This is a genomic window from Oryzihumus sp., from assembly GCF_054325275.1.
In genome coordinates, this window is the sequence record NZ_JBTCWL010000032.1 from 1 (window position 1) to 40670 (window position 40670).

At 72.7% G+C, this 40670-nt stretch carries 39 protein-coding genes and 1 riboswitch; of the genes, 20 read left to right on the top strand and 19 right to left on the bottom strand.

What is annotated here, in order from left to right:
- From ACXVGS_RS10050 to ACXVGS_RS10075, 6 genes are all read left to right on the top strand, one after another.
- The coding region (locus ACXVGS_RS10050; RefSeq protein ID WP_458536910.1) for a hypothetical protein at positions 1-2036 on the top strand (2036 nt) is incomplete at its 5' end.
- A 145-nt stretch (positions 2037-2181) separates the two neighbouring features.
- Positions 2182-2451: a 30S ribosomal protein S15 gene (gene rpsO / locus ACXVGS_RS10055; RefSeq protein WP_141787718.1), complete on the top strand. Its 270-nt coding sequence runs from the start codon at positions 2182-2184 to the stop codon at positions 2449-2451.
- A gap of 226 nt (positions 2452-2677) precedes the next feature.
- Complete coding sequence (locus tag ACXVGS_RS10060; protein WP_458536911.1) at positions 2678-4912, top strand: polyribonucleotide nucleotidyltransferase; 2235 nt, start codon at positions 2678-2680, stop codon at positions 4910-4912.
- A gap of 121 nt (positions 4913-5033) precedes the next feature.
- Positions 5034-5252, top strand: a complete 219-nt coding sequence (locus ACXVGS_RS10065) for a DUF6191 domain-containing protein (protein WP_458530500.1) — start codon at positions 5034-5036, stop codon at positions 5250-5252.
- Positions 5253-5339: 87 nt separating this feature from the next.
- On the top strand, positions 5340-6086 hold the full coding sequence (gene dapB, locus ACXVGS_RS10070; protein ID WP_458533161.1) for a 4-hydroxy-tetrahydrodipicolinate reductase: 747 nt from the start codon (positions 5340-5342) through the stop codon (positions 6084-6086).
- Between the two features lie 4 nt (positions 6087-6090).
- Positions 6091-6465 carry a hypothetical protein gene (locus tag ACXVGS_RS10075; RefSeq protein ID WP_458530502.1) on the top strand — a complete coding sequence of 125 codons (375 nt, stop codon included), beginning with the start codon at positions 6091-6093 and terminating at the stop codon, positions 6463-6465.
- 141 nt (positions 6466-6606) lie between these two features.
- Here the strand turns inward: ACXVGS_RS10075 and ACXVGS_RS10080 are convergent, their stop codons facing one another.
- From ACXVGS_RS10080 to ACXVGS_RS10090, 3 genes are read right to left on the bottom strand one after another with little or no spacing between them, the layout of a single operon-like run.
- On the bottom strand, positions 6607-6921 hold the full coding sequence (locus ACXVGS_RS10080) for an AzlD domain-containing protein (RefSeq protein ID WP_458536912.1): 315 nt from the start codon (positions 6919-6921) through the stop codon (positions 6607-6609).
- On the bottom strand, positions 6918-7610 hold the full coding sequence (locus ACXVGS_RS10085) for an AzlC family ABC transporter permease (RefSeq protein WP_458533162.1): 693 nt from the start codon (positions 7608-7610) through the stop codon (positions 6918-6920). Before ACXVGS_RS10085 ends, ACXVGS_RS10080 begins: the two co-directional genes overlap by 4 nt.
- Positions 7607-8197 carry an N-acetyltransferase family protein gene (locus ACXVGS_RS10090; protein WP_458531703.1) on the bottom strand — a complete coding sequence of 197 codons (591 nt, stop codon included), beginning with the start codon at positions 8195-8197 and terminating at the stop codon, positions 7607-7609. The genes ACXVGS_RS10085 and ACXVGS_RS10090 overlap by 4 nt, the downstream gene beginning before the upstream one ends.
- 83 nt (positions 8198-8280) lie before the next feature.
- Here ACXVGS_RS10090 and paaA point away from each other — a divergent pair, with 83 nt between their 5' ends.
- From paaA to paaE, 5 genes are all read left to right on the top strand, one after another.
- A complete protein-coding gene (gene paaA / locus ACXVGS_RS10095; RefSeq protein ID WP_458530506.1) occupies positions 8281-9327 on the top strand; it encodes a 1,2-phenylacetyl-CoA epoxidase subunit PaaA in 1047 nt (348 codons plus the stop codon).
- Complete coding sequence (gene paaB, locus ACXVGS_RS10100) at positions 9324-9659, top strand: 1,2-phenylacetyl-CoA epoxidase subunit PaaB (protein ID WP_458530507.1); 336 nt, start codon at positions 9324-9326, stop codon at positions 9657-9659. The genes paaA and paaB overlap by 4 nt, the downstream gene beginning before the upstream one ends.
- Complete coding sequence (gene paaC / locus ACXVGS_RS10105) at positions 9656-10438, top strand: 1,2-phenylacetyl-CoA epoxidase subunit PaaC (RefSeq protein ID WP_458530508.1); 783 nt, start codon at positions 9656-9658, stop codon at positions 10436-10438. The genes paaB and paaC overlap by 4 nt, the downstream gene beginning before the upstream one ends.
- A 62-nt stretch (positions 10439-10500) precedes the next feature.
- Complete coding sequence (paaD, locus tag ACXVGS_RS10110) at positions 10501-11007, top strand: 1,2-phenylacetyl-CoA epoxidase subunit PaaD (RefSeq protein ID WP_458530521.1); 507 nt, start codon at positions 10501-10503, stop codon at positions 11005-11007.
- On the top strand, positions 11008-12132 hold the full coding sequence (gene paaE, locus ACXVGS_RS10115; RefSeq protein WP_458530509.1) for a 1,2-phenylacetyl-CoA epoxidase subunit PaaE: 1125 nt from the start codon (positions 11008-11010) through the stop codon (positions 12130-12132).
- Here the strand turns inward: paaE and ACXVGS_RS10120 are convergent.
- From ACXVGS_RS10120 to ACXVGS_RS10130, 3 genes are read right to left on the bottom strand one after another with little or no spacing between them, the layout of a single operon-like run.
- A complete protein-coding gene (locus ACXVGS_RS10120) occupies positions 12120-12590 on the bottom strand; it encodes a hypothetical protein (RefSeq protein ID WP_458531701.1) in 471 nt (156 codons plus the stop codon). The two genes, paaE and ACXVGS_RS10120, sit on opposite strands and share 13 nt — an antisense overlap.
- Before the next feature lie 26 nt (positions 12591-12616).
- Entirely contained in the window at positions 12617-13096 is a 480-nt protein-coding gene (locus ACXVGS_RS10125) for a dihydrofolate reductase (protein ID WP_458536913.1), read from the bottom strand.
- Positions 13093-13887: a thymidylate synthase gene (locus ACXVGS_RS10130; RefSeq protein ID WP_458530512.1), complete on the bottom strand. Its 795-nt coding sequence runs from the start codon at positions 13885-13887 to the stop codon at positions 13093-13095. The genes ACXVGS_RS10125 and ACXVGS_RS10130 overlap by 4 nt, the downstream gene beginning before the upstream one ends.
- 105 nt (positions 13888-13992) lie before the next feature.
- On the opposite strand from ACXVGS_RS10130, the gene dapA reads away from it, so the two are divergent.
- Together dapA and ACXVGS_RS10140 are read left to right on the top strand one after the other, a co-directional pair.
- On the top strand, positions 13993-14883 hold the full coding sequence (dapA, locus tag ACXVGS_RS10135) for a 4-hydroxy-tetrahydrodipicolinate synthase (RefSeq protein WP_458530513.1): 891 nt from the start codon (positions 13993-13995) through the stop codon (positions 14881-14883).
- The gene (locus ACXVGS_RS10140; RefSeq protein ID WP_458536914.1) at positions 14880-16565 is read left to right on the top strand and encodes a ribonuclease J; all 1686 of its coding nucleotides are present in this window, start codon (positions 14880-14882) and stop codon (positions 16563-16565) included. Before dapA ends, ACXVGS_RS10140 begins: the two co-directional genes overlap by 4 nt.
- A gap of 78 nt (positions 16566-16643) precedes the next feature.
- On the opposite strand, the gene ACXVGS_RS10145 is transcribed toward ACXVGS_RS10140, so the two are convergent.
- The 3 genes from ACXVGS_RS10145 to ACXVGS_RS10155 all read right to left on the bottom strand — a co-directional run bounded on the left by ACXVGS_RS10145 (position 16644) and on the right by ACXVGS_RS10155 (position 18997).
- The gene (locus tag ACXVGS_RS10145; RefSeq protein WP_458530515.1) at positions 16644-17597 is read right to left on the bottom strand and encodes an aldo/keto reductase; all 954 of its coding nucleotides are present in this window, start codon (positions 17595-17597) and stop codon (positions 16644-16646) included.
- The gene (locus ACXVGS_RS10150; protein WP_458530516.1) at positions 17569-17970 is read right to left on the bottom strand and encodes a MerR family transcriptional regulator; all 402 of its coding nucleotides are present in this window, start codon (positions 17968-17970) and stop codon (positions 17569-17571) included. Before ACXVGS_RS10150 ends, ACXVGS_RS10145 begins: the two co-directional genes overlap by 29 nt.
- 73 nt (positions 17971-18043) lie before the next feature.
- Positions 18044-18997, bottom strand: coding sequence for a helix-turn-helix domain-containing protein (locus tag ACXVGS_RS10155; RefSeq protein WP_458530517.1), 954 nt, complete (start codon positions 18995-18997; stop codon positions 18044-18046).
- A 94-nt stretch (positions 18998-19091) separates the two neighbouring features.
- On the opposite strand from ACXVGS_RS10155, the gene ACXVGS_RS10160 reads away from it, so the two are divergent.
- Positions 19092-19256 (top strand): hypothetical protein, encoded by a 165-nt coding sequence (locus tag ACXVGS_RS10160; protein ID WP_458530518.1) that lies wholly within the window; start codon positions 19092-19094, stop codon positions 19254-19256.
- A gap of 10 nt (positions 19257-19266) precedes the next feature.
- Here ACXVGS_RS10160 and ACXVGS_RS10165 read toward each other — a convergent pair whose 3' ends face one another.
- Positions 19267-20667, bottom strand: coding sequence for an aminotransferase class V-fold PLP-dependent enzyme (locus ACXVGS_RS10165; protein WP_458533319.1), 1401 nt, complete (start codon positions 20665-20667; stop codon positions 19267-19269).
- Between the two features lie 52 nt (positions 20668-20719).
- Positions 20720-20836, bottom strand: a riboswitch (SAM riboswitch).
- A gap of 190 nt (positions 20837-21026) precedes the next feature.
- Between ACXVGS_RS10165 and ACXVGS_RS10170 the strand changes: the two genes are divergently transcribed.
- Together ACXVGS_RS10170 and ACXVGS_RS10175 are read left to right on the top strand one after the other, a co-directional pair.
- On the top strand, positions 21027-23750 hold the full coding sequence (locus tag ACXVGS_RS10170) for a DNA translocase FtsK (RefSeq protein ID WP_458536915.1): 2724 nt from the start codon (positions 21027-21029) through the stop codon (positions 23748-23750).
- 150 nt (positions 23751-23900) lie between these two features.
- Positions 23901-24656 (top strand): DUF4118 domain-containing protein, encoded by a 756-nt coding sequence (locus tag ACXVGS_RS10175; protein ID WP_458529788.1) that lies wholly within the window; start codon positions 23901-23903, stop codon positions 24654-24656.
- Positions 24657-24659: 3 nt separating this feature from the next.
- Here ACXVGS_RS10175 and ACXVGS_RS10180 read toward each other — a convergent pair whose 3' ends face one another.
- The 7 genes from ACXVGS_RS10180 to ACXVGS_RS10210 form a co-directional block, all read right to left on the bottom strand.
- Positions 24660-25337, bottom strand: a complete 678-nt coding sequence (locus tag ACXVGS_RS10180) for a response regulator (protein WP_458531695.1) — start codon at positions 25335-25337, stop codon at positions 24660-24662.
- Entirely contained in the window at positions 25334-27910 is a 2577-nt protein-coding gene (locus tag ACXVGS_RS10185; RefSeq protein ID WP_458529790.1) for an ATP-binding protein, read from the bottom strand. Before ACXVGS_RS10185 ends, ACXVGS_RS10180 begins: the two co-directional genes overlap by 4 nt.
- Positions 27911-27987: 77 nt before the next feature.
- On the bottom strand, positions 27988-28563 hold the full coding sequence (kdpC, locus tag ACXVGS_RS10190; RefSeq protein ID WP_458529791.1) for a potassium-transporting ATPase subunit KdpC: 576 nt from the start codon (positions 28561-28563) through the stop codon (positions 27988-27990).
- 6 nt (positions 28564-28569) lie between these two features.
- A complete protein-coding gene (kdpB, locus tag ACXVGS_RS10195; protein ID WP_458529792.1) occupies positions 28570-30597 on the bottom strand; it encodes a potassium-transporting ATPase subunit KdpB in 2028 nt (675 codons plus the stop codon).
- The gene (gene kdpA, locus ACXVGS_RS10200; protein WP_458529793.1) at positions 30594-32243 is read right to left on the bottom strand and encodes a potassium-transporting ATPase subunit KdpA; all 1650 of its coding nucleotides are present in this window, start codon (positions 32241-32243) and stop codon (positions 30594-30596) included. The genes kdpB and kdpA overlap by 4 nt, the downstream gene beginning before the upstream one ends.
- On the bottom strand, positions 32243-32539 hold the full coding sequence (gene kdpF, locus ACXVGS_RS10205) for a K(+)-transporting ATPase subunit F (RefSeq protein WP_458529794.1): 297 nt from the start codon (positions 32537-32539) through the stop codon (positions 32243-32245). Before kdpF ends, kdpA begins: the two co-directional genes overlap by 1 nt.
- Positions 32451-33650, bottom strand: a complete 1200-nt coding sequence (locus tag ACXVGS_RS10210; protein ID WP_458529795.1) for a dipeptidase — start codon at positions 33648-33650, stop codon at positions 32451-32453. Before ACXVGS_RS10210 ends, kdpF begins: the two co-directional genes overlap by 89 nt.
- Before the next feature lie 36 nt (positions 33651-33686).
- On the opposite strand from ACXVGS_RS10210, the gene rimO reads away from it, so the two are divergent.
- The 4 genes from rimO to ACXVGS_RS10230 all read left to right on the top strand — a co-directional run bounded on the left by rimO (position 33687) and on the right by ACXVGS_RS10230 (position 36862).
- Positions 33687-35165: a 30S ribosomal protein S12 methylthiotransferase RimO gene (rimO, locus tag ACXVGS_RS10215; protein ID WP_458529796.1), complete on the top strand. Its 1479-nt coding sequence runs from the start codon at positions 33687-33689 to the stop codon at positions 35163-35165.
- Positions 35162-35887, top strand: coding sequence for a CDP-diacylglycerol--glycerol-3-phosphate 3-phosphatidyltransferase (gene pgsA, locus ACXVGS_RS10220; protein ID WP_458529797.1), 726 nt, complete (start codon positions 35162-35164; stop codon positions 35885-35887). The genes rimO and pgsA overlap by 4 nt, the downstream gene beginning before the upstream one ends.
- Positions 35884-36456, top strand: coding sequence for a CinA family protein (locus tag ACXVGS_RS10225; RefSeq protein WP_458533316.1), 573 nt, complete (start codon positions 35884-35886; stop codon positions 36454-36456). The genes pgsA and ACXVGS_RS10225 overlap by 4 nt, the downstream gene beginning before the upstream one ends.
- 100 nt (positions 36457-36556) lie before the next feature.
- Positions 36557-36862, top strand: coding sequence for a helix-turn-helix domain-containing protein (locus ACXVGS_RS10230; RefSeq protein ID WP_458529799.1), 306 nt, complete (start codon positions 36557-36559; stop codon positions 36860-36862).
- A gap of 100 nt (positions 36863-36962) precedes the next feature.
- On the opposite strand, the gene ACXVGS_RS10235 is transcribed toward ACXVGS_RS10230, so the two are convergent.
- Positions 36963-37838 (bottom strand): DNA-formamidopyrimidine glycosylase family protein, encoded by an 876-nt coding sequence (locus ACXVGS_RS10235; RefSeq protein ID WP_458529800.1) that lies wholly within the window; start codon positions 37836-37838, stop codon positions 36963-36965.
- 9 nt (positions 37839-37847) lie between these two features.
- A partial coding sequence (locus ACXVGS_RS10240; protein WP_458536916.1) for a DNA glycosylase AlkZ-like family protein occupies positions 37848-40670 on the bottom strand: 2823 nt, incomplete at its 5' end.

The following is a 40670-nucleotide window of genomic DNA, read 5'->3' on the forward strand; positions in this document are numbered from 1 at the left end:
CGGTCCTCGCCGGCTGCCGCGGCGAGGACCGTGCCGTCGCGGCTGCGGGCTTCAGACCCGCGCCGACCGGCGGCCCGTCGTGGGCACCGAAGCCGGCCCCCCACGGCGCCCTGCGGTCCGTCGCGGAGCAGCGGGGTGACCAGCTCCTGCTGCACACCGTGCATGGTGACGTGACCTTCTGGTCCGGGGTCAACCTCGGCAGCACGACGCCGGGGCACAGCCCTGGGGAGCTGGCGATCACCCGCGAGGACTACCGGCGCTGGTTCGACCTCATGGGCCGGATGGGCGTGCGCGTGGTGCGGGTCTACACGATCCACCCGCCGGCGATGTACCAGGAGCTGCTGCGCTACAACCTCGCCCACGCCGCCGCGCCGCTCTACCTCGTCCAGGGTGTCTACCTGCCCGACGAGTCCTACCTGGACAGCCACAACCTCTTCGACCCCGGCCCGACGAGGGCGATGACCGCCGAGATGCGCGACGCCAGCGCGGCCGTCCACGGCGCCCTGCACCGGGACGTGCGTCGCGGCCGGGCCAGCGGCAACTGGACGGCCGACGTCTCGCCGTGGGTGGCCGCGTGGATCGTGGGCGTGGAGTGGGACGGCGAGTCGATCCACGACTCCGACCTGCACAACGCCGACCAGCCGCTGCACCGCGGCCGCTACTTCCGCAACACCGCCGACGCCACCCCGACCGAGCGATGGATCGCCGGCCGCATGGACGAGATGGCCACCGACGAGGCCGCCCGCGGGCTCTCGGCGCCCATCGCCCACGTCAACTGGCCGACCGCCGACCCGCTGCACCACCCGACCGAGCCGCTGCCGCGCGAGGACCTCGACGGCGTCGACGCCAACCACTCGCTCCCGACGGCGGCGTGGCCCGGAGGCACGTTCGCCAGCTACCACGCCTACCCGTACTACCCGGACTTCCAGCGGCACCAGCCGGGCTACCAGACTGTCGGCGACGCCTACAAGGCCTACCTGCTCGACCTCAAGGCCCACCACAAGGGCATGCCCATGATGGTCAGCGAGTTCGGCGTGCCGTCCTCGCTCGGCTCGGCCCACCTGGGCACCAACGGCCGCAGTCAGGGCGACCACAGCGAGCAGCAGGCGCTGGCGACGGACGCCTCGATGCTGCGCATGTTCCAGCAGATCGGCCTGGCCGGCGGCCTGCTCTTCGCCTGGACCGACGAGTGGTTCAAGTTCACCTGGAACACCCTGCCCCGGCAGGCGCCGGTGGACTCCGAGCGCCGGGCGCTCTGGCACGACCCGCTGACCAACGAGCAGCACTTCGGCCTGCTGGCCGAGGACGCCAACGGGGTCGGCCGCCGGGTGCCGTGGGAGGCCCGTCACGGGGTGCAGCAGGTCGCGGTCGACCACAGCGCGTCCTGGCTCTACCTCACCGTCGAGCTCGAGAAGGCGCCGACGGCACCGGTGCGCGTGGGCTTCGACCTCGTCGACGGGGGCCTGCCGCTGCCGGGCTCCACCGGCTCCGGTGCCGAGGACTACGCCGTCACCGTCGACCCGCGTGCGGGGACCGCTCGCATGCTCGTGCGCGGCGACGTCGACCCGGTGCGCCTCGACGGCCTGCCCGCCGCCGCCGTGCCCGCCGCGGACGCCGACGGCTGGTCGCTGGAGCGGATGACCACCAACCGGCCCTACCACCTGCCCGTCACCGGGATCGACGCCCCCGCGGAGTTCCTCAGCGTCGGCACCCTGCGCCGCGGCAGCTGGACCCCCACCGACGCCGGCTTCGACGACCGCTCCACGTGGCAGCTGCAGGGGCGGACCCTGTCGCTGCGGCTGCCCTGGTCGATGCTGGGGCTGGCCGACCCGTCCTCGAAGACCGCGGTCGTCCCGCGAGGCGGGCTGCCGGTCGGGGTGGCGGTCCACGACATCGGGGTCGACATCGACGCCGGTGCGGGGGGCCGGGCCGGCTTCCAGGTCGACTGGGAGGGCTGGAACCGCGTCAGCTACACCGAGCGGGTGAAGACCGGGGTGCAGCCGTTCGTCGACGCCCTCGTCGCCGTCTCCCGCTGACTGCCGCGGCGTCAGGCGCCCCGCGATTAGGGGGGCGCCCGACCCCGCTGCTAACCTTGCTGACTGCCGTGAACCGGCCGCGGATCAGAGAGAGCCCAGGTGAACCAGCCCTGTGGCACCGCGCAACGACACCAGAAGGAGCACTGTGGCCCTCGACGCTGCTGTGAAGAAGGACATCCTCGCCGAATACGCCACCCACGAGGGCGACACCGGCTCCCCCGAGGTGCAGATCGCGATGCTCACGCGTCGCATCAAGGACCTCACCGAGCACGCTCGCGAGCACAAGCACGACCACCACAGCCGGCGCGGCCTGCTCCTGCTGGTCGGCCGCCGCAAGCGCATGCTGCGCTACCTGGAGGCGACCGACATCGAGCGTTACCGCTCGCTGATCAAGCGCCTCGGCCTGCGCCGATAAGACGTCTCACGTGAGGGAGGCGGCCCGCTCCGATGCACCGGAGTCCGGGTCGCCTCCTTTCGCATGAGCGGCCCGTATGAAGGGCCCGGCCCGCGTGCCCCGCGCGCGGACCCAGCCACACGGCATACGGTGCCGGGGGCACCTGCCCCAGGCAGGGCTCACGAAGGAAGCCCGTGCACAACGACGATGCACGTGGTGTTTGTGAATGAGAGAACAGGAGGGCCCAATGGAGGGTCCAGAGATTCAGTTCGCCGAAGCCACCATTGACAACGGCTCGTTCGGCACCCGCACGGTCCGGTTCGAGACCGGTCGCCTGGCCAAGCAGGCCGGCGGCGCCGTTGCCGCCTACCTCGACGACGACACGATGCTGCTGTCGACGACCACGGCCGGCAAGTCCCCCAAGGACCAGTTCGACTTCTTCCCGCTGACGGTGGACGTCGAGGAGCGCATGTACGCCGCGGGCAAGATCCCCGGCTCGTTCTTCCGTCGTGAGGGCCGCCCCTCGACCGACGCGATCCTCACCTGCCGCCTGATCGACCGCCCGCTGCGCCCGACCTTCAAGAAGGGCCTGCGCAACGAGGTCCAGGTCGTCATCACGGTGCTGTCGCTCAACCCCGACCACCAGTACGACGTGCTGGCGATCAACGCCGCGTCGGCCTCCACCCAGATCTCCGGCCTGCCTTTCAGCGGCCCGATCGGTGGCGTCCGCGTCTCGCTGATCGACGGCCAGTGGGTGGCGTTCCCGAACTTCTCCGACATCGAGCGCTCGACCTTCGACATGGTCGTCGCCGGTCGGGTCGTCGGCGACGACGTCGCGATCATGATGGTCGAGGCGGAGTCCACCGAGTCCACCTGGAACCTCGTCAAGAACGAGGGCAAGCAGGCTCCGACCGAGGAGGTCGTGGCCGAGGGTCTCGAGGCGTCCAAGAAGTTCATCAAGGTCCTGTGCGAGGCCCAGGCCGAGCTGGCGAGCAAGTCCGCCAAGGAGGTCCAGGAGTTCCCGATCTTCCTGGACTACCAGGACGACGCGTACGCCGCGGTCGAGGCTGCGGTCTCCGCCGACGTCGCCCAGGCGCTCACCATCGCCGGCAAGCAGGAGCGCGAGTCCCGTCTCGACCAGATCAAGGACGCGATGAAGGCCTCCCTCGCGGAGTCCTTCGAGGGCCGCGAGAAGGAGCTGTCGGCGGCCTACCGCTCGGTGCAGAAGAAGCTGGTCCGCCAGCGGATCCTGCGCGACAAGGTCCGCATCGACGGCCGTGGCCTGGCCGACATCCGCGCCCTCGGCGCCGAGGTCGAGGTCCTGCCGCGCGTGCACGGCTCGGCGATCTTCGAGCGTGGCGAGACCCAGATCATGGGCGTCACCACACTGAACATGCTCCGCATGGAGCAGCAGCTCGACACGCTGTCGCCGACCACGCGCAAGCGCTACATGCACAACTACAACTTCCCGCCCTACAGCACCGGTGAGACCGGCCGCGTCGGCTCGCCGAAGCGCCGCGAGATCGGTCACGGCGCCCTGGCCGAGCGCGCGCTCATGCCGGTCCTTCCGACCCGCGAGGAGTTCCCCTACGCGATCCGTCAGGTGTCCGAGGCCCTCGGCTCCAACGGCTCGACGTCCATGGGCTCGGTCTGCGCCTCGACCCTGGCGCTGATGAACGCCGGTGTGCCGCTGCGCGCCCCGGTCGCGGGCATCGCGATGGGCCTGGTCTCCGACGAGGTCGACGGCGAAACGCAGTACGCCGCACTGACCGACATCCTCGGCGCCGAGGACGCGTTCGGTGACATGGACTTCAAGGTCGCCGGCACGCGCGAGTTCGTCACGGCCATCCAGCTCGACACCAAGCTCGACGGCATCCCCGCCTCGGTGCTGGCCGGCGCGCTGACCCAGGCCCGTGACGCCCGTCTGCACATCCTGGACGTCATGGCCGAGGCCATCGACACCCCGGACGAGATGAGCCCGTTCGCGCCTCGCGTCATCACGGTGAAGGTGCCGGTCGACAAGATCGGCGAGGTCATCGGCCCGAAGGGCAAGATGATCAACCAGATCCAGGAGGACACCGGCGCCGACATCTCCATCGAGGACGACGGCACCGTCTACATCGGTGCCACCGACGGCCCGTCGGCCGAGGCCGCGCGCGCGGCGATCAACGCGATCGCCAACCCGCAGATGCCCGAGGTCGGCGAGCGCTTCCTCGGCACGGTGGTCAAGACGACGACCTTCGGGGCGTTCGTCTCGCTGCTGCCCGGCAAGGACGGCCTGCTGCACATCTCCGAGGTGCGCAAGCTCGTCGGCGGCAAGCGGATCGACTCCGTGGACGACGTCGTCAAGGTGGGCCAGAAGGTCCAGGTCGAGCTCAAGGAGATCGACCCGCGTGGCAAGCTCTCGCTCGCCGCGGTCCTGCCCGAGGGCGACGAGGCCGCGGCCGGTGAGGCCAAGGCCGAGGAGCCCGCGCAGGGCTGACGCCTCCTGAACGACGCCGAGGCCCGGTGCCCCCTCGTGGGGTGCCGGGCCTCGGTGCGTGACAGGCCCCCGCACCCGGGCGCATCCTGAGCACACGGTGCAGCCGGAGAGGGGAGGACGCGTGTTCCGGAACGAGCACGGCGCGGCGGTGGCTGCGACCTTCGAGGAGCTGTCGAGCCTGTTTGCCCCCGGCTTCACCCACGTGGTCGCCGAGCGGCGGCGACGGGAGCTCGACTGCGAGCACCTCGAGGCCGGTGCGCCTCCGCTGGGCGTCGACCTCGACCGGGGCGTCGTCCGCATCACGCCGTCCCCGGACGGGTCGGGGGTGGGTCCGTCCTGACCCGCCCTGCCTCCCGGGGTGCTGGCGGGAGGCCGGGCGGGCAGGCGGGCGTCCGGGCGGCGCGGACCGGTCACTAGGCTGGCCCGCGTGAGCGCGATCAAGGTCTCCGTCATCGGCGCCGACGGGCGCATGGGTTCCGAGGTGTGCCGCGCGGTCGAGGCCGCGGCGGACACCGAGCTCGTGGGCCGCTACGACCACGGGGACGACCTCGGCGACCTCGCCGGCGCCGACGTGGTCGTCGAGTTCTCGGTCCCGGACGCCTCGGCCGCCAACGTGGCGCACTGCGTGGAGCAGGGGGTGCACGTCGTCGTCGGCACGACCGGGTGGAGCGAGGACAAGCTGGCCACCCTGCGCGACCAGGTCGGCGCCCGGCCCGGTGTCGGCGTGCTCATCGCCCCGAACTTCGCGATCGGCGCCATCCTCATGATGAGCTTCGCCCAGCAGGCCGCCCGGTTCTACGAGTCGGTCGAGGTCATCGAGCTGCACCATCCCGACAAGGTCGACGCCCCGTCGGGCACGGCCGCCCGGACCGCCTCGCTGATCGGGGCCGCCCGCCGGGAGGCCGGCCTGGGCGACGTCCCGGACGCGACCACGCACGACCCGGACGGCGCCCGCGGGGCGCGCGTGGACGGCATACCGGTGCATGCGCTCCGGCTGCGGGGGTTGGTCGCGCACCAGGAGGTGCTCTTCGGGGGCACCGGGGAGCTGCTGACCATCCGGCACGACTCCTTCGACCGCGTGAGCTTCATGCCCGGCGTGCTGGAGGGCGTGCGCAAGGTCGCCGACCACCCCGGCGTGACGGTCGGGCTCGAGCACTACCTCGGTCTGGCCTGATCCGTTGCGCGAGAAGACTCGTGAGCGCATCACCGCGCTCGTGCTGTTCGTCGTCCTGGCGTTCTACTCGGTGACCATCGGGTGGCGGGGCGTGCTCCTCGTCACCGACAGCGGTGGCCGGGTCGTGCCGATCCTTCTGGGTGTCGCCGTCGTGCTCATGCCCGTGGTGGCGCTGTGGGCGATCTGGCGGCTGGTGCTGTTCGCCCGTGACGGCTCGGCGATGATGCAGCAGCAGGGCGAGCCGGCGGGACCGCAGGACGACGCATGGCGGGCCCACCTCGTCGAGGCCGAGGCCCACCGCCAGGCGGGGGAGCGGGGCGCCGAGCAGCGCGCCTACCGCGCCGCCGTGCGGGCGTGGCGGGGGAGCCGCTCCGCCTGACCCGGTTGGCACCCGCACGCTCGATCGACGTCGCGCCCGTTTGGGCGCCAGATCGAGCAGAAGGTGCGCCGACGTAGGTCGTGTGTGTGGTGCCCTTGCCAGGGATAACGGGCCCCAGCGAGCTCGCCCGTCAGGCCCCCGTCAGGCGGCGAGGCCGACAGCGCGCAGGGCGCCCGCGGTCGCCGCGGCGAGCACCACCACGACGAGGAACGGTGCGCGCAGCAGCAGCGCGACGACGGCGACGCCGACCCCGGCCGCCCGTGCGTCGAGGCCGAGGGCGTGCCCGGAGGTGAAGGTCTGCACCGCCACGAGGGCGGCGAGCAGGGCGACCGGCAGCAGTCCGGTGATGCGCCGCGTGCGCGGGCCCTCGAGCCAGTGGTGTGGCACGACGTGCCCGGCGTACTTCAGCCCGAACGCCGCGGCGCTGGCGGTCAGCACGGTGGCCCACAGCGTCATGCCGGCACCTCCCGCTCGCGGCGGGGGCGCACCCCGGCGACCACGGCGGTGATGGCGGCGACCAGCACCGGGACCCCGGCGGGGGAGTGCGGCGCCAGGAGCAGGGCGATCACTGCGGCCGCGACGCCCACGGCCTGCGCCTCGCGGGAGCGCAGCCGCGGCCACAACAGGGCCAGGAAGGCGGCCGAGGCTGCGGCGTCCAGGCCGTAGGCCCGGGGGTCGCCAAGCGCGTCCCCGACGAGCGCGCCGGCCAGCGTGGCGAGGTTCCACAGGACGAAGATCGTCACCCCGGTGACCCAGAAGCCGAGGCGGCTGGCCTGGCGCTCGGGCTGGCCGACGGCCACCGCCGTCGACTCGTCGATGGTCAGTTGCGCCGCGGCGACCCGGCGCAGGCCCCGGACGTCGAGCAGCCGCGAGACCTGCAGGGCGTAGAGGCTGTTGCGCAGGCCCAGCATCGAGGACGTGGCGACGGCGGCCACCCCGGAGCCGCCGGCGGCCACGATGCCGACGATCGCGAACTGGGAGCCCCCGGAGAACAGCAGCGTCGACAGGGCCATGGTCTGCCACAGGCTCAGCCCCGAGGCGACCGCGAGCGCCCCGAAGCTGACGCCGTAGGCGCCGGTGGCGAGGCCGACGGACAGGCTCTGGCGGACGACCTGGTTTTGCCGGCGTGGGTGCAGGTCGTTCACGGCGCGCCGAGGTCGGCGACGAGGCGCACCTCGCGCACCGTCCCGCCGTCGGCGTCGACGACCCGGTCGCGCCAGGCGCCGTCGGGCGCCAGGCCCGAGGCGAGCAGGAACTCGCGGCCGCCTTCGTCCTCCTGGAGCAGCCAGATGACCATGCGCTCGAACCCCCCGCCGCGCAGCGTGTCGACGGCGGCGTTGAGCAGCCGGGAGCCGTGCCCCGCGCCCCGGGCCTCGGGGTGGACGCCCATCGCCAGCACCTCACCCGAGGTGCCGCCGCCGTCCGGGTCGGCGGACGGCCCCACCGCGACGAACCCGACGACCTGCTCTCCGGCGCAGGCGACCAGCAGCCGGTGCTGCGGTGTCGGTGCCGAGGCGAGGGAGTCGCGCCACACGCGGGCGAACGCCGGCCCCTCGAACTGGTGGAGCACCTCCGGCGGCAGCACGTCGGCGTAGGACTCGCGCCACACGGCGGCCTGGACCAGCCCGACGGCCGGGGCGTCGCTCACCCGGGCCAGGCGCACGCTGGCGTCGGCGACGATGCCGCCCGGCTGGGGCTCGTGCAGGTGCTCGTGGGCGTGGTCGTGGGGCATGGGCCCATCCTCGCACCGGCCAATCGTGTGACACCAAGTCGGCAGGATTGCGCCGACGTGTAACACATCGTCATACTGGAACCATGTATGGCAACGACTTCGTCGACCCCGACGCGCCGCTCAACGCCGCCGAGTCCGGCGACGTGGAGCAGGCCGCTGCGCACGTGGACCGGCGCGGCGAGGTGGGGCCGGACTTCGATGCGCTGATCGCCGCCGACCAGCGCATCGAGCCGCGCGACGACATGCCCGAGGCCTACCGCAAGACCCTGATCCGCCAGATCGCCCAGCACGCGCACTCCGAGATCATCGGCATGCAGCCCGAGGGCAACTGGATCACCCGCGCGCCGAGCCTGCGCCGCAAGGCCATCCTCATGGCCAAGGTGCAGGACGAGGCCGGCCACGGGCTCTACCTCTACAGCGCCGCCGAGACCCTCGGGATCGACCGGGCCGAGCTGCTCGACATGCTGCACACCGGCCGGCAGAAGTACTCCTCGATCTTCAACTACCCGACCCTGACCTGGGCCGACTGCGGGGCGATCGGCTGGCTCGTCGACGGCGCCGCGATCATGAACCAGGTGCCGCTGTGCCGCTGCTCCTACGGCCCCTACGCCCGCGCGATGATCCGGGTCTGCAAGGAGGAGTCGTTCCACCAGCGGCAGGGCTTCGAGATCCTGTGGACGCTGACCCGGGGCACCGACGCCCAGAAGGCCATGGCCCAGGACGCCGCCGACCGCTGGTGGTGGCCGGCGCTGATGATGTTCGGCCCGCCGGACACCGGTGAGGCCGCCAAGGGCGGGCACACCGAGCAGTCGATGGCGTGGGGCATCAAGCGGTTCAGCAACGACGACCTGCGCCAGAAGTTCGTCGACATGACCGTCCCGCAGGCGCAGAAGCTCGGCCTGACGCTGCCCGACCCCGACCTGCGCTTCAACGAGGAGACCGGCCACTGGGACTTCGGCCCGATCGACTGGGACGAGTTCTGGCGGGTGCTGCGCGGCGACGGCCCGTGCAACGCCGAGCGGGTCAGCTGGCGCGTCCGCGCCCACGAGGACGGTGCGTGGGTGCGCGAGGCCGCCAACGCATATGCCGCGAAGCAGGCCCGCGCCCACGCCGAGGAGAGCGCTGCATGAGCATCCCGACCCCGAACGACCGCTCCGGCGACGCCGTGCCGGTGACGCCCGAGCGCAGCTGGCCGCTGTGGGAGGTCTTCGTGCGCGGCAAGCGCGGGCTCTCCCACGTCCACGTCGGCTCGCTGCACGGCCCCGACGCGCAGATGGCGCTACGCAACGCCCGCGACCTCTACACCCGCCGCCAGGAGGGCGTCTCGATCTGGGTGGTGCGCTCCAGCGACATCACCGCGAGCAGCCCCGACGAGCGTGACTCGTTCTTCGACCCGGCGGCCGACAAGGTCTACCGCCACCCGACCTTCTACGACGTGCCCGAGGACGTCGAGTACCTATGAGCACCCCCACGACGGACCTCACCGCCTCCCAGCTCACCGCCCGCTACGCCCTCCAGCTCGGCGACGACGCCCTCGTCTACGCCCAGCGCCTGGGGGAGTGGATCAGCCGCGCCCCGCAGATCGAGGAGGACATGGCCCTGGGCAACATCGGCCTGGACCTGCTGGGCCAGGCGCGGGTGCTGCTCAGCCACGCCGGCTCGCTCGACGGCACCGGCCGCAGCGAGGACGACCTGGCCTACTTCCGCGACGAGCGCGAGTTCCGCAACGTCCACCTCGTCGAGCAGGAGCGCAGCGACTTCGGCTTCGAGATGGCGCGCCTGCTGTGGTTCTCCGCCTACCAGGCCGAGCTGTATGCCGTGCTGGCCACCTCCGCGGACGAGGTCGTGCAGGGCGTCGCGCTCAAGGCCGTCAAGGAGGTCGACTACCACCGCGACCACGCGACCCAGTGGGTCCTGCGCCTCGGCGACGGCACGGCCGAGTCACACGAGCGGATGCAGGACGCGCTGACCCGTGTCGCGCCCTACGTCGCCGAGCTGTTCGACGACGACCCGGTGAGCGTCGCCGCCGCCGAGGCCGGCGTCGGTGCACGCCCAAAGTCGTTGTGGGACAATGCTTTTGCCTACGTCAGCCGCGTGGTCTCGCAGGCCACGCTCGTGCTGCCCGAGCAGTCGACCTGGCGCTCCCGTGGCGGTCGTGACGGCATCCACTCCCGTCCGATGGGCTACCTCCTGGCGGAGATGCAGCACATCGCCCGATCCCACCCCGGAGCGACCTGGTGAGCACCGTCCTGCCCGTGACCACGACCGACCTGACCGCCCCCGAGGCCGGGGTCACCCTCGACCTGCCCGCCTCGCGGGCCCTCGACACGCTGGTCGGCCGGGCCATCGCGGACGTGCCCGACCCGGAGGTCCCGGTGGTCACCATCGAGGACCTCGGCATCCTGCGCGAGGTCACGGTCGACGAGGCCGAGCACCTCGTGCAGGTCGTGATCACCCCGACCTACTCCGGCTGCCCGGCGATGGACGCCATCCGCGTGCGGATCGAGCACGTCGCCGCCCGCGAGGGCTACACCGCCTCGGTCACCACCAGGCTGGCCCCCGCGTGGACCACCGACTGGATGAGTGAGGAGGGCAGGGCCAAGCTCGCCGAGTTCGGCATCGCCCCGCCCGGCCAGCGCGCGGCGGCCGCCGGGCCGGTCGGCGTCGGCCTGTCCGTGCGCCAGGTGGCCTGCCCGCGGTGCGGGTCCTCGGCCACCGAGGAGATCTCCCATTTCGGGTCCACCGCCTGCAAGGCGCTGCGGCGCTGCACCGCCTGCGGCGAGCCGTTCGACGAGTTCAAGGCGATCTGAGTGGCCGGCCTGATCAGCAAGCCGGCGCGCCCGCGCGCCCGCTTTCACACCCTCACCGTCGCCGACGTCGAGCGGCTCACCGACGACGCCGTCGCGGTGTCCTTCGACGTGCCCGGGGACCGGGCCGCGGAGTTCGCCTTCGAGCCGGGCCAGCACCTGACGCTGCGCGCGACGATCAACGGCGAGGACGTGCGCCGCTCCTACTCCATCTGCCTGCCGCGGTCCGAGGCGCTGCGCCGCGGTCAGGTCCGCGTCGCGGCGGCCCGGGTCGACGGCGGCCTGATGTCGACGTGGCTGGGGGAGTCGGTCAAGCCCGGTGACGAGATCGAGGTGATGACCCCGCTCGGTGGGTTCACCTGCCCGACCGAGCCGGACGGCATACGGCACCATGTCGCGGTGGCCGCGGGCAGCGGCATCACGCCGGTGATCTCGCTGCTGTCCACCGCGCTGGAGGAGGAGCCGCGCTCGCGGGCGACCCTGGTCCTGGGCAACCGGCGGACGAGCTCGATCATGTTCCTCGAGGAGCTCGAGGACCTCAAGAACCGCTATCCCGGGCGCTTCCACCTCATCAACGTCCTCTCGCGCGAGGCGCAGGACGTCGAGCTGTTCACCGGGCGCATCGACCGCGACAAGCTGGAGCGGCTGTTCGCCACGATCCTGCCGGTCGACACCGTCGACGAGTGGTACCTGTGCGGGCCCTTCGGCCTGGTCGAGACGTCGCGGGAGCTGCTCGGCGAGTTGGGTGTCGACCCCCACCACGTGCACCACGAGGTGTTCCACGTCGACGCGCCGGGGGAGCCCACCGGCATTCGCCCGGTCGTGCAGGCCGAGCCCGGTGCCCCGCCGGAGGCCGTGGTGACGGTCAACCTCGACGGCCGCTCGACGGTCATCGAGATGCCCTCGCGCGAGGAGACCATCCTCGCGGCGACGCTGCGGGCGCGCCCGGACGCGCCGTACAGCTGCACCGGCGGCGTGTGCGGCACCTGCCGGGCGCGGGTCGTCGACGGCGAGGTGCGGATGGAGCGCAACTACGCCCTCGAGCCCGAGGAGGTCGCGGCCGGGATCGTGCTGGCCTGCCAGGCCCACCCGGTCACCGACGCGGTCTCCCTGGACTACGACGCCTGAGCCGTCTCCGCTCTCAGGCGGCGGACGGACCAGTGCGTCACGGCAAACGCGACAGGGGTGGCGATGACTGCCACGACGAGGCCGAAGCCGAGGTAGAACCTCACCTCTGCGGCGCCCGCGCCGCCGGTGAGGACGGCGTCGGCCGCCAGGGCGAGGAGGGCCAGGCCTGCGGTGCCCACTGCCGTGGTCAGCGCACCCTGCCCGGCGACGCGCCGGGTGGCCACCTGGGGCTCGCGGGCCAGGAGGCGGGCCGTGACGGCTGCGGTCCCCACGCCGAGCAGGGCCCCGAGGAGCAGTCCGGCGCCCAGGCCGACGTCCAGTCCCGGGGGGATGCCGGACTCCAGCCCGGGACCACCGCTGCCCTCGCCCCCGGACACCACGCACCAGCCGAGCAGCCCTCCCGTGACCGGGCCCGTCACGAGCGCACCGACGATGATGCGGGCCACGAAACTGGTCATCCGCCTCCCCCACGGTGAGTCATGGCTCAGTCGCGCCAGGTGCGCTGGTAGGTGACGAACGCGAAGCCCTCGCGCTGGTCACGCGCGGTCTCGGACCAGTCGGCGCCGTCGACCTCGGGGAAGAGCGTGTCGCCCTCGGGGGACTGCTCGACCTCGGTGAGCAGCAGGCGCGTGGCCACCGGCAGCGCCTCGGCGTAGATCTGCCCTCCGCCGACGACGAAGACCTCGGTGTCACCGTCGGCGACCGCGATGCGCAGCGCCTCCGGCAGCGAGTGGGCCACGGCCACGCCCTCGCGCGACCAGTCCGGCTGCCGGGTGACCACCACGATGCGCCGGCCCGGCAGCGGCCGGCCGATCGAGTCGAACGTGCGCCGGCCCATGACCAGGGTGTGGCCCATGGTCACCGTCTTGAAGTGGGCCAGGTCCTCCGGCAGCCGCCACGGCAGGTCGTTGTCGCGACCGATGACGCGGTTGGCCCCGACCGCGGCGAGAAGGGTGACGCTCATACGGCGATGGGGGCCTTGATGGCCGGGTGCGGGTCGTAGCCGACCAGCTCGACGTCGCCCATCTCGAACTCGTCGATGCCCTTGCGCTCGGGGTTCAGCCGCAGGGTCGGCAGCGGCCGTGGCTCGCGGGTCAGCTGCTCCCGAGCCTGCTCGACGTGGTTGGTGTAGAGGTGGGCGTCGCCGAGGGTGTGCACGAAGTCGCCGACCTCGAGCTCGCAGACCTGGGCCACCATGTGCGTCAGCAGGGCGTAGGAGGCGATGTTGAACGGCACGCCGAGGAAGATGTCGCCCGAGCGCTGGTAGAGCTGGCAGGAGAGCCGGCCGTCGGCGACGTAGAACTGGAACAGCGTGTGGCACGGCGGCAGCGCCATCTGCCCGAGGTCGGCGACGTTCCAGGCGCTGACGATGTGCCGCCGCGAGTCGGGGTTGGTGCGGATGGAGTCGATGACCTGGGCGATCTGGTCGACGTGACCGCCACCGGGAGTGGGCCAGGAGCGCCACTGGTAGCCGTAGACCGGGCCGAGCTCGCCGTCTTCGTCGGCCCACTCGTCCCAGATGCTCACGCCCTGCTCCTGCAGCCAGCGCACGTTGGTGGACCCGCGCAGGAACCACAGCAGCTCCCCGACCACGGACTTCAGGTGCAGCCGCTTGGTCGTCACCGCAGGGAAGCCCTCGGAGAGGTCGAAGCGCATCTGGTGGCCGAACACGCTCAGCGTGCCGGTGCCGGTGCGGTCGCCCTTGGGCGTGCCGTGGGTCAGGACGTGGTCGAGGAGGTCGAGGTACTGCCGCACGGTGGCAACCTAACACCGGGGGCCGACCCCGGACCGGCGGACGCGGCGGTGCGCCGCGTGCGGGCGGCGCCGCACCCGGCATACCGGAGGCGATAGCCTCACCTCATGCCCGACACGCCCCACTTCGGCACCGTCCTGACCGCCATGGTCACCCCGATGCACCCCGACGGCTCCGTCGACCTCGAGGGCGCGCAGCGGCTGGCCTCGCACCTGGTGGAGCACGGCAACGACGGCCTCGTCGTCAGTGGCACCACCGGAGAGTCCCCGACGACCACCGACCAGGAGAAGGTCGACCTGCTCCGCGCGGTCGTCGAGGCGGTCGGCGACCGGGCGCGCGTCGTGGCCGGCGTCGGCACCAACAACACGGCCCACTCGGTCGAGAGCGCGCAGGCCGCAGCCAAGGCCGGCGCGCACGGGCTGCTCGTGGTGACGCCGTACTACAACAAGCCCCCGCAGGAGGGCGTCCTCGCCCACTTCCGCGCGGTTGCCGACGCCACCGACCTGCCGGTCATGGTCTACGACATCCCGGGCCGGTCCGGCATCCCGATCCACACCGAGACGATGCTGCGCCTGGCCGAGCACGAGCGGATCACGGCGGTCAAGGACGCCAAGGGCGACCTCTTCGCGGCCAGCAAGGTCATGGCCGCCACCGACCTGCAGTGGTACTCCGGCGACGACGTGATCAACCTGGCGCACCTCGCGCAGGGCGCTGTGGGCGTGGTCAGCGTGGTCGGGCACGTCGCAGGAGACCTGTATGCCGAGATGGTCGCCGCCGTGGGTCGGGGGGACCTGCCGCGGGCCATCGACATCCACCGGCGCCTGATCCCCGCGGTCGACGCCGTCATGAACATCACCCAGGGCGCGATCATGGCCAAGGCCGCACTGAAGGAGCTGGGCGTCATCGCCTCGGCTGCCGTGCGCCTGCCGCTGGTCGCAGCCACCGACGACCAGGCCGCCGCCGTGCGGTCCGGTCTTGAACAGTCAGGACTGATTTGAGTCATCCCCACCCCGAGCTGACCACCCCGCCGCCGCTCGCAGAGGACGGCGTCCGCGTCGTCGCGCTCGGCGGACTCGGCGAGGTCGGCCGCAACATGACCGTGATCGAGCACCACGGCCGGTTGCTCATCGTCGACTGCGGCGTGCTCTTCCCCGAGGACCACCACCCCGGCGTCGACCTGATCCTGCCGGACTTCAGCTACATCCAGGACCGCCTCGACGACGTCGACGCGATCGTGCTGACCCACGGCCACGAGGACCACATCGGCGCGGTGCCGTTCCTGCTGCGCCTCAAGGTCGACATCCCGCTGGTCGGCTCGCAGCTGACCCTGGCCCTGGTCGAGGCCAAGCTCAAGGAGCACCGGATCACGCCCTACACCCTGGGCGTCAAGGAGGGGCAGCGCGAGCAGCTCGGCTCCTTCGACTGCGAGTTCGTCGCGGTCAACCACTCGATCCCGGACGCGCTCGCGGTCGCCATCCGCACCTCGGCCGGCACGCTGCTGCACACCGGCGACTTCAAGATGGACCAGCTGCCCCTCGACGGCCGGCTGACCGACCTGCGGGCGTTCGCCCGGCTCGGCGAGGAGGGGGTCGCCCTCTTCCTGACCGACTCGACCAACGCCGAGGTCCCCGGCTTCACCACGCCGGAGAAGGACATCGCCCCGGCCATCGACCGGGTGTTCCAGCAGGCGCAGCGCCGGATCATCGTGGCCTGCTTCTCCTCCCACGTGCACCGCGTGCAGCAGGTCCTCGACGCGGCCTACGCCAACAAGCGCAAGGTCGCCATGGTCGGCCGCTCGATGCTGCGCAACATGGGCATCGCCCAGGAGCTCGGCTACCTGCACGTGCCCGATGGCGTGCTGGTCGACGTCAAGAAGCTCGACGACTACCGCGACGACGAGGTGGTGCTGATCTGCACCGGCTCCCAGGGTGAGCCGATGGCCGCGCTGTCGCGGATGGCCAACCGCGACCACCGGATCAACGTCGGCGAGGGCGACACGGTCGTGCTCGCCTCCTCGCTGATCCCCGGCAACGAGAACGCCGTGTTCCGGGTCATCAACGGCCTGATGCGCCTCGGCGCCGACGTGGTGCACAAGGGCAACGCCAAGGTCCACGTCTCGGGTCACGCCAGCGCCGGCGAGCTGCTCTACTGCTACAACATCGTCAAGCCGCGCAACGTCATGCCGGTCCACGGCGAGTGGCGCCACCTCGTGGCCAACGCCGACCTGGCGGTGGCCACCGGCGTGCCGCGCGAGAACGTCGTTCTGGCCGAGGACGGCGTGGTGGTCGACCTGGTCGACGGCCAGGCCCGGGTCGTGGGCGCGGTCGACTGCGGCTATGTCTACGTCGACGGCTCCTCGGTCGGCGAGACCACCGAGGCGCTGCTGAAGGACCGCCGGATCCTGCGTGACGAGGGCTTCATCTCGATCATCGTGGTGATGGATGCGGCGACCGGCAAGATTGCCGCGGGCCCGGAGATCCAGGCCCGCGGGTTCGCCGAGGACCAGGAGGTGTTCGACCAGGTCCTGCCCAAGATCGAGCAGGCGCTGGCCGAGGCGACCGGCAACGGCGTGAGTGACACCTACCAGCTGCAGCAGATCGTGCGCCGCACGGTCGGCGGCTGGGTCGGTGGCAAGCTGCGCCGGCGCCCGATGATCATCCCGATGGTCATCGAGGCCTGACCCCCGGCCTCACTTCCTGACGGGACACCGCGGTGAGCCGGGCCGCCTCGGCGGCGGCGCGGCATAGCGGTCCCGGCGTCAGTAGCGGGCGCCGACCACCTGCTCGCCCAGCGGGTCGAGCTCGGCGAGGTCCTGGGCGTCGAGGGTGACGTCAAGGGCGGCGACGTTCTGCTCGAGCCACTTCCGGCGCTTGGTGCCGGGGATCGGCGCGAGGGCGACGCCCAGGCGCTCGGCCTGGCCGTGCACCCACGCCAGCGCCACCTGCGCGGGCGCCACGCCCTTGCGCTCTGCGACCGCCTTCACGGCGTCGGCGATGCGCTGGTTGGCCTGACCGGCGTCACCGGTGAACCGGGGGTTGAAGCCGCGGAAGTCCTTCTCGCCCAACGACTTCGGGTCCACCGTGCCGGTGAGGAAGCCTCGCCCGAGCGGGGAGTAGGGCACGAGGCCGACGCCGAGCTCGCGCAGCGTGTCCACGACGTCGGTCTCGGGGTCGCGGGTCCACAGGGAGTACTCCGACTGCACCGCGGTGATCGGGTGCACCGCGTGGGCCCGCCGCAGCAGGTCGTGGTTGACCTCGGACAGGCCGAGGTGGCGCACCTTGCCGGCCTGGACCAGCTCGGCCATCGCGCCGACGGTCTCCTCGATCTCGGCGTTCTGCGGCGGACGGTGCAGGTAGTACAGGTCGATCGTCTCGACGCCCAGTCGCAGCAGCGAGGCGTCGCAGCACTGCCGGACGTAGGCGGCGTCGCCACGGATGGTGCGCGCCCGGTCCCCGCCGGAGCGGTCGATGCCGAACTTCGTCGCGAGCTGCACCTGGTCGCGCCGGTCGTGGATGGCCCGGCCGACGAGCACCTCGTTGTGGCCGGAGCCGTAGACGTCGGCGGTGTCGAGGAAGGTCACGCCGAGCTCGATGGCCCGGTGGATCGTCGCGACCGACTCGTCCCAGTCGCCCTGGCCGTACCACTCGCTCATGCCCATGCAGCCCAGGCCTTGGGCCGAGACGTCAAGCCCGCCGAGGTTCACTCGCTTCATCGCTGTCGTTCCGTTCTGCCGCAAGGCGGCGGTAGTGGTCGATCTTGGTGTCGAGCAGCCCGGAGCAGGCGTCGAGGTCGGCACGCAGCCGGGCCATCCGCTCGCGGTGCTCCTCCAGCAGCGCCAGGCGCTCCTCGATCCCCGAGTCGCTGCGCACGAGCTCGGCGTACTCCCGCATCTGCGCGACCGGCATACCGGTGGCCCGCAGCCGGGTGATGAGCGTGAGCCAGGTCAGGTCGCGCTCGCCGAAGCGACGCCGGCCGTCACTGCCGCGAGGGACCCGGTCCAGCAGACCGATCCGCTCGTACCACCGGAGCGTGTCCTGGCTCAGGCCGACCCGGTCGGCCGCCTGCCGGGTGCTCAGCGCCTGCATGCCCTCGACCCTAGGAGCTGGAGTGCACTCCAACGCAAGTCCCGGCCACGGGCCGGTATGCGGGGTGCCCGCCTCAGGCGCTCAGGGTGCAGAAGGTGCGCCGGTAGGACTGCGGGGACGTGCCGACGATGCGGGTGAAGTGGTGGCGCAGGATCGCCGCCGTGCCCAGGCCGGTCCGAGCGGCGACCTGCTCGACCGAGGCGTCGGTCGTCTCGAGCATCCGGCGCGCCAGCAGCACCCGCTGGCCGGTGACCCACTGGTGCGGCGTCGAGCCGGTCTCGGCCCGGAACCGACGGGCGAAGGTGCGCTCGCTCATCAGTGCGCGCCGGGCCAGCGCGGGGATGGACAGGTCCTGGTCGAGGTGCTCGATGGCCCACTCCAGCACGGGCTGGAGGGTGTCGGCACCGACCTCGGGCACGGGTGACTCGACGTACTGCCGCTGGCCGCCGTCGCGCGTCGGGGGCACGACCATGCGCCGGGCGATGGTCGAGGCGACCCGGGTGCCGTGCTCCTGGCGGACCAGGTGCAGGCAGGCGTCGATGCCGGCGGCGGTGCCGGCCGAGGTGAGCACCGGGCCGTCCTCGACGTAGAGGACGTCGAGCTCGACGTCGATCTGGGGGTACCGCGCGGCGAGGTCGTCCGCGTGGGCCCAGTGGGTAGTGGCGCGCCGCCCGTCGAGCACGCCGGCGGCGGCCAGCACGAACGCACCGGAGCACACGCTCATGACCCGGGCGCCGCGGGCGACCGCGTCACGCAGGGCCTGCAGCAGGGCCTCGGGGTAGGGGCCGGTGTCGATCGCCGGGACGGCAATGAGGTCGGCGCTGGCGAGCCGGTCGAAGCCGTGCTCGGCGCTGATCGAGAAGCCGGTGCGGGTCGGCATCGGCACGCCGGGCTGCTCGGCGCAGATCGCGAAGTCGAACTTCGGCACGCCCTGGTCGGTCCGGTCGATACCGAACACCTCGCAGAGCACGCCGAGCTCGAAGGGGGACAGGTCCGGCAGGACCGGCACGGCGACGTCGCGGAGCATGTCCCCAGCATGGCACCGATCTGGCGGGAAATCGATGTCTCATGACATTTCTGCCACTCGTGGCAGGGATCAGGTCAAGCGCATGATTTCTGCCATGGAACTCCTCATCATGTTTGCCGCACTCGTCGTCATCGCCGTCCTGGCCCCGCGCTTCGGCGCCGACACCCACCGCAGCCGCGAGTGGGACGACCCGATCGAGACCTGGCCGGCCGGCGTCCGCAACCCGCTGCCCAAGCCGCACCGCACCCGTCACCCGTGACGGGCCTCGCTCACCAGGGGCGGGGCAGGGACAGGTCGCGCGGGTCGTGCACCGGCTCCCAGCCGGCGTCGGTCAGCGCATAGTCGAAGGCCGGTCCCTGCTCCGCCAGCCGGCGCACCGCCGACACCAACCGGTCGACGTGCTCCAACGTGTTGGCGAGCCCGACGCTGGCGCGCACCGCGGTCGCCGGGGCGCCCGGACCGTCGAGCAGGGCGTCCACGAGCAGGTGCGCACAGAACTTGCCGTCCCGCACGCCGATCCCGTGCTCGGCCGACAGCGACGCCGACACCAGTGAGCTGTCGACGCCGTCCACCGTGAAGGTCACCACCCCCACCCGGTCGTGCTCCTCACCGAACACCGACCACGTGGTCACGCCCTCGATGACGGCGAGCCCGGACTGCAGGCGCTGCGCCAGGGCCGACTCGTGGGCCTCGATCGCGTCACGGTGGGCCTCGACCGTGGCACACGCGGCGGCCAGGGCGATCGCGCCGATGACGTTGGGGCTGCCCGCCTCGTGCCGGGCCGCCCCCTGGCTCCACTGCACCTCACGCTCGCTGACCCGTGCCGTCGCCCCACCGCCGCGCAGGTAGGGCGCCGCCGCGTCGAGCCAGTCGGCCCGGCCGACCAGGACGCCCGCACCGAAGGGGGCGTAGAGCTTGTGCCCGGAGAACGCCACGTAGTCCACGTCAAGCGCGTCCAGGTCGATGCGCCGGTGCGGGGCGAGCTGCGCGGCGTCCAGGGCCACGCGCGCGGCATACCGGCGGGCGACCTCGGTGACCCGCTCCACGGGCCACAGCTCACCGGTGACGTTGGATGCTCCGGTGACCACGACCAGCCGTGGTCCGTCGCTGGACCGGGCGTGCTCGGCCAGCGCCTCCTCGAGCAGCACCAGGGCGTCCGCCACGCTGCCGGGCACGGGCAGGCGCACGGTTCGCCGCTCGTCCCAGGGCAGCAGCGCCGCGTGGTGCTCGGACTCGAAGACGAACGTCGTGGTGCGCCGGGGCAGCGCCCGTGCCAGGAGGTTGAGCGAGTCGGTGGTGTTGCGGGTGAAGACGACCAGGTCCTCCTCGCGCGCCCCGACGAAGGAGGCCACCTGCTCGCGGGCCTGCTCGTACCACGCGCTGGTCACCTTCGAGGCGTAGCCGTTGCCGCGGTGCACCGAGGAGTAGGTGCGCAGCGCGGCATCGACCGCGGCCTGGACGGACTCCAGTGCCGGGGTGCTCGCCGCGTGGTCGAAGTTGGCGTAGTCCACGACCGTCCGGTGCAGCGTGGGCACGCCCAGGTCGGCGGCCACGGTGCGCGGCAGCGGCGTCAGGAGGTCCTGCGGCAGCGCGGGAACGGGGCGCAGGTGGTCCCGCGGGGCGGGGGCGGGCGCCTGGTGGTGGGTCCGGCTGATGGTGGCGATCGACAACGAAGCTCACTCCTCGGTGGTCCGGTGGACCATCGAGGCCTTCGGGCTCGCCGGTCCGCGCTTGCCGGCACCGCGGGCGCGGGCCGACCGGGTCGTCACCCGGAGCACCCCGCCGCGACAGGAGGGTTGCCGGCCAGCAAGCCGGGGCTTGACGCTGGCACTCATGACCTGGGCTCGACCGTAGCGGCGCCGGCGCGGGCCTGCCCACCTTTCGGGAGTGATGTCCCGGGATGTGAGACCTGGCGACCGGGGCGGCAGCCGGGAGCAGCCCCGGTGACGGGCGCCCGCCACGCGACGCGCCGGAGGCCGGGGCGCGTGTGACGCGTGATGTCGTCGGGGCGATCGCGTAGCCTGCGAAGGTGGCGACCCGGACGACCTCCTCCTCGCGCTCGAGCTCCTCGGGACGCGGCGGCGCCGCGCGCCCGGCGGCGCGGACGCCTGCGGCCAATCGCAAGCCCGCCGCCCGCAAGCCTGCTGCCCGCAAGCCGGCGCCGCGCAAGCCCGCGCCCCGGGCGGCCACCCTGCCCTGGCCGGTGCGCGCCGTGCGTGGTGCGTGGATGGGCGTGGCCCACCTGGCCGGCGGCACGGTCCGCAAGGTCGGCCACAGCGCGCGTGAGCTCGAGCCGGAGCACCGTCGCGACGGCGTCGGCTTCGCGCTCATCGCCCTGGCCATCATCGTGGCCGCGCGCGAGTGGTGGGCGCTGCGCGGTCCGGTCGGCGACGTGGTCCACGCCGTGGTGGCCGGCACCTTCGGCCGGGTCGGCCTGGCCGTCCCGATCGTCCTGATCCTGCTGGGGCTGCGCCTGCTGCGCGCCCCCGACGAGGCCTCCTCGACCAACCGCATCGGCATCGGCCTGACGGCCCTGGCCTTCTCCGCTGCCGGCCTGGTGCACATCTCCGCCGGGGTGCCGAGCCCGTCCGACGGGGCGCCCTCGATGCGCGAGGCCGGCGGCATCATCGGCTTCCTCGCCTCGAGCCCGGTCGTCGCGGGCGTCACCGTCTACGGCGCGGTGCCGATCCTGTTGCTGCTGGGGGCCTTCGGGCTGCTGGTGACCACCGCCACGCCGGTCCACATGGTGCCGACCCGGCTGGGCGAGCTGCGCGACTGGGCCCTGCACCGCAAGCCCGAGCCCGAGCCGGAGCCCGAACCCGAGCCGCAGCCCAGGCCGCGCCGCCGCCGGGCTGTCGCCGACGGGGGCCTGGACGGGGACGAGGCCTTCGAGCAGGCCGCGATCGTGGCCCGCGAGGCCAGGGCCAAGGGCTACCGGCCGGGGGAGAAGCGGCCCACCCCGCCCGGCACGCTCGCGCCGGGGGAGGACGCCGCGGCCGCGGCGCTCGCCTCCGCCCGAGCCGGTGCCTCAGCTGCTCCCGCCGCCGGCGCGGCTGCCGTGCCCGCCAAGGCCCCGCTGGAGCCGCCGCCCACCAGCCCGCTGCCGCAGCGCGTCGAGCAGCTCGCCCTCGCCGGCGACGTGACCTACACGTTGCCCGACAACGCGATCCTGGCCCCGGGCTCGCCGCACAAGACCCGCAGCGCCGCCAATGACAAGGTCGTCGAGTCGCTCACCGAGGTGCTCGAACAGTTCGAGATCGACGCCCAGGTCACCGGGTTCATGCGCGGGCCCACGGTGACCCGCTACGAGGTCGAGCTCGGCCCCGGCGTCAAGGTCGAGCGCGTCACCGCGCTCTCCAAGAACATCGCGTATGCCGTCGCCTCGGCCGACGTGCGCATCCTCAGCCCGATCCCGGGCAAGTCCGCGATCGGCATCGAGATCCCCAACACCGACCGCGAGAAGGTCAGCCTCGGCGACGTGCTGCGCAGCCAGACCGCGCGCAACAACGAGCACCCGATGGTCATGGGCGTCGGCAAGGACGTCGAGGGCGGCTACGTCATCGCCAACCTCGCCAAGATGCCGCACCTGCTGGTCGCCGGCGCCACCGGAGCCGGCAAGTCCAGCTTCGTGAACTCGATGATCACCTCGATCCTCATGCGCGCCACCCCCGATGAGGTGCGCATGGTGCTGGTCGACCCCAAGCGCGTCGAGCTCACCGGCTACGAGGGCATCCCGCACCTGATCACGCCGATCATCACCAACCCCAAGAAGGCCGCCGAGGCGCTGCAGTGGGTCGTGCGCGAGATGGACACCCGCTACGACGACCTCGCGGCGTTCGGCTACAAGCACGTCGACGACTTCAACAAGGCGGTCAAGGCCGGCAAGGTCAAGCCCCTGCCCGGCTCGGAGCGGGTGATCCAGCCCTACCCCTACCTGCTGGTCATCGTCGACGAGCTCGCCGACCTCATGATGGTCGCCCCCCGCGACGTCGAGGAGTCGAGCGTCCGCATCACCCAGCTCGCCCGCGCCGCCGGCATCCACCTGGTGCTCGCGACGCAGCGTCCGTCGGTCGACGTGGTCACCGGCCTGATCAAGGCCAACGTGCCCTCGCGCATGGCGTTCGCGACCTCCTCGCTGGCCGACTCCCGGGTCGTGCTGGACCAGCCGGGCGCCGAGAAGCTCATCGGCCAGGGTGACGCGCTGTTCCTGCCGATGGGCGCGAGCAAGCCGATGCGCGTCCAGGGCGCGTGGGTGACCGAGTCCGAGATCGAGCAGGTCGTCGCCCACGTCACCGAGCAGCTCAAGCCCAACTACCGCGAGGACGTCACCGTCGTGGCGGCCAAGAAGCAGGTCGACGACGACATCGGCGACGACCTCGACCTGCTGCTGCAGGCGACCGAGCTGGTGGTCACCACGCAGTTCGGGTCGACCTCGATGCTCCAGCGCAAGCTGCGCGTCGGCTTCGCCAAGGCCGGCCGGCTCATGGACCTGCTCGAGTCGCGTGGCGTCGTCGGCCCCTCTGAGGGCTCCAAGGCGCGCGACGTGCTCGTCAAGGCCGAGGACCTGCCGACCACCCTGGCGCTGATGCGCGGCGACGAGGTGCCCGACCCCGAGCCGGTGTTCGACCAGGCCAAGACCGCCGAGGCGCCGGCCCCGCTCGGCGGCCCGACCCGTGACTCGCTGGCCCCCGAGGGCTACGAAGAGGTCGAGGCCGACGACGAGGACGCCTGGTCGCTGACCGGACGCGACTGAGCCCGGCCCCGGTCCTGCGGCGGCCCGGTGCCGCCGCGGCACCCGGGGTGAGGGGCACGGCATACCGGCCCGGGGCCTTGACGCGACCTTGACGCGGCGTTGACGCGAAGGTCCCTGTCCTCCGGACCCGCCCCGGGTTACAACGAAGGCATGACACGTGACGTGCTCCGTGAGCGGCTGCTGTGGCTGGCGGCCGTAGTGGTGCCGTTGGCCGTCTGCCTCCTCGCCGTCCCGGTCCGGGACACCGTCGCCAACACCAGCGTGGCGCTGGTCCTGGTCATCGTGGTCGTCGGGGTGGCCAGCCTGGGCCGGCGCTGGCCCGGCATCGTGGCGGCAGCCTCCGCGGGTGTGTGGTTCGACTTCTTCCTCACCCAGCCCTACCAGCGTCTGACGATCACCTCACCCGACGACGTCGAGACCCTGCTCCTGCTGCTGGCGGTCGGCGTCGCCGTCACCGAGGTGGCCCAGTGGGGTCGCCGGCAGCAGGCGGCGGCGTCCCGGCGCGAGGGCTACCTGCAGGGCCTGGAGACCATCGCCCGTGCGGCCTCGGCGGGCACGAGCTCGCCCTCCTCGCTGGTCGAGACCGCGTGCGACCACGTGGCCGACGTGCTCCACCTCGATCGCTGCCGTTTCGTCTACGACTCCGGCCTGGGCCGACCCCGCATCGAGGCCGACGGCCGGCTGCGCATCGGGTCGGCCACGCTCGACGCGGACGTCCTCGAGCTGCCGGTCGAGGACGAGACCGAGCTCGTCGTCGAGAGCGGCGGGCGCTTCATGGGCCGGTTCCTCATGACGCCGCTGGCGGGCTCGGCGACCACCCGCGCCGAGCGGCTCGTGGCGGTGGCCCTGGCGGCCCAGGTGGGCGCGACGCTCCGGGCGTACGCCGACAGCCACCCGGCCCGCTGAGCCTCAGACCTTGAGCCGGTAACCGATGCCGGGCTCGGTGACGAGGTATCGCGGGTGGCTGGGGTCGGGCTCGAGCTTGCGCCGCAGCTGGTTGGCATAGACGCGCAAGTAGTTGGACTCGCGCCCGTATGCCGGGCCCCAGGCCGCGCGGAGCAGCTCCGCGTGCGTGACCAGCCGGCCGGGACTTTGCGCCAGGGCGGCCAGGAGCCGCCACTCGGTGGGGGTCAGGCGCACCTCGTCCGCGCCTCGGGTGGCGCGGTGGTCGCCGAAGTCGAGGGTGAAGTCGGCAGTGGTGACGACCGGAGCGTCGGCGGCGTCGGACGGGCCGCGGCGCACCGCGGCCCGGATGCGGGCGAGGAACTCGTCCATCCCGAACGGCTTGGTGACGTAGTCGTCCGCGCCGGCGTCGAGCGCCTCCACCTTGTCGTCAGACTCCTGACGCGCGGACAGCACGACGACCGGCACCTGGGAGGACGTCCGGATCTGTTGGAGCACCTGCACGCCGTCCATGTCGGGCAGGCCGAGGTCGAGCACCACCACGTCGGGTGTGCGTTCCTGCATCACCTGCAGCGCGGACCGGCCGTCGCCGGCGGACTCGACCTCATAGTCGCGCGCCCGCAGGTTGATCGTCAGGGTGCGCACGATCTGCGGCTCGTCGTCGACCACCAGCACGAACGTCATGAGGCCTCCCTGCCCACGGCGCCCCCGGACGGGGCGACCTCCGGTGCCTGCCCCGGCGGCGTCGGGCCAGCCAGCTGCCCGCCCGCCACGGGCAGGTCGACCACGATGGTCAGCCCGCCGCCGGGAGTGTCCTCGGCGGTCAAAGATCCGTTCATCGCCTCGGCCAGGCCACGAGCCACGGCCAGTCCCAGCCCGACGCCGCTGCCGCGAGGCACGTCGCCGAAGCGCTGGAAGGGGGCGAAGATGCCCTCCTTGGCGCTGTCCGGGACCCCGCTGCCGCGGTCCACGACGCGCAGCTGGAGGTGGCCGCCGATCCGGCTGGCGTTGACCACGACCTCCTGCCGGCCGGGGGAGTGGCGCAGGGCGTTCTCCAGCACGTTGGCCAGCACCCGGTCGAGCAGCCCCGCGTCGGCCAGGGCCGGCGGCAGCTCGTGCGGGATCCACGTGCGCACACGCTGGCCGTCCGGCAGCGCGGCGACCGTGCGGGCCACGACCTCGTCGAGGTGCAGCGGCTGCAGGTGCGGGGCGACCGTGCCGGACTGCAGGCGGGACATGTCGAGCAGGTTGCCGATCAGCGCATTGAGCCGGTCCGCGGACGCCTCGATGGACTCCAGCAGCTCGGCCTCGTCCTCGGCCGACCAGGTGACGTCGGTCTGGCGCAGGCTGGACACGGCCGCCTTGATGCCCGCCAGCGGGGTGCGCAGGTCGTGCGAGACGGCCGCGAGCAACGCGGTGCGGGTGCGGTTGTCCTTGGCGAGCGCGCCGGCCGCCCGGGCCTCCTCCACCAGCTCCTCGCGGGTGAGGATCGCCGCGGCGTGGGAGGCGAACGCGGAGACCAGCCGGCCCTGGCTGGCAGGGGGCACCCGACCGGTCATCACCAGGAACGTCGTGTCGTTGACCCGGGAGCGCACCTCGGCGCCCTCGACCAACGCCACGTCGAAGCCCTCGGTGGCGGCCAGCACCTCCCACGGGTCACGCACCGAGGCCCGCCGCACCACAGCGGCGGTGCGCATGGAGAACGTGTCGCGGGCCTGCTCCAGCAGGGTGGGCAGCTGCTCGGGCGTGCCCAGCAGCGAGTGGGCCAGCTGGGCGAGGATGCGGGACTCCTGCTGGGCGGCCAGCGCCTTGCTGGCCCGCAGCGCGCTGATGTGTACGACGGAGGCCACCGAGGCGGCGACCAGGACGAAGACCAGGACAGCCAGGGCGTTGCCGGGGTTGTCGATCGTGAAGGTGTGCAGCGGCGGGGCGAAGTAGTAGTTGAGCAGCAGGCTCCCGACGATGGCCGAGAAGAGGGCCGGCCAGATCCCCCCGACCAGGGCTGTGGCCACGGTCAGGGCCAGGTAGAGCAGCATCTCGAGCGGCAGGTCATGGTGCTCGCGGGTCGAGGCCAGGGCCCACGTCAACAACGGCAGTCCGAGCGCCGAGATCACCCAGGCGCTGATCGTCCTCCGTCGGCCCACCGTCCAGTCGGGCAGCACCTGGTCGAGGCCCCGGCGCCGGTAGCCGTGGCTGACGATGTGCACGTCGATGTCGCCGGACTCCGCGATGACGGACTCTCCGACGCCGCGGCTCAGGAGTGACTGGAGCCGCCCACGCCGGCTGACCCCCAGGACGATCTGGCTGGCGTTGACGCCGCGAGCGAACTCCAGGACCGCCTCGGCCACGTCGTCGCCGGTCACGGTGTGGAACGTGCCGCCGAGCTCGGCGGTCAGCCGGCGCTGCTCGGCCAGCTGCTCCAGGCTCGCGCCGACCAGGCCGTCGGAGCGAGCCACGTAGACCGCGACCAGCTCCCCGCCGGCGCCGGCGGAGGCGATCCGGGCTCCGCGGCGCAGCAGCGCGTCGGACTCCGGGCCGCCGGTCAGGGCGACGACGACGCGCTCGCGGGCCGGCCAGGTCTCGGAGATGCCCTGGTCGTGGCGGTAGCGCTCCAGGGCCTCGTCGACGCGATCCGCCAACCACACCAGCGCCAGCTCGCGCAGCGCCGAGAGGTTGCCCACCCGGAAGTAGTTGGACAGGGCCGCGTCGACCTTCTCCGCGGCGTAGATGTTGCCGTGGGCCATCCGGCGCCGGAGCGCCTCCGGGGACATGTCGACCAGCTCGATCTGGTCCGCCGCGCGCACCACGTCGTCGGGCACGGTCTCCCGCTGGCGGACCCCCGTGATCGCCTCGGTGACGTCGTTGAGCGACTCCAGGTGCTGGATGTTCACCGTCGAGATCACGTCGATGCCGGCGTCCAGGACGTCCTCGATGTCCTCCCAGCGCTTGGTGTGCCGCGATCCGGGCACGTTGGTGTGCGCCAGCTCGTCGATGAGGACGACCCGGGGCCGGCGGGCGATGACCGCGTCCACGTCCAGCTCGCGGAAGGTGGCCCCGCGGTACTCGATCTCCCGGGTCGGGATGCGCTCGAGGCCCTCGAGCAGCTGGGCGGTGAAGCTGCGCCCGTGAGTCTCGACCAGGCCGATCACGACGTCGGTGCCGCGATCCCGGCGCCGGTGCGCCTCCGAGAGCATGGCCACGGTCTTGCCCACCCCGGGGGCTGCCCCGAGGTAGATGCGCAGTGTGCCTCGTGCCATGGCTTGATTCTCGCCCTAACCGGCGACCCGCCGCGCGCACGAGGCGGCGGCGGGTCGCGGCATACGGTCGGTTCGGGTCACCGGGAGCCGAGCGACGCGAGGGCGACGTTGAGCTCGAGGACGTTGACCCGCGGCTGGCCGAGGAAGCCGAGGGACCGGCCCTGGGTGTGCTCGTCCACGAGCGTGCGCACCTGCTCCGCTGACAGGTGCCGCGCCGCGGCGACCCGCGGAACCTGCCAGAGCGCGTACGCGACCGAGATGTGCGGGTCCAGCCCGCTGCCCGAGGCGGTCAGCGCGTCGGCAGGGATGGCGCCGGTGGCCTGCGGGTTGGCCTTGAGCAGGGCGGCCTTGCGCTCGGCCACCGCCTTGACCTGCCGTGGGTCGTCGGCGGGCAGGTTGGACGCCGCGCTGGCGTCGCCGCTGTAGTCGACGGCAGACGGGCGGCCCTGGAACCACTGGGGTCCGGTGAAGGTCTGGCCGATCAGGCTGGACCCGACCACGTGCCCGCCGTGCTCCACGAGGGAGCCATTGGCAGCCGACGGCCGCACGACCTGGCCGACCCCCCAGATGGCTGCGGGGTAGATGGCCCCGAGGAGCAGGGTGAGCAGCAGCATCATCCGGGCGGAGGCGCCCAGCTGTCGCATGAACGTCATGGCAGATCAGCCCAATCCGGGGAGGTGCGAGATGAACAGGTCGATGAGCTTGATGCCGACGAACGGGGCGATGACGCCGCCGAGCCCGTAGATCAACAGGTTGCGCCGGAGCATCGCGCCAGCCCCCACCGGTCGGTAGCGGACTCCCTTCAGGGCCAACGGGATCAGCGCCACGATGATGAGGGCGTTGAAGATGACCGCGGAGAGCATCGCCGACTGGGGGCTGTGCAGCCGCATCACGTTGATGCCGTTCAGCCCCGGGAAGACCGCCAGGAACATCGCGGGGATGATCGCGAAGTACTTGGCGACGTCGTTGGCGATGGAGAACGTCGTCAGCGCACCGCGGGTGATGAGCAGTTGCTTGCCGATCGCCACGACCTCGATGAGCTTGGTGGGGTCGGAGTCGAGGTCGACCATGTTGCCGGCCTCCTTGGCCGCCGACGTGCCGGTGTTCATCGCGACGCCGACGTCGGCCTGCGCCAGGGCCGGGGCGTCGTTGGTGCCGTCGCCCATCATGGCCACGAGGCGGCCGCCCTCCTGCTCCTTCTTGATCAGGGCCATCTTGTCCTCGGGCGTGGCCTCGGCGAGGAAGTCGTCGACGCCGGCCTCCTTGGCGATGGCCGCGGCCGTGAGTGGGTTGTCACCGGTGATCATCACGGTGCGGATGCCCATGGCCCGCAGCTCCCGGAACCGCTTGCGCATGCCCTGCTTGACGACGTCCTTGAGGTGGACGACGCCGAGCACACAGGCCGGCCCGTCGCCGACGCGTTGCGCGACCACCAGCGGGGTGCCGCCGTTCTGGCTGATCCGGTCGACGACGGTCTGCAGCTCGGCCGGCACCCGGGCGCCGCTCTCGAGCACCCACTGCGAGACCGACGTGGTGGCACCCTTGCGGATCTGCGTCCCCGAGGGCAGGTCGACCCCGCTCATGCGGGTAGCCGCGCTGAAGTCGATGAACTGCGCACCCTCGGTGGCTAGCTGCTCGGCGGAGACCGCGTCCTGCCCGGACAGGTGCGTGCGGGTGAGGTCCACGATGGACCGCCCCTCGGGCGTCCCGTCGGCGAGCGAGGCCAGGTATGCCGCGTGGGCCAGCTCGGTGTTCGTCGCCTCGCCGACCGTGACGATCTCGGTCGCGTGCCGGTTGCCGAGGGTGATCGTGCCGGTCTTGTCCAGCAGCAGGGTGGAGACGTCGCCGGCGGCCTCGACCGAGCGGCCCGACATCGCCAGCACGTTGTGCTGGACGAGGCGGTCCATGCCGGCGATGCCGATCGCCGACAGCAGCGCGCCGATCGTGGTCGGGATGAGGCAGACCAGCAGCGCGACGAGCACGATGATCGACTGCTCCCGGCCGGAGTAGGCGGCCAGCGGCTGGATCGCCATGACGGTGACCAGGAAGATGATCGTCAGCACCACGAGCAGGATGTTGAGCGCGATCTCGTTCGGGGTCTTCTGCCGTGAGGCGCCCTCGACCAGGGAGATCATCCGGTCCAGGAAGGTCTCGCCCGGCTTGGTGGCGACCTGCACCACGATCCGGTCCGAGAGCACCGTGGTGCCGCCGGTCACCGCGCACCGGTCACCGCCTGACTCGCGGATCACCGGTGCGGACTCACCGGTGATGGCGGACTCGTCCACCGTGGCCACGCCGTCGACGACGTCCCCGTCACCCGGGATGACCTCGCCGGCCTCCACGATCACGCGGTCGCCGATCCGCAGCTCGGAGCCGGCCACCGTCTCGGTGCTGCCGTCGGGCAGCAGGCGCCGCGCCACGGTCTCCTTGCGCGCCTTGCGCAGCGTGGCGGCCTGGGCCTTGCCGCGGCCCTCGGCCACGGCCTCGGCATAGTTGGCGAACAGGACGGTGATCCACAGCCACACGGTGATGGAGATCGCAAAGGTCGAGGGGTGCAGCACAGACAGGACGGTGGTGCACAGTGAGCCCACCCAGACCACGAAGATAACGGGGCTGCGGAACAGGTGGCGTGGGTCGAGCTTGACGAACGCCTGCGGGATGGTGGCCACGAGGGTGTGGCGGTTCATGCGAGGGCCTCAGCAATCGGTCCGAGGGCGAGGGCGGGGAAGAAGGTCAGGCCGGCCACGATGACGGCGATGCCGACGAGCAGGCTGACGAACAACGGCGTGTGCGTGGGCATGGTGCCGGCGGTGACGGGGCGCCGCTGTTGGGCGGCCAGTGACCCGGCGAGGGCCAGGATCAGCACGATCGGCAGGAACCGGCCCAGGACCATGCACACCCCGAGGGTGATGTTGAAGAACGGGCTGTCTGCGGTCATGCCGGCGAACGCGCTGCCGTTGTTGTTGGACGCCGAGGCGTAGTTGTAGAGCATTTCCGTCAGGCCGTGCGGTCCTGTGGCGAGCAGGGCGGCGCGGCTGCCCGGCAGGGCCAGGGCGAGGCCGGTCCCGGCCAGCACGAGGACCGGCATGACGAGGGTGGTCAGGGCGGCGAGGGTGATCTCCTTGCGCCCGATGGTCTTGCCCAGCCACTCCGGGGTGCGACCGACCATCAGCCCGGCGATGAAGACCGACAGGGCGACGATGATCAGGGCGCTCGCGAGGCCCGATCCGACGCCACCGGGGGAGATCTCGCCGAGCAGCATGTGCAGGGCCAGCAGGCCGCCGCCGAGCGGGCTGTAGCTCTCGTGGAAGGAGTTGACCGCACCGGTCGAGGTTCCCGTCGTGGACACGGCGAAGATCGAGGAGCTCCACACGCCGAAGCGCTGCTCCTTGCCCTCCATCGCCGCGGTCACGGCGTGCGCGGCGTGCGTCTCGGCCCACAGCGTGAGACCGATCACGGTCGCCCACAGGGTGCCCATCAGGCCCAGGACGGCGTAGCCCTGACGGCGGTCGCCGACCATGACGCCGTAGGTGCGGGGCAGCGAGAAGGGGATGGCCAGGAGCAGGAAGATCTCGAAGACGTTGGTCAGGGCGTTGGGGTTCTCGAACGGGTGAGCGGAGTTGGCGTTGAAGAAGCCGCCGCCGTTCGTGCCGAGCTCCTTGATCGACTCCTGCGAGGCGACCAGGCCGCCCTCGATCACCTGCTTGCCGCCAGAGAGAGTGTGAACCGTGGTCGCAGCATCAAGGTTCTGGATCGCGCCACCGATGATCAGCACGACGGCCGCGACCGCCGCGAGAGGCAGCAGGATCCGCGTGGTCGCCCGGGTCAGGTCGACCCAGAAGTTGCCGAGCCGGTCGGTACCGACCCGGACCAGGCCACGGATGAGGGCCACCACGACCGCGAGGCCCGTGGCGGCGGAGGCGAAGTTCTGCACGGTCAGGCCCAGCGCCTGGGTCACCGCGGTCACCCCGGTCTCGCCGGAGTAGGCCTGCCAGTTCGTGTTGGTCACGAACGAGATCGCGGTGTTGAAGGCCGTGTCCACGTGCATGCCGGTGGCGCCACGGGCCAGCGGCAGGCGCAGCTGGGCCAGGATCAGCACGAACAGCAGCAGGAAGCCGGCGAAGGCGAAGGCCAGGACCGACATCGCGTAGGTCGTCCAGCGCTGCTCGGCCGACGGGTTCACCCCGACGGCCCGGTAGAGCAGCCGCTCGACGCGCCAGTGCCTCTCGTCGGTGAACACGCGCGCCATCCAGTTGCCGAGGGGCACATGGACGACGGCGAGGGCCACGACGAGCAGTCCGATGGTCAGCAGTCCGCTGAGTGTCGTCCCCATCAGAACTTGTCCGGCCTGATGAGGGCGTACACGAGGTACACGATGAGGGCGCCGGCGATGATCCCGGCGACGAGGTTCTCTGTCACACCCTCAGTACAGACCCGCACCCACGCGGGACAACCCGCCGTTGACGCACCGCTGATGCGCCTTGACGCGTTCTTGATGCCGGCCCGGAACCTGCTGGTTCGCAAGGTTCCAGGCGCTGCGTCAGCTCCCGGGGCGGTCCAGCCCGTGGTATGTCGCGAGGCTGGGCCCGCGGGTCTCCTGCAGCTCCCGGGCGCCGGCCTCGGCGTCACGCATCACCCGCAGCACGTTGCCGCCGGCGAGCTTGGCCAGGTCCTCGTCGGACCAGCCGCGGTCGGCCAGCGCGGCCAGCAGGCGCGGGTAGCCGCTGACGTCCTCCAGGCCGACTGGGTAGGTCTCGGTGCCGTCGTAGTCGCCGCCGATCCCGACGTGGTCGATCCCGGCCACCTCGCGCACGTGCTCGCAGTGGGCGACGACGTCCTCGAGGGCGGCCGACGGCTTGGGGTGGGCCAGCCGGTACTCGCGGGTGAACGCCCGGAACGCCTCGTAATCGGTCGACTTCACGCCGACCTCGGCCGCGGCGGCTGCGGCCTCCCGGCGCCAGGCGGCCACGACGGGGGAGACGAACTCCGGCACGAAGGTCACCATGCACACGCCGTTGTTGGCCCGCAGCGAGGTCAGGACGTCATCGGGCACGTTGCGCGGCACGTCGCACACCGCCCGCGCCGAGGAGTGGCTGAAGATGACCGGCACCTCGGTGGCCTTGAGCGCGTCACGCATCGTGTCCGCCGAGACGTGGGACAGGTCCACCAGCATCCCCAGGCGGTTCATCTCCCGGACCACCTCGACGCCGAACGACGACAGCCCGCCGAGGACCGGCTCGTCGGTGGCCGAGTCGGCCCACGGCACGTTGTCGTTGTGCGTCAGCGTCATGTAGCGCACGCCGAGGACGTAGAGCATCCGCAGCGCGGCCAGCGAGCACCCGATCGAGTGGCCGCCCTCGGCGCCCATGAGCGAGGCGATCCGGCCGGAGGCGAAGACGCGTTCCACCTCGTCCGCGGTGCGTGCGAAACCCAGCTCACCGGCATACCGGCCGACCATCTGGTGCACCGCGTCGACCTGCTCGAGGGTGGCGACCACCGCCGCGTCGTTCTGCAGGCTGCTGGGCACGAAGACCGACCAGAACTGGGCGCCGACGCCGCCGGCCCGCAGCCGGGGCACGTCGGTGCAGGTCGTGGCCACGTCGCCGCCGATGTCGAGCCGGTCGAAGTCGTAGCCGGTCTGCTCGCGGGCCTCCCACGGCAGGTCGTTGTGCCCGTCCACGAGGGGGTGGCGGCGCAGCAGCTCGGTCACGCGGGCAACGGTCGCGGTGGAGTCCGGCATGCGGTCATTCAACCGCAGCCCAACTATGGTGAGGGCATGACCTCCCCTGCCCCTTCCCCTGCGCGCAGCGTTGCCCTGGTGACGCTCGGGTGCGCCCGCAACGAGGTCGACTCCGAGGAGCTGGCCGGCCGGCTGGCCTCCGAAGGCTGGACTCTGGTGGACGACGCCGCCGAGGCCGACGTCGCCGTGGTGAACACGTGTGGGTTCGTCGAGCAGGCCAAGAAGGACTCGATCGACGCCCTGCTCGAAGCCTCCGACCTCAAGGGGGAGGGCCGCACCCAGGCCGTGGTCGCGGTGGGGTGCCTGGCCGAGCGGTATGGCGAGCAGCTCGCCTCCCAGCTGCCCGAGGCCGACGCCGTGCTTGGCTTCGACTCCTACGCCGACATGTCCGGCCACCTCTCGGCCATCCTCAACGGTCACAAGCCCGCCTCACACACCCCCTCGGACCGCCGGCGGCTGCTGCCGCTGTCCCCGGCCAGCCGCCAGGAGGGCGCGGGCTCGGTGGCCCTGCCCGGCCACGGCTCGGCTCCCGAGGTGCGCGTCCCCGAGACCGTGACGATCGAGGGCCCGGTGCCCGCCAGCGGGCCGCGGGTCATCCGGGCCCGGCTCGACGGCCGGCCCTGGGCGCCGCTGAAGATCGCCTCCGGCTGCGACCGGCGCTGCGCGTTCTGCGCGATCCCCATGTTCCGCGGGGCCTTCGTCTCGCGCCGACCCTCCGACGTGCTGGCCGAGGCCCGGTGGCTGGGCGAGCAGGGGGTCAAGGAGATCTTCCTCGTCAGCGAGAACTCCACGTCCTACGGCAAGGACCTCGGCGACCTGCGGCTGCTGGACACGATGCTGCCCGAGCTGGTGGCCGTCGACGGGATCGAGCGGGTGCGGGTGTCCTACCTGCAGCCCGCCGAGATCCGCATGGACCTGCTGGACGTCATGGCCTCCACGCCCGGGGTCGTGCCCTACTTCGACATCTCCTTCCAGCACGCCAGCGAGTCGCTGCTGCGCCGGATGCGCCGGTTCGGCTCGCGGCAGGCCTTCCTCGACCTCATCGACCAGGTGCGTGCGCGGGCGCCTCAGGCCGGGATCCGCTCCAACGTCATCGTCGGCTTCCCCGGCGAGACCGAGCAGGACGTCGCCGAGCTCGAGGCCTTCCTCACCGCGGCACGGCTCGACGTCACCGGGGTGTTCGGATACTCCGACGAGGACGGCACCGAGGCCGAGACCTACGACGGCAAGCTGCCCGAGGACGTCGTGGCCGAGCGCCTGACCCACTTCACCTCGCTGGTGGAGGAGCTGAACATCCAGCGCGCCGAGGAGCGCCTCGGTGAGGTGGTCGAGGTCCTCGTGGAGGAGGTCGACGACGAGGAGGTCTCCGGTCGTGCGGCCCACCAGGGCCCCGACGTCGACGGTGTCACCCTGCTCGAGCTCGCGGACGGCGCCCCCACCCCCGCGGTCGGCGACCTGGTCACCGCCCGGGTCGTCGCGACCGAGGGCATCGACCTGGTCGCGGAGCCGGTGTGAACGCGGCGCTGCCCACGCCGGAGGGCCCCGCGCCCGACCCGGACGAGCCGGTCGTCCTCGGGGAGCCGGAGCAGCAGCCCAGCGCCTGGAACATCGCCAACGCGCTGACGGTCCTGCGCATCCTGCTGGTCCCGCTGTTCGGCTGGCTCCTGCTGCTGGACCACGGCACGCAGGCCAAGTGGCGGATCGCCGCGGCGCTGGTGTTCGGGGTGGCCCTGCTGACCGACCGCATCGACGGGGACATCGCCCGGCGCCGCGGCCTGGTCACCGACTTCGGGAAGGTCAGCGACCCGATCGCCGACAAGGCGCTGGTGGGCATGGCCCTGGTCGGGCTGTCCCTGCTCGACGAGCTGCCGTGGTGGGTGACCATCGTCATCCTCGCCCGCGAGCTCGGCATCACCGTCCTGCGGTTCTTCGTCATCCGGCACGGCGTGATCCCGGCCAGCCGCGGCGGCAAGCTCAAGACGGGCGTGCAGGCGGTCGCCATCGCCCTCTACGTGCTGCCGCTGTCCGGTGCGTGGCACGACGTTGCGGTGGTCGCCATGGCCCTGGCCGTCATCGTCACGGTCGTGACCGGCGTCGACTACGTCGCGCGGGCGCTGACCCTGCGCCAGACGAGCCCGCGCGCGGCCGCCAAGCGCGCCCGGCGCGCCGAGCGTGAGGCAGCGAAGGCGGCTGAGGCCGCCGATCGCGCCGCGGCGAGCGGTCACGAGTCGCCGTGAGCGAGGGTGGCGTGGTCGGCCCCGAGGTGTATGCCGTGTGCGCCGACCTGGTGGGCCGGCTCACCGGCCGGGGCCTGACCGTGGCCACGGCGGAGTCGCTCACCGGTGGCCTGGTCGCCGGCGCCCTCACCGACGTGCCGGGGTCGTCGCTGGTCCTGCGCGGCGGCGTGGTGGCCTACAGCGTGGAGGTCAAGGCCTCGGTCCTTGGTGTCGACGCCGGGCTGCTGGCCTCGCGCGGGGCGGTGGATGCCGGGGTGGCCGAGCAGATGGCGTGCGCGGCGCGCGAGCGGCTGGGCGCGACCTACGGCCTGGCGACCACCGGTGTGGCCGGCCCCGAGCCTTCCGAGGGCAAGGCCGTGGGCACGGTGTTCGTGGCCGTCGCCGGCCCGCGCACGACCCGGGTGCAGGCACTGTCCCTGACCGGCTCGCGCGCCGAGATCCGGCGCCGGTCGGTGGCGGCCGTGCTGGACCTGCTGGCCCAGGAGATGCTCGACGAGGACGAGCTGTCCGCCCGTCCCGGGGGCGGCGGCGGGCGGGCCGGGGAAGATGCACCCCCTCCGGCGGGTTGAGCCTGACGTGCGGCAAAGCCACCATCCCGCAGGCGCGGGACCGACCCCTCGCGGTACCGTGGGGCAACATCGCAAGTCCGAGCCAAGTGGAGGAGGCGTCATGATCTTGCTTCGTCGTGAACTCGGTGACGTGCTCCGCGAGCAGCGCCAGGCCCAGGGGCGCACCCTGCGCGAGGTCTCCGCGTCGGCTTCGGTCTCCCTCGGCTACCTCAGCGAGGTGGAGCGCGGTGAGAAGGAAGCGTCATCCGAGCTGCTGGCCTCGATCTGCGGGGCGCTGAACCTCCCGCTGTCGCAGGTGCTCAGCCACGTCTCCGACCGCGTCGCCGAGTCCGAGGCGGTCAACGCCCCGGTCGCGCTGCCGGTCACCCGGATCTCCGGCCGCCTGGTCTCCGCCTCCGCCGCCTGACGCGCCGGCGCTGCCAGAATCCTCCCAGCTGGACCTTGTTGCCCCTTCAGGTCTGCTGAAGGGGCAACAACGTCCAGCTCCGCTTCCAGCTCGGCGCGACTCAGCGGGGGCGGTAGCCCGCACGAGTCTGCCGTGGGCCCGACCCCAGCGGTCGCTGCGGCCCGCCGTCGTCGGTCGGTCCCAGCCCGCCCTGGCATCCCGGGCAGTAGAACATCGTGCGCTCCTGCGACGGTTCGCCGATCATGGCCACCCGGATGCTGCCACCGCAGCGCCGGCACGGCCGACCCGAGCGGGCGTGGGCGTAGCTGGTCTCGCCGCGGCGGGTGCTGCCGGTGCTCGTCTGCACCGCCTGGTGCCGGCTGGCGCCGAGCAGCCGGTGGGCGCGCTCGACCACGCCGGCGAGCGCCGCGTCATCGACCTCGCCCACCGGCGTCCAGGGGTGCAGGCCCTCGAGGAACAGTGACTCGGCCGCCCACAGGGTGCCGATGCCGGCCAGGTTGCGCTGGTCCAGCAGCGCGGCCCCCAGCGCCCGTCCCGGCTCACGGCGCAGGTTGGCCACGGCCAGCGCGGCGTCCCAGTCCGGCCCGAGCAGGTCCGGGCCCAGGTGGCCCACCAGCGTGCGCTCCTCCGCGGTCGGCACGAGGTCGAGCATGCCCAGGCGCAGTCCCAGCGCGGTCCAGTCGGCGGTGCCGAGGACAGCCCGCACGCGGTCGCCGGCGAGCTGGCGCCCGGTGACCTGCGGGGTGGCCTCGACCCGCCATTGCCCCTCCATGCGCAGGTGGCTGTGCAGCGTACGGCCGGTGTCCAGCCGCTGCAGGATGTGCTTGCCGCGGCTGATGACTTCGAGCGTGGTCGCGCCGCGCAGGTCGGTCGTCGCCAGTGAGGGCCAGCGCAGGTCGGCCACCAGCAGGGGTGACCCCGCCAGGGCTTGGTCGAGGCGGTGGGCGGTGCGCCAGACAGTGTCGCCCTCAGGCATGGCGAGACCTCACCGCCGCAGGCGCAGGCCGCGGGGGGTGGCATGGAAGCCGGCCTCGGCCAGCGCAGCGGCCAGCGGGTGGTCGGAGCCGAGGAGCGAGCCACCGTCGGCCTTCTCGACGGTCAGCCGCCCCAACGCTCCCTCGCGCACGGCCAGCGCCAGCGCGTCGGCGGCCGCCTGCAGCACCGGAAGCTCCTCGGTCCAGGACAGCAGCGTCTTGCCGCCGCGCTCGACGTAGATGGCCAGGGAGCCGTCGACGAGGACCACGAGTGCCCCCGCCTTGCGCCCGGGCTTGTGGCCGCCCGCGTCGCCGGCCCGCTCGGGCCAGGACAGCGCCGCGCCGTAGGGGTTGGCCGGGTCGGAGGCGGCGAGGACCACGGCGGACGGGCCGGCAGGCCCACGGGCTCCTGGCCGGTGTGCTCCGGGACCCCGGCGCGCCCCGGCGTCGCCGAACCCGGGCCGGCTGCCGGCGGCACCCGGGCGCGACCCGGACCCGGGACCGGCCCAGTCGGAGCCACCGCTCAGGGGCGTCTCCCACTCGGGCATGGCGGGGGCTGACACCTCGGGCAGCGGCCGGCTGAAGGCGCGGAGCCTGTCGACCGCACCGGTGGTGGCGAACTGCGCCGCGCCCAGGCCCTCGACGAAGTAGCCCCGGCGCACGCGGCCGGACTCCTCGGCGGCAGCGAGCACGCGGTAGACCCCGGCAAAGCCGCCGCTCACGCCCTCGGCCACCACCGACCCGCGGGTCACGACGCCGTAGCGGTCGAGCAGCACCTCGGCCGTGGCGTAGGACCGCACCGTGGCGTCGGGCTCGACCGGCGGCAGCAGCGACCAGCGTCCGGCGGCGGTCGGGGGACCCGACCGGGCGGGCAGCGCGGGCCGCCCGGTCGCCGGCCGGCGTCCCGACAGCGCGCCGAGCGAGCCGGCCCGGCCGGAGTAGCGGGTCGAGCGGGGGGCCGTGCGGCGGGGCTTGTGGGCCGTGCGCCCGCCGGAGAGCAGCGCCCGCAGCGGGGTGAGCGTGTCGTTGGTGACGTGCCCCGCCCACACCAGGTCCCACAGGAGCTGGGTCAGGGCCGCATCGTCGGTGCCTCCCACGGCGTCGGCGAGGGTGCGGAAGAAGAAGGCGCCGCCGCCGGCCAGGGCGTCGAGGACGGACTGGTGCCCGGCGGTCAGCTCGAGCTCCTCGCCGGTAGGGGCCAGCGTCAGGTGGGCGGTCTCGGCCAGGTGCAGGGACACCCAGCCGTCGTCGCCGGGCAGGGCCGCGTGCCCGCGCCAGAGGACCTCGCCCGAGGCGGTCAGCTCGTCGAGCAGCGCAGGGGAGTAGTCGGCGACCCGCGCGGGCAGCACGAGCGTCTCGACCGCGCTGGCCGGCAGGACCGCCCCCGCGAGCTGCTCCACCGCCCGCAGCACCCCCTCGGTGCCCCGCAGGCCGGCGCCGACGCCCTGCCAGGCGGGCAGGAAGCGGGCCAGGTCGACCGGCGGCACCGGCTCGACCTCGGCGCGCAGGGCTGCCAGGGACCGGCGGCGCAGGGTCCGCAGCACCTCGGCGTCGCAGTAGTCGGTGCCGTGCTGGCCGCCGCCGGACTCCACCGGCCGCAGCTCGCCCTCGACCATCCGGCCGGCGCCGACGAGACGCTGCACCGCGGTGCCGACCACGGCGGTGCCCAGCCCGAACCAGGTGGCCACGTCGTGCAGGGTGAACGGCCCGTGCGTGCGGGCGTAGCGCGCCACCAGGTCGCCCAGGGGGTCGGGGACCGGCTCCAGGAACACCTCGGGCACGCCCACCGGCACGGCCGCCCCCAGGGCGTCGCGAAGGCGACCGGCGTCCTCGATCGCGGCCCAGCGCTCCTCGCCGGCGATGCGGACCCGGATGAGCCGCCGGTCGCTCTCGAGGTCGACCAGCCAGCCGGAGAGCTCCTTGGCGGTCGTGCCCTCGACGCAGCGCTCGTGGATCGCGGTGAGCGGTAGCGCCCCGAGCACCCGGACCAGGTCGGCGACGTCCTCGGCGTCGCGCGCCCGGCGCCCCTCGGCCAGGCGCTGCAGCTCGGCCTCGGTGCGGGCCAGCTCGGCCGGGTCCAGCAGGTCGCGCAGGGCGGCGCCCTCGCCCCGGCCGAGCAGCTCGGCCAGCAGGGTGGGGTCGAGGGCCAGGGCCGCGGCGCGGCGCTCGGCCAGCGGGGAGTCGCCCTCGTAGAGGAACTGGGCGACGTAGCCGAACAGCAGCGACCGGGCGAACGGCGACGGGGTCGTCGTCTCCACCTCGACCATCCGCACCGACCGGGAGCGCAGGTCGCCCATGAGCGACACCAGACCCGGCACGTCGAACACGTCCTGGACGCACTCGCGCACGGTCTCGAGGATGATCGGGAACGAGGCGTACTTGCTGGCCCCCTCCAGCAGCTGCGCGGCGCGCTGGCGCTGCTGCCAGAGCGCCTGGCGTCGGTCCGGCCGGCGGCGGGGCAGCAGCAGCGCCCGGGCTGCGCACTCGCGGAACCGGGACGCGAACAGGGCCGAGCCGCCGATCTCGGTGGTCACGAGGTCGTGCACCTCGTCGGGCTCGAGCGCGACCAGGGCGAGCAGCTCGGCGCCCACCGCCCCGCCGTGCTCGCCCTCGAGCTCGATGTCGGGCAGGCGGAAGACGATGCCGTCGTCGCCGTGCATCGCCTGCACGTCGACGCCGAACCGCTCCCGCATCCGCGCCGAGACGCACAGCGCCCACGGTGCGTGCACCTGCGCCCCGAAGGGGGAGTGCACGGCCACCCGCCAGTCGCCGAGCTCGTCGCGGAACCGCTCGACCACGATCGTGCGGTCGTCGGGCACGTGCCGGGTGGCCTC

What these genes read in the sequence shown, in the direction of transcription:
- ACXVGS_RS10060 (WP_458536911.1), top strand. Translation starts at nt 2,678, where the DNA reads ATGGAGGGTCCAGAGATTCAGTTCGCCGAAGCCACCATTGACAACGGC.
- ACXVGS_RS10080 (WP_458536912.1), bottom strand. Translation starts at nt 6,921, where the DNA reads ATGACGCTGTGGGCCACCGTGCTGACCGCCAGCGCCGCGGCGTTCGGG.
- ACXVGS_RS10090 (WP_458531703.1), bottom strand. Translation starts at nt 8,197, where the DNA reads ATGCCCCACGACCACGCCCACGAGCACCTGCACGAGCCCCAGCCGGGC.
- paaA (WP_458530506.1), top strand. Translation starts at nt 8,281, where the DNA reads ATGTATGGCAACGACTTCGTCGACCCCGACGCGCCGCTCAACGCCGCC.
- paaB (WP_458530507.1), top strand. Translation starts at nt 9,324, where the DNA reads ATGAGCATCCCGACCCCGAACGACCGCTCCGGCGACGCCGTGCCGGTG.
- paaC (WP_458530508.1), top strand. Translation starts at nt 9,656, where the DNA reads ATGAGCACCCCCACGACGGACCTCACCGCCTCCCAGCTCACCGCCCGC.
- ACXVGS_RS10120 (WP_458531701.1), bottom strand. Translation starts at nt 12,590, where the DNA reads ATGACCAGTTTCGTGGCCCGCATCATCGTCGGTGCGCTCGTGACGGGC.
- ACXVGS_RS10125 (WP_458536913.1), bottom strand. Translation starts at nt 13,096, where the DNA reads ATGAGCGTCACCCTTCTCGCCGCGGTCGGGGCCAACCGCGTCATCGGT.
- dapA (WP_458530513.1), top strand. Translation starts at nt 13,993, where the DNA reads ATGCCCGACACGCCCCACTTCGGCACCGTCCTGACCGCCATGGTCACC.
- ACXVGS_RS10145 (WP_458530515.1), bottom strand. Translation starts at nt 17,597, where the DNA reads ATGAAGCGAGTGAACCTCGGCGGGCTTGACGTCTCGGCCCAAGGCCTG.
- ACXVGS_RS10150 (WP_458530516.1), bottom strand. Translation starts at nt 17,970, where the DNA reads ATGCAGGCGCTGAGCACCCGGCAGGCGGCCGACCGGGTCGGCCTGAGC.
- ACXVGS_RS10155 (WP_458530517.1), bottom strand. Translation starts at nt 18,997, where the DNA reads ATGCTCCGCGACGTCGCCGTGCCGGTCCTGCCGGACCTGTCCCCCTTC.
- ACXVGS_RS10160 (WP_458530518.1), top strand. Translation starts at nt 19,092, where the DNA reads ATGGAACTCCTCATCATGTTTGCCGCACTCGTCGTCATCGCCGTCCTG.
- ACXVGS_RS10175 (WP_458529788.1), top strand. Translation starts at nt 23,901, where the DNA reads ATGACACGTGACGTGCTCCGTGAGCGGCTGCTGTGGCTGGCGGCCGTA.
- ACXVGS_RS10180 (WP_458531695.1), bottom strand. Translation starts at nt 25,337, where the DNA reads ATGACGTTCGTGCTGGTGGTCGACGACGAGCCGCAGATCGTGCGCACC.
- ACXVGS_RS10185 (WP_458529790.1), bottom strand. Translation starts at nt 27,910, where the DNA reads ATGGCACGAGGCACACTGCGCATCTACCTCGGGGCAGCCCCCGGGGTG.
- kdpC (WP_458529791.1), bottom strand. Translation starts at nt 28,563, where the DNA reads ATGACGTTCATGCGACAGCTGGGCGCCTCCGCCCGGATGATGCTGCTG.
- kdpB (WP_458529792.1), bottom strand. Translation starts at nt 30,597, where the DNA reads ATGAACCGCCACACCCTCGTGGCCACCATCCCGCAGGCGTTCGTCAAG.
- kdpA (WP_458529793.1), bottom strand. Translation starts at nt 32,243, where the DNA reads ATGGGGACGACACTCAGCGGACTGCTGACCATCGGACTGCTCGTCGTG.
- ACXVGS_RS10210 (WP_458529795.1), bottom strand. Translation starts at nt 33,650, where the DNA reads ATGCCGGACTCCACCGCGACCGTTGCCCGCGTGACCGAGCTGCTGCGC.
- rimO (WP_458529796.1), top strand. Translation starts at nt 33,687, where the DNA reads ATGACCTCCCCTGCCCCTTCCCCTGCGCGCAGCGTTGCCCTGGTGACG.
- ACXVGS_RS10230 (WP_458529799.1), top strand. Translation starts at nt 36,557, where the DNA reads ATGATCTTGCTTCGTCGTGAACTCGGTGACGTGCTCCGCGAGCAGCGC.
- ACXVGS_RS10235 (WP_458529800.1), bottom strand. Translation starts at nt 37,838, where the DNA reads ATGCCTGAGGGCGACACTGTCTGGCGCACCGCCCACCGCCTCGACCAA.